Below are 50,368 nucleotides of genomic sequence, written 5' to 3'. Positions count from 1 at the left end.
ATATATGGAAATATAAATGAGACTTTAAATGGTTTGAAATTGTTCTATAGTTTATATTTAACTTATATGAGCTTTTCTTCAACAAATCCCATTCAATTAAATCTAACACTTTTTCGAATAATAGTGTATAATTATCTTGTTTTTTCAATAGTCAGTATCCTCCTTAAAAGTTTGTCCAAACATTACTTTACTAAGGATACTGACTTTTTTAAATGCTAAAATTTTGGACCCGCTACTAAAGTTTTCTATTTATCTTGTCAATATGATTTCATTTCCATTCTCTGAACACCAGTGTTAGAAAATAGTGTTTTTTTCAATTGTGGATAACTCTAAATTAATATCAAGATACACCACTAAATAGGAGAAAAGGTGGTTGCTAAATAAAAAAACGGTACAGCGTGTTTACGAAGAAGTTAAAAAGAGACAGTAATATATTTTGAAGTTAGTGAATTAAGATAGAAAGGTAATAGAATTAATAAAATAAAAGTAATTTGTTAATATTAAGAGTTAGGGCATTAAAAATGGTTACATCCGACGGAGGCATTTGGAGTGAGTTTAGCAATTATCCGTGTCTTTTAGGCAAATTTCCGTTAAGATGGCGAATTGTTTGAGGCGCAGCCGAGTTATGAGCCATTAGGAAATTTGACTAAAAGATGCGGTAAAATTGCTTAACGAGCGGAACTATCCGACATAGGGTGCAACCATTTTTTATAACTAATATAAAGATTTATCCCTTTTGTGGAATTTTCGGCTTATTGCTGTACTTTTCATATCGTCAGGGCGAATTTTACTTCCGCTGTCTAAATATGAACTAAAAGTATCAGGGTCAAAAGACATTGGAGCATCATATCTATCTTCAGCATTTTTCCTGCCTTTATCATTATTATCCATCTGATTACCTCCTCAGTATTGATTATGCCATGCGAAAATTTAGTTTCACATGGCAATCATTATATTGTATAGTTACTTTTTGTTTTTATTTTTGTCATGTATTTTATCTAAAGCATTTCTATTGTCAATACCAACCGGATGTACATCATTATTATTAGCTTCATTTGAATTGATAATTTTAGGATCTAAGGCCATTGAATCATTATATCTATTTTTATCTTTATTATCCATAAGCTTCCTCCTGAATTTTATAATTGATTTTAGAAAGAATTCAAACTCTTTATAGTATGTGCAAAAAAATACTATATATAATTGCTACAAAATAAATTCAAATTTAATAAGCTAATACATAGCAAAATAAATAGGAACAGTTCTTCATTATTACTATAAGGATTGAATTCTATGGATATGTAAGGGAGAAAGGTAAATGAAAGGAATCATAATTATTGGTGGAGGCTGGGCCAAACAAGCAGTTTTATGGGTTTGACCGCAAATGAAAATTCATAAAATTTGCAACTGTGGCTACAGTTACCCTGCTTGCCGGTAAACGAAGAGGCGAAAAATGCACTATTTACGGATTTTCGTTTCAAAAAAAATCTTATTTACACTATTGACAACCGTTTAATACAGATGTATTATGCAATCAATCTAACACACTTGTGTTAGTAGAAAGGGTGATTATATGAAAAGGCTTCCCGAAGCAGAATTTCAAGTGATGAAAGCTATCTGGACCTATGAGCCTCCAGTAACCTCATCTATGGTAATGGGTCATTTATCGAGAGAAAAAAGCTGGCCTATACAGTCGGTTGTCACATTACTTAGCAGGTTGGTAGAAAAGGAGTTCTTACGCTCAGAAAAAAAAGGCAGGGAAAGATTATATTACCCACTCGTTTCAAAGAAAGATTATCTTCAATTTGAAACCAGGAATTTTGTTAAGCAATACCATGAAAATTCATTTATCAGTCTGCTATCGGCGCTTGATCAAGACAAGAAACTGACTGACGAGGATTTAGACAACTTGCAAGAATGGATAAGGAAACGGAGGTCTAACTAATGAAACGGATATTTTTGGTTGAGGACGATAAAGCAATCGCTAAAAACCTTGTGCTTTTACTCCGCTCAGAGGGATTTACAGTCACTCACGCCCATACGCGGAGTGAAGCCCTTGCCGCGCTTACCAGAAATAAATTTGACTTGGCGCTTATAGATATTTCTTTGCCTGATGGAAATGGCTTTACGGTTTGCACGGAAATCAAAGAAGGGCAGGATGTTCCCGTTATCTTTCTGACGGCTTCCGGCGATGAAGCAAGTGTTGTTACCGGGCTGAACATGGGTGCGGACGACTATATCACCAAGCCTTTTCGTCCGCGTGAATTGATTGCGCGAATTGGAACAGCTCTGCGAAAAAGCGGGCGTTCTCCATCGGCTTTTGAAATTTGCGGGCTTCATGTCGATACGGCAAGCGGCGTCGTGAAAAAGGACGGCAGTGAGGTTTTTCTTTCAGCCTTAGAATATCGCTTGTTGTTGGTTTTTATTAATAACCCCAAAAATATTATCACAAGGAGCAGGTTACTTGACGAATTGTGGGACGCTGCGGGCGAGTTTGTAAATGACAATACATTGACTGTGTACATTAAACGCTTGCGGGAGAAGGTAGAGAATGACCCAGCAAGCCCGCAAATCATTCTGACCATTCGAGGGATAGGATATAGATTGGGGGACGGATATGCTTCGGAATAGAGAGTTTCGGCAGTTTGCCATTTTGTTTTCCTTAATAGCTGCCACTACTGCGACGCTGGGGTTTGCAATAAGTACGGCGTCTGGAATGCTTGCTATTGCTTCCGCTGCCGCTTTTGGAACAGCATTTTTTGTGTTTACCAAAGCTCGATATAAAAGTATTGCGCAAATTTCAGATCAAATCGATCTCGTACTTCATAATGCTGACCATCTGTATATTTGTGAATCCGACGAGGGTGAACTTTCCATTCTTCAAAGCGAGATAACAAAAATGACAATGCGTATTAGGGAGCAAAACGACGCACTAAAAAAAGAAAAAGAACATCTTGCAGAGTCGCTGGCTGACGTAGCCCACCAACTTCGAACACCTCTAACGTCCGTGAACCTTATTCTGTCATTGTTAGAGAATAACCCTGACGAAAATCAACGGAAAGAATTGATATGGGAAACAAAAGAATTGTTTGTACAGATGGATTGGCTGCTTACTTCCCTGCTGAAATTATCTCGCTTGGACGCAGGCATTGTGGTGTTCCAAAGTGAGCAGGTAGATGTAAACAGCTTGATATCTGCAGCACTTCGTCCATTCCTAATCTCTATGGAACTGCACCATATTGATTTGCAAATGAATGAACTGAAAGGGATGATTATTCAGGGCGATTCAGGTTGGCTTTCGGAAGCAATTCAAAACATCCTCAAAAATTGCATAGAAAGTGTAGGCGAGAATGGGAAGATTGAGATTTTTTGCGAGGACAACTCATTGTTTACAGAGATTATCATACACGATAGCGGCACAGGCTTTGAAAAAGAAGATTTACCCTACCTGTTTGACAGATTTTATCGTGGAAAAAATCCAAACGCTACGGGATATGGAATTGGACTAGCTCTCTGCAAGATGATTATAACACGACAGGGTGGAACGATTATCGCAAAAAATCATCTACAAGGTGGCGCGATATTTTCCATTCGTTTCCCAAAGTGACGAATCTCTCACCTAAAAGTCACAGAGATGTAAGCATAAGGTTCTATTATATGGGTAAAACATAAGAAAGGAGACTCACATAATGGAGTTTTTAAAAGTTGAAAATTTATGCAAGGTCTACGGCAAGGGCGAAAACCAAGTTATCGCGCTTGACCATGTTTCGCTTACGATAGAAAAGGGGGATTTTACCGCAATCATTGGCTCCTCTGGTTCTGGTAAATCCACCTTGCTTCACATCATCGGTGGTGTGGACGTACCTACAAGCGGAAAAGTGTATTTGGAGGGGCAAGATGTATATGCACAAAATAATGAAAAACTTGCCATTTTCCGCAGGCGTCAGGTAGGACTTATATACCAATTTCATAACCTCATTCCGACTCTTAATGTGGTGGAAAATATCACCTTACCTATACTGATGGACAAGCGAAAGGTCAACAAAGAAAGGCTTGATGACTTACTAGAACTTCTTGGATTATCAGCGAGAAAAACACATTTACCTAATCAGCTATCAGGAGGACAGCAGCAGCGTGTTTCCATAGGACGTGCTTTGATGAATGCCCCAGCGGTCATGCTTGCCGACGAACCAACTGGTAGTTTGGATAGCCGAAATGGTCATGAAATTGTCAAGCTACTGAAAGCAAGCAATAAAAAATACAATCAGACACTTATCATAGTAACACATGATGAAAATATAGCCCTGCAAGCAGACCGCATTATCGGTATATCAGACGGGAAAGTAGTGCGAGACGAGAGGGTGAGAGCATGAATATCTTTAATAAAGTTACGCTGCAAAGTATGAAAAAAAGCCGCACACGAACGCTTGTAACGGTTATGGGAGTCATTCTCTCCGCTGCATTAATTACCGGCGTAATAACCTTTGGAGTTTCCCTGATGCACTATATGGCAAATGGAGCGGCTCAAAAGTACGGCGATTGGCACGTTCAATTTCCTAATGTAACTTCTTCTTTTGTACAGGAACGAAACCATGACCAAGCTGTCGATAACACCGCCTTCTATGAAAATATAGGCTACGTAAAGCTTAATGGCGTGAAAACACCAAATAAACCCTATGCTTTTATAGCTGGCTTCAACAAGAAAGCCTTTCATACCTTACCTATCACCATGATGGAAGGAAGGCAACCTAAAAATGACGGAGAGATCATTGTTCCCTTGGCCTTGGAGGTAAAGGGCAGCGTTAAATTTGCGGTGGGTGATAAGCTTTCACTTGATGTGGGAAGCCGTATGAATGGCAACAAGAATCTGGGTCAACACTCCCCTTACATTTCCGGGAAAGAAACTCTTGTTCCAAAAGCAAAAAAAACTTACACCGTTGTAGGGATATACCTAAAACCTTACTTTGAGGAATCTTCCGCGCCGGGATATACCTTGATAACAAAAGTAGGTCCCCAAGGCAAAGCAGACAACTTCAGCCTATTTGTGAAGCTTAAAAACCCCCGTAGGGTTCATAGTTATGGAAAGACCACAGCGGTAAATCATAGCTATGTTTTTAATGATGATGTGCTGCGTTTCATGGGTCTTTCCGAAAATGGGGTATTCAATACGTTTCTATACTCCCTTGGCGGTATTGTCATTGCCATAGTCATGATTGGCTCCATTTTTCTCATTTATAATTCCTTCAATATATCACTGAACGAACGAACACACCAGTTTGGGATTCTTTCATCTGTGGGAGCCACTGCAAAACAGCTGCGAAACTCGGTGCTATTTGAGGGACTTTGTGTCGGTGCCATGGGCATACCCATCGGTGTTATAGTTGGCTTAGGAAGTATAGATATTGTGATTTCCGTTGTAGCCAAGAAATTTAATAGCATTCTATACGCCAATGTTCCTTTTAACTTAACCATATCTCTCCCAGCAATTATTGTAGCGGCGGTGGTGAGCATAGTTACCATCTTGATTTCTGCCTATATCCCAGCAAAGAAGGCGGCAAATACACCAATTATGGAGAGTATCCGACAGACCAACGAAATTAAAGTTCAATCCAAAGCGATAAAAACGTCAAAATTATCACAGCGTATTTACGGTTTAGAGGGAACTCTTGCACTAAAGAACTTTAAAAGAAATAAGAAACGGTATAGAAGCATTGTACTATCACTGGTTTTAAGCGTAGTCCTATTTATATCTACCAGTTCCTTTATAATAGATATAAAACAGTGGTCAGGTGAGTCAAAGGAGTATAATAACTATGACATCAGCTTTGCTACACAGGACATGGATGATAGAGAACTATTGTCGCTGTATGGCAAACTAAAAACAGCCCCTGGTGTTTACCAAAGCACCTGTCAAGCAATTATGGATTGTTCCGGTACTGCCAAAGCAAGTGATCTTTCAGATTCATATTGGAAAAATAAAGGTTCCCATTCCCAGAACCAAATTGTTAATCTTCTAATAGAAATGCAGTTTCTTGATGACAGCACATATATAAAAATTATAAAAAGCTTAGGCTTGCCTGTAGATGAGTATACTGGACAAAATGCAAAATTCATCTCCGTGGCAAAAGTGAGTGAGCATTTTAAAGACAATAAGACTCATCATGTTAATGAGTTAGCTAATCTATTCAAGAGGTCTACCATGAATTTTACCATTACTCAAAAAACAAATAGCAAGATCAAGATGGCGCAGCAACGAAACATAAGGACTAAGTTTGTCAATATAGTTCCTCCTGGTCCAACTAAAACATTAGAAAACACTCCAATAAAGAAGTCTGCTAAGGATTCATTGTCTTTTAGCGTGATTGCCCCCTATTCGCTGAAAGACAAGTATATACCTGCTGATATAAAGGTTGATAAAGGTTTTACCTTTAAATCGAAAAGTCCTTCGCAGTCCACCGCTGAAATGAGTAACATCATTAAGAGTGCTGGAATTACAGCTAGTTATAACTTGACAAATTTTTCTGAGATGCTTGAGCAGAACCGTAATATGGTGTTTATTGCCAATGTGTTCAGCTATACCTTTGTCATACTGATTTCACTGATTGCCATTGCCAATGTATTCAATACCATTTCCACCAATATCAAGCTGCGCCGGCGGGAACTTGCCATGCTCCGCTCTGTGGGGATGTCTGACCGGGATTTCCAAAAGATGATGAATTTCGAGTGTGGCTTTTATGGCATGAAGGCGTTGCTTTTTGGGCTTCCTATAGCATCAATCTCTTCTTGGCTGATTTACAAGGTAATGGGGGGCAATTCCAATTTTGTGTTTCCTTGGGCCAGTACCGGAATCAGTGTGTTCAGCGTGTTCTTTATCGTGTTCATTACAATGCTGTATTCCACTAGCAAGATAAAAAGAGAAAATATTATTGATTCACTTAGAGATGACATGGCTTGATTCAAAACCTATATTGACTTGATACAAAATCAAAAACATCTAGTTCATTTGATTGACAATCGTCATGAAAGGCGATTTAACTTCGGGCTAAATTGGCCCGAAGTTGTACTGCCATAAAATATGGCAAAAAACCGTTATTTTTAAGATAATACAGGCATGAAAATATGTCTGCTTTACGACGTTTTTTTTCTTTTGCTGTTGTACGAGAAAAGGAGATGATTATTTTGTGAAAAGACGCATGCGTTAGCTATACACAAATGGTCATATTACTTTGTTGCACAAGGTTGTTGTGGTATCTTAGATCAATGGATGATGAATGGTATGATGGAATCAATAAATGATGTGGTAGACTTTGCTGATAAACTTATTAGAAATACATTAAAACAATTTTAGAGCATTAAAACAATTTGTGGTCGTTAGAAATTTTCCTCCAATATAATTTTAGCAAAATATCATAATAATGTATGTAATATATGTTATAATTATCCTACAATCAAGGCGTAATTGTAAGATATAGTGAATATAGGTTATTTATATTCGGGGAAGGGTGGTCAGTATGGACAAGAATTCTGTATATAAAACAAACAGCTTCTATTGGGATACAAAAGGAAACGACTTTTTAGAAGCAATAGTACTTCCTTTGTACGGAGCATTTATCTCAGAAGAAAAATGTCAACTTTTTGGTGATGTATCAGGAAAAAAGATGTTAGAGATAGGCTGTGGAAACGGCCAATCCTTGCAATATCATGGGGATCATAAAGCATCTGAACTATGGGGTATAGATATATCAGAAAAACAAGTCGAAAAGGCAAAACAACATTTGACGGCTTGTGGTCTTTCAGCAAAATTGATTTGTTCTCCCATGGAAGAAGAATGTGGTATCCCCAAGGATTATTTTGACTTTGTTTATTCGATTTACGCCATAGGCTGGACAACCGACCTTGAGGGAACTTTTTGTAGAATCGCTTCTTACTTAAAGAAAGGTGGTGTATTTATTTTTAGTTGGTCTCATCCTATACACAAATGTGTTGTTGCTGAAAATAATATACTTGCTTTTAAAAAATGTTATTTTGATGAATCTTGGTATTCAGTAGCTCTTGATGAAGGTGCACTAACATTATCGGACCGTAAACTATCAACCTATGTGAATGCGTTGGCAAAAGCAGGATTTGTAATTGAGCAAATGATTGAGGAATCTGATGATGAAATTATGCAATTACGGAACGATAACAGCGATTTTGCAATAAAAGCAAAGATGCTTCCTGTAACTTTCGTAGTCAAAGCAAGAAGGCTATAAGAGTCAGGATATGCATTATCTATATTTGTTTTTTTATCTAACAAAAAGCAATAAAATTGATAATCCGTTAACATCTGTTTATTAAATAACGGGAAAATACAAACAGAGCGTTTTATAATAGAATTCGGGAGGTGAAGTTATGGACTGGGTCGATAGAATGAATAAAGCGGTTGAATATGTAGAAAGTAACTTGAATGGTGAAATCGATTCTAATGAGATAAGCAGGATTATGGCATGCCCTTTTAATATATTTCAGAGATCTTTTATTCAAATTACTGGAATTCCTTTATCAGAATATATCCGATGCAGAAAACTTACCTGTGCTGCCTACGAATTGCAAAATACAGATAATAAGGTAATTGATATCGCTTTAAAATACGGGTATAAATCATCGGATGCATTCAGTGTGGCTTTTAAGCATATACATGGTGTTGCACCGTCTATGGTAAGAAAAAACAATATAAAGCTAACATTCTATTGCCGTTTGTACTTTGCACTTACTATTAAAGGAGTTGATAAAATGAATTATAAGATAACTATCAGAGAACCTTTCAAAGTAATTGGAAGAAGACGTACGACACCGTATGGAGGAGGTACTTGGGCAATCGTTAAAAGTGATGGAAGTGCTGAAACCATGAAAGAGTTAAGCGGACACATATGCGATTTGGGCTTATGTTTTGGTTTTGGTGAGGATGGCAGCAATGACTATATGTGTGGTATTGAATGGGATAAGGAGGACATTGAAGAATTCGATAGTTATACGTATCCATCTGCTACGTGGTTGATTTTTGAGGCAAACGGAAAAATATCTGAACAGGTGCTTAATCAAGTGTGGCAGCGAATTAATCACGAATTTCTTCCTCAAAGCAAATATAAAAAATCAGGATTACCTACTATTGAAAAATATGTCTTATGGGACGATGCGGCAGATATTTGCAATGTTGAGATATGGATACCGGTTGCTATAAAATGATCTTTAACAATAATATGTCTATGATTTAATTCGCAATTTTTTTATTTAACAAACAAACAGTAAAATCGAATACTTTTTAGGACACCGCATTATTCATAGATGGATTTTGAGGTGTTTTTTAGTTCTCATTTCAAATTGAATTTTTTCATCTAACCATATCAAATTTTATGGAATATATGTGATAAATGCTATAATTATTCTATGGCAAGTAAAAGTTATTTAAAGAAGATATAGACAAATAGTAAGTTTAAAAAATTATTTTGGAGGAAGACCGATATGAATTTGGAAAAATTTAATGAGGTTGCTGTTAAGCTTGGAGTATTAGGAATAAAGGTTTCTCAAAACGGGAAACTTATAGCACAAAAGCTTTGGGATGAGGAATGCCGAAGAAACATCTACTCTGCAAGTAAGAGTTTTACTTCTTGTGCAGTTGGACTTGCCGTACAGGAGGGTTTATTATCTATTGATGAAAAACTTGTGGATGTATTTGAAAGGGATTTGCCGCAAAACGTTAGTGATTATCTTGCAAAGGCTACTGTTCGAGACTTACTTACCATGTGTTTAGGGCAGGAACATGGCAGTTTGATGGGTGCACAGAGACCACTTTATGCTGAAGATAATTGGGTTAAATTGTCTTTAGCTATACCTTTTGTATATGAGGCAGGGACACATTTTGTTTATAACAACGTAGGTCCTTATTTAGCAGGAATACTTGTACAACGTAGAGCTGGATGTGATTTGGTGTCATATCTTACACCAAGGTTGTTTCAGCCATTAGAAATTAAGAGACCTACATGGGAAATTGATCCTTTGGGGAACACTTTTGGTGCAGGAGGACTATTTCTTACTTTATCAGAATTTCACAAGTTTGGAATGCTGTATTTACAAAAAGGTCGGTGGAATGGAAAGCAGCTAATTTCAGAAGCATGGGTCATGGAAAGCACCAAAAAGCAGGTTGAGAATAGAAATGACTCATATGGTTATGGGTATTTATTTTGGGGTGGAGAGAATAATTCTTTCCGTGCAGATGGTAAGTATTCACAACTTTCAATTATATTGCGAGATAAAGATGCTGTTATTTCAATTGCTGCTGAATGTAGAAAACCAGCTAAGTTGATGAGAGTGATTTTTGATGAAATATATCCACAACTTTAGAGTATGCTAAGGTATAGTAAGCAAAAGTATATATCAGATATAATATAATGAAGTATATATCAGGAGGGTACTAAATGTGCGGAAGATATTATGTTGATGATGAAACATCGAGAGAAATTCAGAAAATAGTAGCAGAGTTAGATAAGAAATTAAATAAACCTAAATATAAAACAGGTGAAATCTATCCCACTAATGATGTGCCTATTCTGGTGGCTAAAAACAAAAGTATTGAAGCGGATATATTAAAATGGGGTTTCCCTAACTTTAAGAGCAGAGGGGCAATCATAAATGCATGTTCAGAGACAATCTTCGAGAAAAAAATGTTTAGAGAAAGCTTAGTCTCGAGAAGATGTGTTGTTCCTGCATCCGGTTTTTTTGAATGGAACACAAATAAGGAAAAAATCTATTTTACGCCAAAGGATGAATCAATTATGTATATGGCAGGAGTCTTTAATATCTATGATAGCGACGCCAGATTTGTGATATTAACAACAGGTGCTAACTCATCAATATCAGATGTCCACAACAGGATGCCTTTACTCCTGTCAAATAGTCAGATAGAATCATGGATATTTGATGATATGCAAACTCAGACAATCTTAAATCAAATTCCTTATCTATTAAATAGGTCAAGTGATTTTGAACAGCAGACTTTTGATCTGTTTTAGAACAATGAGTCATGGCACTTTGAATCCTGTAACCTTAAAAGCCGTTGAGTAAAATCAAGGCTCTTTCTACTTTTTTGTTAGTCATATTGATAAAGAAGATAAGATAAATGTGTACAGAATATGGGATCATTATTACACAAATTATTTTAATTTTACATCTAGTCCCATAAACGGTCGTTTATTTACAGCACACTTCGCTGTTACTGTTTTCCTATTCAGAGTGGTAAAAGCCTGATTTCTTCTTTTCACAGTTTTGTAATAGAAATGATTTATTTATATACACGCTATTTATTATCTTGTATATAAGAAAACTTATAGAAGCAATATGAATATAGCTATTGTTTCATTGTATTCATAAAACAATAAACAATAGCTAGGCCCTAAAGAAAAATTATCATAAAGTACAAAGATAATACTTGGTTTTAGAGAAAACCAGAATAAGTCATTAATTTAAAATGAAAGCGTTGACAGAACATGAATTTGATGATAAAATATTTGTGAAAGACAAGAAAACGTATTCTCAAAAATAACTTAAACGGAAATTACTTTGCCTAAGTAGTAAACAGTTCTTAGCACTAATACATATTGGTTGCACTATGCTGTTCTTCTATATTGCTTGAATATTTATAATCTGAGAAGCCAAAGTGTAATTACTGAAATAATATTGACAATATATGTAGTCAGCTATAAAATATGATTAGAACATGAATGCGTATTCATAGAGTAGAGGATGATGTTTGATTGATTACAATGAAAGATATAGCAAAAATGGCAGGAGTTTCTCAAGCAACAGTTTCAAGAGTTATTAATGGAAATGCTTCAGTTAATCCCGAAACCAAAGCTAAGGTTATGGAATGTGTTAGAAAACTTGATTATCAGCCAAATATAATTGCACAGAGCTTAGTTGGCAATAAGACTTTGCTTATAGGCGTTATTATTACAGATATATCTAATCCTTTCTTTTCAGATATAATTAAAGCAATAGAAAGCGAAACAGCAAATTATGGATATAGTATTATATTATTTAACACAGATGGTGATCTGGAAAAAGAAAAAAAATATATGAATATATTAAAAAATTATAATGTTGACGGAATTTTTATCGTTCCTAGCGATTCGAAGGATAAATATTTTATAAGTCTGCAAAACAGTAAGTTGCCTATTGTTGTTATTACTCAAGATGTCAAAGGATTTAGCTGTGTTTCTATATCTCACTATTTAGGTGGGAAGAAGGTTGCAAGTCATTTGATAGAAATGGGATATTCAAAATTTGTATTTATTGGATATGAATGTGATGAGAAAGAAAGGGGGTTTAAAGAAGAAATAGTAAAGTCTGGATTTGATTTAGATAAAAATTATATTTTTATTAATAAGGGTGAAAATAAACAAATAGCTGATGGCTTAAAAAAGTTTGTCCTTAGTAACTTAAATGATGAGGGGATAGGAATTTTTACACATAATGATATCGAGGCACTTATGGTTCTTCATATATTAAAAGGTATGAATGTTAAGATACCTGAAAAAGTGGCATTAGTTGGTTTTGATAATACCTATATTTCTAAAGAAGTTAGCCCAAGTATCACAAGTGTGGCACAGCTTGTTGAAGAAATTGGGAGACGAGCAGTTGAAATGTTGATGGATATAATTAATAATAGTGAAAAGCAAAAAGAAAGACATATAATATTAGAACCTCGGCTTGTTATTAGAGAATCTAGTCTGAAAGCAATTGAATATTAATATTATTAATTAAATAAATAGCGCTTAATAAAACAGCGCTTATTATTATCAAGTCCATGAATACGAATTCACATATTCATAAGTATTCAGAAATTACATGAATACCTTATATAATAAGTGTAATTAGGATTTGGAAGACTAATCATATTATCTATACTCATCAAAGAATAAGACCTAGGAGGGAAAATAATTGCATAAATTTAGTGCTGTAGCAAAAATCAAAAAGAATTATCAACTTTATCTATTAATTTTACCAACTTTTATTTATTTTATTATTTTTAAATATGTACCAATGTATGGTATTTTGCTTGCCTTTAAAGATTACATACCATCAAACGGTATAATAGGAAGTCCGTGGGTTGGCTTTAAGTATTTTCATCAATTTTTTTCTTCTTATCAATTTTCTATGCTTATTAAAAATACAGTGGTGCTGAGTATTGAACAATTAATAGTAACATTCCCACTTCCAATAGTATTAGCACTGATGCTTAATCAATTGACAAGTGAACGAACTAAAAAATTTATGCAGACTGTAGTGTATGCACCTTATTTTATTTCTACTGTTGTTCTTGTTGGTATAATGATTGTTTTTCTGTCTGCGGATGGAGGCATTATAAACGTAATAATTAAAGCGCTAGGAGGAAAAGAAATTTATTTTTTCTCTTCTCCAAAATATTTTAGACCTCTCTATGTGTTTTCTAGTGTGTGGCAGGGGACTGGTTTTGCAGCAGTAATATATATAGCTGGATTGTCATCAATAGACCCTCAATTGCATGAAGCTGCAATAGTAGATGGTGCTAGTAAATTTAGAAGAATGTTAACTATAGATTTGCCTGGAATAGCGCCAATAATATTAATACAGCTCATATTAGCTATGGGAGGAATAATGAATGTAGGTTTTGAAAAAGCATTTTTGATGCAGACAAATTTAAATCTAGATACTTCTGAAATAATTCAAACTTATGTATATAAAATAGGCTTGCAGCAGGCACAGTATGAATTTGGAACTGCGGTTGGTTTATTCCAATCAGTCATCAACCTAGTACTTTTAGTGGGCGTAAACAAAATAGTTAGTAGATTTAGTGAAGATAGTCTGTGGTAGAGGGGGGGAATAGAATGAGATTAACAAAGAGAAAGACTAAAGAGGATATGGTATTTGATTTAATTAATTACTTCATACTCACAGTTATTTTAATTATAGTATTATATCCGCTGTATTTTATAGTGATAGCATCAATTAGTGATCCGGATCTTGTATCGATAGGAAAAGTATGGATACTGCCTAAAGGAATTACGTTTGAGGGATATAAAAGAATATTTAGCGATAGCTCAATTTTGACTGGTTATAGAAATTCGATAATATATGCTGCGTTAGGTGCATTAGTAACGGTTATACTAACTGTTACAGCGGCTTACCCATTATCAGTAAAAGGTTTTTACGGTAAGAATTTTTTTATGGCAGTTTTTATGGTAACTATGTTCTTTGGAGGCGGACTTATTCCAACATATCTATTAGTAAAAAACCTTCATATGGTAGATACAGTTTGGTCAATGGTAATACCCAATGCGGTGGGCGTATTCAATTTGATAATTACTCGTACATTCTTTGCAATGAGCATTCCTGAAGGGTTAAGAGAAGCAGCAGCTATTGATGGATGTAGTGAAATTGGGACTTTTATAAAGATAGTTCTACCATTGTCAAAACCAATTATTGCTGTTATCGCCCTATTCACTATAGTAGGGCAGTGGAATGGCTTCTTTGATGCTTTGATTTATATAAATAAAGAAAAATTGTATCCACTGCAACTTATCCTTAGAAATATCCTAATACAATCGCAACCTCAGCAGGGAATGGTAAATGACGTTGATACACTTTTAGCAAAACAGAAGGCTAAGCAGCTTATACAATATGGAGTAATTATAGTGTCATCTGCGCCACTGCTTATTATATATCCTTTTTTACAGAAATACTTTGTAAAAGGTGTAATGGTAGGTTCAATAAAAGGATAGCATTCTATTTAATTTCTAACATTAAGACATATATTTTAACTTTCTTAATTTTTACAAGTTAATGATGTTAAGGGGGTGATGGAGTAATAATTCACTAGTTTACTATTAATTAAGGATAAATAAAAATTATTAGGGGGAAATTTTATGAAAAAGAAAGCATTATCGCTAGTGTTAACAGTATTAGTAACATCAACTATTGTTTTTACTGGATGTGGAAAAAAGACAACTACAAATAGTGCCAAAGATTCAAACTTTAAATCATCAGGTTTACCTATTGTGAAAAAGAAAGTTACACTTAAGATTGTTTCACCTAAGTCTGCATTGGCACCAAACTACGATAAAATGACTATATTTAAGAGATTGGAAAAGTCCACTAATATTCATATTGACTGGACTAACATACCTGATACTGATTATCAAACCAAAAAAAATCTTCTACTTGCTAGTGGAGATTTACCTGATGCATTTTATGCTGCAGGATTCAGTGATGCTGATATGAATAAATATGGTAAAGACGGGACAATAGTTCCACTCGGGTCTTTAATTAACAAATATATGCCTAATGTTAAGAAGCTACTTAACAAGGAACCTGATCTTAAAACATTTATTACATCACCTGACGGAAAGATATATTCATTGCCTGTTGGAGAAGAAATGGGCACCGGAAAAAACAATATAGGTTCAAATCCATACTTCTACTTCATAAATAAAACTTGGTTAAAGAAGATTGGAAAGAAAGTTCCTACTACATTGGATGAATTACATGAAGATTTGCTTGAATTTAAAAATAAGGATTTAAATGGAAATGGCAAGCAAGATGAAATTCCAATGAAATTTATATCTAATTTTTGGTGTGCTGATATCGGAAACTTCTTTGGATCCTTTGGTATACCAGACCCATATACCAATGCGCCATATGACCATCTGATAGTTAGAAACGGCAAAATAGTATTTGCACCTGAACAGCCTGAATACAAACAGGCAGTACAGTACTTTAGTAAGTGGGTAAAAGAAGGTCTTATTGATAAGAGTTCATTTACAGATACAACTGCTGATTCATTATTTGCAAAAGGAAAAACTAAGCCGGAAACTTTAGGCTCCTTTGTTTGGTGGGAAGAGACAGAAATTGTAGGAACCGATAGGGAAAAAGAATATGCATTGGTAGGACCATTAACGGGACCTACTGGAAAATCTGATGTAGTCAGATCAAACGGATCTGCGTGGTCAAGAGGAGCTTTTGTTATAACTAAAGATAATAAGCATCCTGAGGTTACTGCAAGATGGATAGATCAGTTGTATTCTCCATTAGAGGCTGCACAAATTCACTGGGGACCAATCGGAGAAGTATATAATTTAAAAAATGGAAAATTAGTAAACAAACCTTTGCCAAAGGGTGTTACTATGGGAGAATATAGACAAAAGGTTGCTCCAAGTGGTGTTGGTGTTGTAACAGCTAATGATTTTAATACTATAGTTGATATGGAAGCAAGAGCTAAGGAAAGAATTAATAGAATTAAAAATGTATTTGCACCAAATATGGCAGATGAAAATATTCCAACATTATTCTTTACGGATGATGAAACAAGTAGGAGAAATCAGATAGAGACTGATCTTAAAGCTTACGTTAATAAGATGAAATCCCAATGGTTAATGAATGGTAACCTTACTGATGCTGCATGGAATACGTATCTAAATAATCTTAAAAAGATTGGTGTTGACCAATTTGTCAAGATAACACAAGATGCATATGACAGATACCAAAAACAAAACAAATAGTATGATAAGGAATATGCTTTGCAAAGCATATTCCTTTAAAATAAAAGCATTAAAATTTATTATTCGATTAATAATTGATATTGAAAGGAATGTAAATAATTATGGAAGATATCAGCTTAATTCATAAGAGAATAGAAGCTATAAGAAGGACAGCAAAAGATTATACTGAATATTTAGAAGAACTTCCAATATATATTCCTGATGATGGTATTATTGCTGGCCCAAGAAGATTTTATAAAGATAATCAAATGTCAATATGGAAGAAATTTGATGAAGGAAAAATATTTTTAGGCTTTGATAACTATCACTTCCCAATTAATACTAGTTTTTTGAACATTGGATACAGAGGAATAGTAAATAAGGCAAGTAGACAGGACATTAAATATACTGAGGAACAAATTGAATTTTTAAAGGCAATAAAACAGGTATATGAAGCCGCTATAAGATTTATAGAAAAACATGCTATTGAAGCTGAAAGTAAGCTGGGTATTGAACTGGAAAATGTTGATAGGCTTAGGAAGATTGCCGATAATTGCAGAATATTATGTGAAGGAGCTCCAAAGACTTTTTTACAAGCTGTCCAGCTTTTTTGGTTTACATGGAGATTGCGAAGTCCGTTTACTTCTTCAATTGGAAGATTAGATCAATATTTATACCCATTTTATAGAAGAGATATAGATGCAGGTGTATTAACGGAAAAAGAGGTTGTTGATATACTATGTCAGCTTTGGGAAGCGTTTAATGATGCGGGAACTGGAGATACTCTGAAGAATTTAATGCTTGGTGGAGTAAATAAGAAGGGTGAAGATGCGACTAATGAGCTAAGCTATCTTATGCTTAAAACTTCGATTATAGTAAAAAAAGCTGAACCCCATTTAAATGTGCGAATCCATTCTAACACTAAAGATAGCTTTGTTGATAAAGTTATAGAGCTTCAACAGCTAGGACAAGGCCAGCCAACGATATATAATGATGATAATTTAATTCCTGAATTAGTGAAACATGGCATACCTCTAGAATCAGCTAGGAATTATTCTAATGATGGATGTACCGAATTAGTTATAGACGGTGAGAGCGGAATATTTTTTTATCAGATGGAAGCTGTAAAATCATTAGAATTAACGATGTTTAATGGGGAAGAAAACAGCAGTATTCCTAATAAAGTTACAATGAAAAAGTGGTCTAATGAGATGCCTGAAAATGAAGTACGGACTGGCTTGAAGCTTGGATATAAATCTGGAGATGTATCTATGATGAATTCTTTTGATGAAGTGTATAGTGCATTCATGAAACAGTATTTATACCAGACAGATGTAAAACTTCAAACCATTTGTAATGACATTGTTAAATTTAAAGAAAAAATTGTATGCTCACCATTTCTCAGTGGAGCCTTTCCGCTATGCTTAGAAAAGGCAGTAGATCCCTTGAGAGGAGGATTTAACATTGAGTGTTTTCAACTCCTTTCTGGCTCATTAACTACGGTTGCAGATGGACTCGCTGCAATAAAGAAAGTAGTATTTGAAGATAACTATTGTACTATGGATGAATTAGTAAAAGCGCTAAAAAATAACTTTGAAAACAATGAGATTCTGCGTCAAAGACTTATTAATGCACCTAAATTTGGTAATGATGATGATTTTGTAGATTTTATTGCAGCAGATATTGCAAAGAAATTTTGCGAATACGTGGTTGATTATAAAACACCAAATGGAAAAGTAATTTGGCCAGGATTGTATAATATAGATTTTAATACATTTGCAAAAATTACTGGTGCTACACCAGATGGAAGAAAGTTAGGAGATCCGATTGCGGAACATTATTCTCCTACACCTGGAAAAGCCAAGAATGGTCCAACTGCAGTTATAAATTCTGCAGCAAAAGCTCCTCTTTATATGGGATTTGCTTCTTCACCGTTACATCTTACTCTATCAAGAAATATTATTCCTACAGATAAATCTGGAAATGAGATATTAAAAAATTTACTCTTAGCGGCGTTAAAGTTAGGAATAGTAGTTTTGAACACTGCTATATATGATGCGGAAATATTGAAGAGGGCAAAGCTTAATCCTGAGCAGTATGGCGATATCATAGTAAGAGTATGGGGATTTAATGCTAGATTTGTGGATTTGACAGAGGATTTACAGGATCACATTATAGCTAGAATAATTGAGGAATAAAGGGAGTTGCTAAGATTTGGATGGACTTATTTCTAATATACAGAGGTTCTCGACTCATGATGGTCCAGGTATAAGAACGACGGTGTTTTTGAAAAAATGCAATTTAAAGTGTTTTTGGTGCCATAATCCGGAGTGTTTATATAGCAAGCTTGAACTGCAGTTTTTTCAAAATAGATGTATTAAGTGTATGGAATGTTTGAATTTATGCAATAAAGCAGCACTTGAATTTGATGGAACACAAATAACTATTGATAGAGAAAAATGTGACACTTGTGGCAAATGTATAAAGGTATGTCCGTCAAATTCGCTGTTAATATCAGCGAAATTTATGCAATCTGATGAACTAGTAGAAATTATTGATAGAGATAAGGATTTTTACAGATTTTCAGGTGGCGGGATAACATTTAGTGGCGGTGAACCGCTTTTGCAAAAAGAGTTTTTAATTGAAGTATTAATGAAATGCAGAAAAAATGCTTATCACACAGCAATTGAGAGTGCTTTTAACGTGAATTGGAGTATTATCGAGAGAATAAATGAGCTTATTGATTTATTTATTATAGATATTAAAACTATGGATAGTGCAATGCATAAATATGTTACTGGTTCAGATAATACGTTGATATTATCTAATATCGAAAAGCTAGATAAATTAAATAAGAAGATATGGATTCGTTGCCCTATAATACCAGAGATAAATGATACCTTAAAATCAGTAAAAGAAATTGCAGAGTTTGTGAAGCAGCTTAAAAACGTAGAAAAAGTTGAATTGATACCGTTTCATAAGCTTGCTAAAAATAAATATGAAAGCCTTGGAATGGAATATGGAGCTAGTGAATTAGAATCGCCATCGGCTGAAAAAATGAAAATATTGAATCAAGTGGTAAGCGATATATTATCATAATTTAACCGTTAAAATTATAAGATTGGAGAGATTATTAATGGAACAAATTTTTTTTAGACCAGAGAATGCCTATGTAGGAGATTTTATTCCTTATTATGAGAATGGTGAATTCAAACTTTTTTATCTTCATGGCTGGAGAGAAAATTATGATTCTTCAAAAGATACAGGTTGGTTTCTTCTTAGCACAAAAGACTTCATGAAATTTAAAGAACACGGTGCTTGTAAAATAAATGGCGGAACTGGCAGCGTTATAAAAAAAGATGGTATTTATCATATGTTCTTTTGTCAGTTTCCGGATAATAAGCAGCTTGTATGTCATGCAATAAGCTATGACTTAAAAAAATGGACAAAAGTTGAGGAAGATACATTTGGTCCTGATGAGAATATTTATGAAATGACAGATTGGAGAGATCCTCACGTTTTTTGGAATGAAGAAAAACAGGAATATTGGATGCTTGTAGCTGCAAGAGAGAGATGTGAAGGAAATCGAAAAGGCTGCGTTGCTCTATGTACTTCAACAGATTTAAAAAAATGGAACATAAAGTCTCCACTATATTCACCCAATATTAATGTAGGGGCTCATGAGTGCCCGGATATATTCAAAATTGGTGATTGGTGGTATTTGGTTTATTCATCTTATACAAACAAGTTTGGAACTTATTATAGAATGAGTAAATCGCTAGAAGGGCCATGGATTACGCCTAAGGTTGACACCTTTGATGGAAGGGCCTTTTATGCTGGTAAAACAGGAACTGATGGTAAAAATACCTATATATTTGGATGGAATCCAACAAAAACAGACAATATATTTCATTGGAACCCTGAGGGCTATAAAGGTAATGATTATAATACGTGGGACTGGGGTGGAAACCTGATTGTGCATCAATTAGTTCAAGAAGCAGATGGTGAATTATATGTGAAGGTGCCTGATACAATCATTAATGAATTTAATAGAATTGTGCCTCAGAATTTTAATCCAATCATAGGTAAATGGAACATAGGACAAGATAAAGCTAAAACAACTTCAAAATACAGCTTTGCCTGTGCTCTTGCAGGAGATATGCCTGACGTATGTAAAATATCGGGGAAACTATCGTATAAAAATGATACAAAGGAATTGGGGTTTGTATTAAGGGCAGATTCAAATGTTGATAAAGCTTATTATTATAAAATTGAGCCTCACAGAAACAGAGTGGTTTTTACTTCACATATTATGCAAAGTGAAGAAGGGGGAAAAACGCTTCCTTATGAAGTGGAAATCGAAAGACCATTTTATTCAGAGGTAGAGAAAGAATATGAGATTAAGATAGTAGTAGATAATAGCATATGTGAATTCTACATCGATGATAAAGTTGCTTTGAGTACTAGAGTATATGACATAAAAAATGGCAGTTGGGGAGTTTTTGTAAGCGAAGGAGAGGCTGAATTTAAAGAGTTGAAGCTGACAACACTATGATATACATAGTTAGACGCAGTAATTAATGGGATAATAATCACAGTATATTTATAAATATATTACTAAAAGGGGAATTGTAATGAGCAAACTTTCTAAAGCACAAGAGTATATTTTAAAAAATAAAGATAAGGTAAATTCAGAATATAGATTAAAATACCACGTTATGCCAGAAATAGGATGGATTAATGATCCTAATGGTTTTTGTTATTATAATGGAGAGTATCATCTCTTCTACCAATATTACCCTTACGACAGTCAATGGGGTCCAATGCATTGGGGACATGTAAAAAGTAATGATTTGGTTAAGTGGGAGTATCTTCCTGTAGCGTTGGCTCCTGACATGTATTATGATGCTGGTGGCTGTTTTTCAGGAACTGCTATTGAAGACGACGGAAAACTATACCTTATGTACACCGGAAACACTAACCCCGATCTTGAAAAACCTGAAAACATTAGGCAAATACAAAATATTGCAGTGTCTGAAGATGGCATTGAATTTACTAAGTTGCCGTCTAATCCAGTTATAGATACAAAAGCTTTACCTGGCAGTGCACTACCACAGGATTTCAGGGATCCTAAGATTTTAAAGCATGGAGAAGATTTTTATTCTATAGTCGGTTCAAGAAATATAGATGGCAGTGGTCAATTGCTAGTTTATAAATCAAAAGATTTATCCCAATGGACTTATGTAGGAGTGCTTATGAAAAGTAACAATAAACTAGGCAAGATGTGGGAATGTCCTGATTTATTTAGTATTGGAGATACAGACGTAGTTCTAATGTCTCCACAGTTTCTTGAAAGAGATGGAGATAAGTATTGCAATGTACACTCAAGTGTTTATTTTTTAGGTGAATGTGATATTGAAAGCTGTAGTTTTAAGCCTTTCGTAATTGATGAAATTGATGGTGGATTTGATTTCTACGCTCCTCAAACAATGGCAGATGCAAAAGGAAGACGTATTATGATTGCCTGGATGCAAATGTGGGATATGACTATTCCATCAAGTGAACAAGGACATGGATGGGCTGGAGCTATGACATTACCTAGAGAATTGAAGGTTATTGATAATAAATTATATCAAATACCTATAGAGGAAATTAAAAGATACAGGGGTAACAATATAGAATATAAAGATATTGTTGTCACAAATTCACTTGCCCTAGAAGGAGTAGAAGGAAAACATATCGAGTTAGAAATGGAAATAGATTTTCTAGACGCTAATGTATTTGGGCTCAAAATATTTAAAGACGAAGAGCATGAGACAGTCATGTATTATGATAAAAAAGAAGCTAAATTTGTATTTGACCGTTCTAAAAATGGACAAGATATATTTGCTAGTGGAGTAGAGGATGACATTAAATATGCAAGAAGAGTTGGTATAAACCTTAAGGATAATAAATTAAAGTTAAGAGTTTTTATTGACACAATTTCAATAGAGGTATTTATACAGGATGGGGAAAAAACACTTACATCGACTGTATACCCTAACTCATCAGCAAAAGGAATAGAATTTTATAGCGATGCAGAAGTGCTAATTAAAGAACTCAACAAATGGGAAATAAAATAATAGGAGATGTATTTGTAATGGGAAAATTATTTACAATTGGTGAAGCTTTGATTGATTTTATTCCTAAGGAAAAAGGAGTTGGCTTGAAGGATGTATCCTCATTTGAAAAGGCACCTGGTGGAGCTCCTGCAAATGTAGCAGCCGCAGCAGCTAAGCTTGGATTGCAAAGCTATTTTATTGGCAAACTTGGAAACGATGCTTTTGGTGATTTCCTTATTGAAACACTAAAAAGTGTAGAGGTAAACACAAATCATGTTTTTAGGACAAGCAAAGCTAATACTGCACTGGCATTTGTTTCATTAATGGATAGCGGAGAGAGAGACTTTTCATTTTATAGAAATCCAAGTGCGGACATGTTCTTAGATCAGTGTGAAATTAGTCCACAATGGTTTAAATCAGGAGATATTCTACATTTTTGTTCTGTTAGCCTTGTGGATGCCCCAGTGAGAATGGCGCATATAGCAGCTATTAGTGCAGTGAAAGAAAAAGGTGGGTTTATATCTTTTGATCCTAATATAAGACTTCCGCTTTGGCAAGATCATGAAGAGTATAAAAGAGTTATTCGCAGTTTTGTAGAATATGCGGACATTATTAAAGTAAGCGAAGATGAATTAGAATTTATTACTGGTTTTAGTGACGAAGAAAAAGCAATAGCATGGTTCTTGAATTTTAATGTGAAAATCTTAATTATAACTAGAGGCAAAGATGGTGTTTCAGCTTTCTATAAAGGCTACAAAGTTACAGTTAATGGATATAAGGTTAAGGCAGTAGATACAACAGGAGCTGGAGATTCATTTATTGGAGCTTTCTTATACCAGATATGCAATAATAAATTAGATATTATGAATATAGAAAAGTCTGAAATTAAAGATATTCTCAAATTTTCAAATGCAGTAGCAGCATTAACAACTATGAATAAAGGCGCAATAAGTGCACTTCCTTCACTGGAAACAGTGGAAAAATTTATGAAGGAATCCTAGCAATAGTTGTAGGTTTTTCTATTCATTAATATTATGGAATATGGAGGAATGAAATGCTAAAACTTAGTGATAAAATAGACTTTAAAAATAAAAAAAATGATCTCCTAACGTTAGGAGAGATACTGATTGATATGATATCATCAGATTACAGTGAAAATTTTGAGTGTAACAGTTATAATAAATTCTTTGGAGGATCACCTGCTAACATAGCGATGAATGTAAAAAAACTAGGAATTAACTCTCTCATTGCATCAGCAGTTGGAAAAGATGGATTAGGAAAGTTTTTAATCAGCTATTTAGAAGAAGCGGGTATAGATACTTCATATATCCAGAAAGTAGATTATTCTACTAGCATGGTGTTGGTTACTAAGAGTAAAGAGAGTCCTGTCCCGATATTTTATAGAGGCGCTGACTACCAATTGATGTATACTTCTGAACTTGAAAGGGCTATAGAAAACTCTAAGATAATCCATTTTTCATGTTGGCCAATATCAAAGAAACCAGTTCGTAATACAATTGAAACAGCTATAAAAAAGGCTAGAGAAAATAATACACTAGTATGTTTTGATCCGAATTATCATCCGATGATATGGGAAAAAGGAGAAGATGGTATAGAATATATAAAATCCATATTAGGAAGGGTTGATGTGGTAAAACCTTCAGAGGATGATGCAGAAAGGATTTTTGGAAAAGATACTCATGAAAGGCAAATAGAGAAATTTTTAAAACTCGGTGCTAAACTTGTTATAATGACGTTAGGTAAAGATGGAGCTATAGTTTCAAACGGTGAAGAAACTATTAAATTTGAAACTATGGCGAAAGAAGTTGTAGATACAACTGGAGCTGGAGATGCGTTCTGGTCAGGATTCTATACTGGAATAATTAAAGGATACACTATTAGAAAGGCTTTAGACCTGGGATTTGTAGTAAGTGCGTATAAATTGAAATACACTGGGGCTGTTGTTGACTTGCCTAAGTTTAATGAAATAGAGAAAATGTATGGACTTGCAGAATAATTTGTAAATAAAAAGGGGGAGATTGTAGTATGGTGTTAAAAAACCAAGTACAGCTTATCACCTATCCGGATTCTTTAGGTGGTAATTTAAAAACTCTTAATACTATTCTTTTGAAATATTTTTGTGATATTTTTAAAGGGGGAGTACATATACTTCCTCCTTTTCCATCATCGGGAGACAGAGGATTTGCTCCATTGACTTATATGGAAATTGACACTAGGTTAGGTACTTGGGAAGATATAAGAAGCATTGGAGAAAATTTTGATGTGTTGGTTGATTTGATGGTCAATCATATTTCGCAAAAGTCATTATACTTTCAGGACTTTCTTAAAAGTGGAAGAAAATCTAAATATGCTGATTTTTTTATAACTTTAGATAAAATATGGAAGAATGGAGAACCCGTAAAAAAAGATATAGATAAGATTTTTCTTCGTAGACAGCTTCCCTATTCTGTTTTCACAATAGAAGAAACTGGTGAGAAAGAGAAGGTGTGGACTACCTTTGGAAAAACAGACCCATCAGAACAGATTGATTTAGATATAAAGTCAGACAAAGTAAGACAGCTTATAAAAGATTTTTTTGTAAACTTCAGCAAGAATAACGTTAAAATTGTAAGACTTGATGCTGTTGGATATGTTATAAAAAAACTTGGTACCAGTTGTTTCTTTGTAGAACCAGATATATATGATTTCCTTGATTGGATTATGAAGTTAGCAAATTCATTGGGTATTGAGCTTTTACCAGAAGTTCATGCACATTACTCAATTCAGAATAGGTTGGCACAACACGGTTTTTGGATATATGATTTTATCTTGCCATTTACAATTTTAGAAACAATAATTACTAAATCCAGCGAGAAACTTTGCCAATATTTAAAAGTACGTCCCTCAAAGCAGTTTACTATGCTAGATTGTCATGATGGAATCCCGGTTAAACCTGATATGGATGGCCTTATAGATACTGATGAAGCAAGAAAATTAGTAAATGTTTGTTTAGAAAGAGGTTCAAATTTGAGCTTGATATTATCAGAAAAGTATAAGAGCGAGGATGGATTTGATGTTCACCAAATAAGATGTTCCTATTATTCTGTGCTCAACTGTGATGATGATGCGTATCTGGCGGCTAGGGCTATTCAATTTTTTGCACCTGGAATACCTCAAGTTTATTATGTAGGACTTTTAGCTGGTGAAAACGATGTTGAAAATGTAAATAAGACTGGAGAAGGTCGCGAAATTAATCGTCACAATTTTAGCATTGCGGAAATTGAACAATCTCTTGAAAAGAAAGTAGTTAAAAGATTACTAAAACTCATAAGATTTAGAAATGAATATCCAGCTTTTAATGGAGAATTTAAAGTACTAGATTGTTGTGAAGATGAGATATATCTTTCATGGGAAAAAGACGACCAAAGATGTACATTATACATAGATTTTAACAGGAATAGTTCTATTATAGATTATGTTGATGAGAGCGGTAATTTAGTTGAATATGTAGTGTAAGGAGATAAAATATGAGTGTGGATGCTAAATATACCTTAAATTATGAACAATTCTATATCATACGATAATTGTGTAGAAAAGCTCAATAATAGCACTTACAGCTATTTTAAAAGGAAGTAAAGTTCTAACAGAGGACTACTAAAACTATTATTTCCAACACCTTGGTAATAGTAGTTACACAAATGTATAAATACTAGCAAATAAAAATATTGTATCATCAAAGTAAATAAAGTTTCGGAAGGAAAAAGATATGGCTGTTATAGATTTGAAATTTGAAATGTATGAAAATGAGAATTTGGTGACATTAGATGGTTTAGACTTGAAGGATAGATTTACAATTAATAACGGTGAAAAGTTTCCAAATAGGTATCTAAAATTTAGTGATAATAATGCTTTTTTGTTTGATGGATATTCTACTTGGTTTAATGGAAATGTTAATTCACTTTATTGTTTGAAAGATTTCACAATTTCTATTTTGCTTGCTCCTATGAGCTTTGAAACGGCAAAAAGTGGGATAATTTCGAAATTTGATTATATAAAGAAACTTGGATTTTATATAGCAATAAGAAAACTTGGATTTGTGAGTTTTGGCTTTGGAGATGGAAAAGAAATTTATGAATGTGAATCAATCAATTATCAAATTATTAATCGAAAATGGAATCTACTAACTGTAGTTTTTAACAGTTCTGCTGGATGGTGCGACCTATATGTCAACGGAAAAATGTCTAATAGAAAGCAGTTTCCAAGACATACAATCATTAAATACGGTGAAAATAAATGTTTTGTTGGAAAATATATAGATTATAATAAAAACTTTGAAGATAACAAAGCAGGAGTTTTTAATGGATATATTGAAAGTATAAAAATCATTGACACCGCTTTATATAGTAATGAAGTATTAAAAGAATATAATTGGTATTTTCTAAACGGTGAGATTATAGGAGATTATTTAGATAGAAATAATTATGTTAACGACAATCAAAGACCAAAGTATCATTTAATTGCTCCTGGAAAATGGATGAATGAGCCTCATGGACCTTTATATTATGCTGGTTATTATCATATTTTTTACCAGGCTAATCCACATGCACCTTTATGGGACAATATTCAATGGGGACATATGATTAGTAAAGATATGGTTCATTGGGAAGCTTTGAAATTAGCTTTAGAAACAGAAAATAATAATCTTGATCCAGATGGATGCTGGTCAGGAAGTAGCTGTATTGACAAATCTGGATTACCAACTATTTTCTATACTGCAGGTAACAACAACAAATTTCCCAATCAGGGAATTGGTATGGCTCGTGCTGATATTTCAGTAAGCGCTAAATTAGAGAAATGGAATAAGAAAGAAAAGCTTATTGTAGAACAAACTGAAAATGATGGATGGATAGGCGAATTTAGAGATCCTTTTGTATGGTTACAGGATAATGTTTATTATATGTTAGTAGGTACAGGTGATAATAAGAATGGAGGAGGTAATGCTTTAGTATATAGTTCTCAAGATTTAACTCATTGGGTTAATCATGGTTTTCTGATGGACTACGATTATAAGTTGAATGAAGAGGTCGGTCATGTATGGGAATTACCCGTGTTACTTCCTATAAAAAATGAAGAAGGTAAGGCTATACATCATATTTTGCTTATATGCGCTTGTCAAGTAGAAAATTCGAATGTTGAGACGTATTATTGGACGGGTGATTGGGACTGTATTAATAAGAAATTTATAAAATATCACGAAAAAGCCAAACTGATTGATTTAGGCAACGGAACTTTTACTGGACCAAGTGGGTTTGTAACACCAGATGGAAGAAGCGTAGTTTTTACAATTGCTCAAGGTAAGCGAAACTTTGAGGAAGAATTTAATTCGGGTTGGGCTCACAATGGTGGTTTGCCTATTGAATTATTCAGTAAGAATAGTGAGCTTTGTATTAAACCAATCAAAGAAATTTATACATTGAAACAAAACAGAATACTTGACAAAAAGAATATATCGATTAAAGAGCTTAATGAATTATTAAAAGATATTACAAGCAATATGCTTTATGTTAAAATAACTGCTAACTTAGATTATATAGGTTTATCAACCATGTATGACGATGATAGTTTAGAAGTTTTTTATGATAGGGGGAATAGTATATTTGCAGCAAAGCGAGGCAGTGATTCTTCTATAATAAGCAAAATGAGAGGTGATATAGATAAAGTAGACATAAAAGATAACACTGTAGAAATTGAATATTTTTTGGACCATTCAATGATAGAAGTCTATCTAAATAACCTTAAGTCAATTACATTAAGAAATTACACAAAAGATAATAGCAGAAAGTTAAAACTAATTGGTAACGAAAATGATATTTTAATTAGTATTGAACTATGGACATTAAAATCTGTTTATTGAGGGAAAAATCTAATAAACTCATTATTAAAAAGAATTTACGATATATCGTTGGATAAGTCAATATGAAAAATACGGAGAGAGTGCATTCCCTGATCATGGAACTGCACTCTATTTGTGTCAATATGAAATAAAAATCTTTCAACATTCACCTTCAAAACTTTTGAAGGTGAATGTTGAAACTGTACAAAGTTTGTTAGTTAGTTTGGCTCATGTTTATGAATAATAAAGCCGTATTTTTTAGATTTATATAATACATTAGGTGGAGAAGGTTTAGGTGATGTAATGGATTTGGAATTTTTTTCTTGTTCCATTGATGCTGTAAAGTTGTTAAATGAATAGGGGATTTTAGTAAATGTAGTTACTAATCAGAGTCATTACTGCCCAAAGATTGGCTAAGGTAAGTGATACCAAAGGTGATATAAGGTATCAAGCTGTTTTTTACTGTGAACAAGAAGAATTATCCGAATTTATAAAAAATGGCGATGATGAAATGCCATGGTAGTAAGTGTAATATAATTGTAAAATATGTGATGTAGTAATTAATTTAAAGAGGTGTGATATGGAAATTAAGATATTTGAAGAAAGATATAGAGATGATATGATATTTATGATTTTAGAAGCAAAGGACGCTTTGGGAAGAATACCTCGATTAAATGAAGATTTACTTGACGTTTTTGGTAATTACATTTTAAATGGAAATATGTTTTGGGTAGTGATTGATGATAATGATAGGGTTATAGGAAGTATTGGAACAAAAATTATTTCTTCAAATGAAATGTGGTTAAAAAGACTTTATGTTAAATCCACAATGAAAAGGAAAGGTATAGGTACTAAACTTTATAAAAAGGCTGAAGAATTTGCTATACAGAAAGGCATCGATAAGATATATGTCAGATTCTCACGTGATTATGTTGAAGCACACAAGTTTTATCCATCAATTGGATTTGTAGAGACAGCACCTTATGAGATGGTAAAATTTTTAAAATAAATCTTTGGACTGGTTTAGAATATTCTTATATTTAACGGATAAGCAACAAACTCAAATATTTTACTAAGATACTGCATTAAAAAATTTCTCTAAAAAAATGTAAGGCTTTAAGTAATTATAGAGAAGTAGAAGAATTTATGGATAGTTTAGGAAAAGAATATACACATTAATAACGATAACCAGTAAATAAAAATTAATGATTATTAGATGTTTGTCTAAGCAGTATATATTTTGAAGATGTATAAAGATATGGTATGATTATTATATAGTTAGAAGCAAGTGCAGGTAATTTGGATTAAAGAGTATACAATTCTATTTCATATATCTAGAAGAAAATTATATCATAAATAAATTATTGATTATTACTAATCTGTGAGGCGATAGCATTGAAAAAACAACTAGAAAATAAAAGAATGCTTAAGTTATACTTTTGGACAGTAAGTTATTTCAAACCATTTATATTACCAACTCTTTTATATGTGTTATGTGGTGGTGGTATGATTTGGGGAGAATTAATGATTCCTCGTCGTATGGGATATTTAATTGATGATGTTATTCCATTAAAAAGAATGGCTCTCCTTGTAAATCAAGTTTTGATTTTATGTGGTATCGTTGTACTGATTTTAATGGTTAAATCAATATTTAACTTATTAGAACAAATCATATCTAATAAAATAATTAAGAACCAACAAACCGATTTAATGGTAAAGTTACAAAAGTTAGGTTTTTCTTACTATGAGAAAGTACCTACAGGACGAATTTTAGCTCTATTTGAGAATGCTGTAAATGAGACACAACAAACATATACGTTTTTATTTCCTCAATTCATTTACAGTTTAGCGCAGTTTACAGTGCCGTCTATTATTTTAATTTCAAGTGAGCCTATATTCTTTTTTGCTGCAATGGTAGGGAATATTATTTATGTATTTCTTAATCGAACAGCAAATAAGAAAATACAGTATTATCTAGGCATTGAAACAAAAGCTGCACAAGTATCGCAGCAGTCTTTATATGATGCAATTGAAGCTACAACGGAATTGAAAGCCATGGGAAGTAAAGATTGGTTTATAAATAGAACGATAGAAGATTTTAATCGATTTAGGATTGCGCGAATGTGGTCAATATTTTGGCGGCATTTTCGCTATACAACTGTTGGTCTTACATTAACCATTTCTATTGTTTTGTTTTACTTTTACGGTTTAAATCTAATACAAAATGGTAAGTTATTACTTGGTCAGCTGGTTGGGTATAGTTTTCTTATGGGACTTGTTTCTCGAGGCTTTTCAGTGTTCTTTTATATTATTCCAGCTCAGTATAATGCACTAAATTATGCTAAGTATTTATATGAATTTTTAAAATTGAAACCAGATGTCATAGAAGATGATAATAGTTTAGAGGTACAAATAGATAAATTTGATATTGAGTTTAAAAATGTTTCCTTCTCTTACAAAGATAATCAACCAATCATAAATAATATATCTTTTACGATTCCAGCAGGCAAAAAAACTGCCATTGTTGGGGGAAGCGGCAGTGGAAAGTCGACTCTATTAAAATTGATAGCACGTTTTTATGATGTTACGGAAGGTGAAGTTTCAGTAGGAGGATATGATGTTAGAAAGTTAAAGCTAAAGAATTTAAGAGAAAACTTTGGATATGTGTTTCAGGATACATACTTATTCAACATGTCAATTAAAGACAATATTAGGTTTGGAAATCCTAGTGCAACGGACGAGGAAATTGTACAAGCAGCTAAACTTGCCAGTGCACATGAGTTTATTATGGATACAGAAGATGGGTATGATACAATTGTTGGCGAACGCGGCGTCCGTTTGTCCGGTGGTCAAAAGCAGCGTATTTCAATAGCTAGAATGATGCTTAAGAAGCCACAGATTATTTTATTAGATGAGGCCACATCAGCATTAGATAATGTAACTGAATCAGCTGTTAAGAAGTCTCTGGAGGAGTTATCAGCTGGTCGAACAGTTGTTACTGTAGCACATAGACTTTCTACTATCATGGAATATGATTCAATTATAGTGCTCGATGCAGGTAAAATAGCTGAGCAAGGGACTTATAAAGAATTAATGGATAAGAAAGGACTGTTTTATAGACTTGTAATGCGAGGTGTTAAGAATGATGTCTAGTATGCTATTTATGATGAAAAACATAAATAAGAAACGTTGGTTCTTATTGGGATATTTTGCGATTTTTTTAGAAAGTTTGACACCGATTATTGCAACTTTACTGCAGCGTGACTTGATAGATAGAGTTTTCAGTGAAAAACGATATCAGGAATTTCCTAAAATATTGGCACTTTATGCTATTTTCTTTTTTGGACCTAAGTTATGGTTTACTGTTAGAAAAGTAGCGTTTTTCCATATTGGTTATCATCTTCAAATGACATTAACAAATAAATTTTTGCTGAAAATATATGATATACCTGCAGCAGCTTTTAATAAAGAACATGTAGGTAATCTATTAAATCACATCAGAAATAATATAGCTGATGCCAGTGATTTATCTGTTAATCAGATACTTTCAGAATCGGTCAAAAATATTCTTACTATCGTGTTTTTAGCATTTTCAGTGGCAAATATTAATTTTTTAATGCTGCTTGTTGTAATAGCAGTAGCAATTATTTATTATGGTTTACTTCATAAATTTGGCGAGAAAACAAAACTATTTTCACAGCGTGTCAAAGAGGAAAAATCTAATGTTTCTGTTAGCATTGAAGAAAGCATTTCATCAATAAGAGAAATCGTAGCATATAATCGTCAGGATTGGTAGCTTAAACATTATGAAAAAAAGTTTTCGGACTACTTCAAGGCCATTATAACGCAAGGAATATTTAGAAACAAAGTATTGTTTATAAGTGATCCTTTTCTTTATGGAACTAAACTTGTTGCAATTTTGTTTGGCGGTATTGGTGTGATTGCAAATAATATTTCGCTAGGTGAATTTGTTGTAAGTTTTACTTTTGTCGATCAATTAGTAACAGAGATTGGACAATTATTTGAACAAGCATTAACGGGTAAACGACTAGAGGCTTCTGTTGAATGTATTCAGTCTGTAATGGGGAAGGAGAGTGCAAAGTTTGGTTCAGCTGATTTTAGTGGTGATATTGAGTCGATACAATTTAAAGATGTAAGATTCAGCTATTCACCTGAATCTGATCCAGTTCTTAATAATTTATCAATGGATTTCCCAATTGGTAAGAAAATCGCTATTGTTGGCTCAAGCGGCAGCGGTAAGTCAACCATTGCACAATTGCTGCTTCGAATGTATTCACCCGAAAAAGGAGAAATTTCTATTAATGGTACTCCAGTAAATTGTTATGGAAAGCAGTATTCAGATAAAGTTTCAGTGGTTTTTCAGCAGCCACATTTTATACCGACCACCATAAAAGAAAATCTGACATTTGATAAAGAATATGATCAATTAGATATTGAAAATGCATGTAAAGAAATGCTGTGCCATGATTTCATTATGGGATTTCCAAGTCAATATGAAACGCAAGTTGGTGAACGTGGAGCAGCCTTATCCGGCGGACAAAAGCAGCGGCTGGCACTATCAAGAGCGATTCTAAAAAATACAGAAGTACTTATTTTAGATGAAGCAACATCAGCATTGGATACTGAAACGGAATTTCGTGTTCAAAAGAATATCGATAAATTAAGAAAAGGCAAGACGACGATTATCATAGCACATAGATTATCAACTATTCAAAATGCAGATATTATATACGTTTTAGACAAAGGGAATGTTGTTGCTCAAGGTACACATGAAAGGTTAATGGATGAATGTCCTGTATATAAAGAACTTTATGCATTCCATGCCGTAAGTTGATAGTTTGTATTAGACCATATCTTACGGCATTGAATGTTTATCTATATGAAAAAGAATGTGATAGCTTTTTATCTAGGTGGTTGTCAATGTAGGAAATGTCAGAAAGGATTATTAGCAACGGGGGATTAAATTATAGAATGGAGGAATAGGAGTGTCATGAGTTTAAAATATATTAAAGCAAAAAAGGAAGATGCAGACATGTTAATAGAAATTTATAATGCATCATTCTATGATGATTATATTAAATACGGAGAATGCCCTGCTTATGGAAGGACAAGAGAAAGCATGGAAGCATCTATTGAGAAATTTCCTAAACTTATTATTTATAGTGATGATATCCCTGTTGGGGTTATTTCAATTGCAAATAGGGGGAAAGGAGAGTATTATCTTGGATGTCTTTGTGTGATTCCCCAATATCAAAGTAAAGGTATTGGTACACAAGCAGTTAAATATATGCTGGATTATTATACTGATTGGAGAAAGGTAACATTAATAACACCTGCAGACAAGAAAGAAAATATAAACTTTTATATTAAGAGGTGTGGTTTTATGATAGATGGCACAGATATTGATGGGAATGTAAAGGTGGTACGTTTTCTCATGGAACGATAACTTCCAAAAATATTGGAAGTTGATATAATTTGTACCGCATGTAAAGTTTGGTATAGAAGTTCTTTATCTATATTTTCATAATATGTAGTGGTATATTATGGGTAGTCAGATGGGCACCTGATTGTAATAATATCAGATAGTAGAGAGGAAATTTAAAATGAGTAGAGATAATATTATAAAAGAAATGCTTCCTAAGACAGTATATATGACACCAAAGGGATTTGTTGCAGATGAATTAAGTCTGGAGGCTTCCGTAAGCATTGTTACATTTTTTTGAAAAGATTCTGGAGATAAGTAAAGCTGATATCACAGGAGTTTCGGGTTATGGTGAATTTGATGATGACTGTAAAACTGAATATGCTACCTGCAGGGAGTTTTAGTTCTTTGAATTATGAATATCTTTATTTTGAAGGAATACTTCGCTTGGAAGCTCCTTAGACCAAGGCATATGTTGTATCAGAGTGTCTTTATTTTTATCTTTATCTTTATCTTCTAAATTTGAAAGCACACCCATCAAGTACACCAAGTATCTTTCTACGGATAAACCGTTCGCTTTTGCTGTTTCTATCACACTATAAATAGTTGCACTGGATCTAGCTCCCTTTGGTGTATTGTGCAGAACCCAATTCTTACGATTATGTGCTATAACACATAAAAGAAATTATGTGTTCAACCAGGTTATGTGCTGTTAACTCACAGATGGTGTTATAGTTTTTCCATAACTATTTTAAAGGAGGAAAAACTATGGACCAAATTAAAATCCAGCAATACACAGATTTTCTTATGGAAAAAGGTTATTCTGAGCAAACTATCCGCCTTTATTCCAAATCATTGGAACAAGCTCCTGATGATTGGAATATCCAAGTTCCCGCTGAACTGTATGCGCACATAACTAAAACATTGACTACAGCAAAAGAGGTTTTCACATCAACAATCTATCATAACCTCAAACCTGCATCACATCTCTATTTCTTGATGATAACCGGGGATTCCTACAAAGAATATAACCGAAAACATCCAGAGCCTACAGAGTACGATATTATATTGAATGATTTCTTCAAATATTCAACAGAATTCAAAGGTATTACTACCATGTCGGCACAGGCAGAGAGGCAACATGTTAAGTCTTTTCTGAAATACATAGGAAGCTCATTTATTGAGACATTTACATCATTAAACGCTAAGCATCTCAGAGATTACATTTGCAGTGAATTGGCTGATATACGGCCATCAAGCAAAGGTAGATATATCACCTCTCTTAGGAACTTTTTCAGGTTTCTCGAGTATAAGGAAATATCGGTTAATCATTCGATTCTTGAATTACCACTAGCTCCGGCAGAGTGGAAAAAGAAAAATGTTCCCATAATTTTAACCGAGGACGAAGAAACTCGATTAAGAAATCACTACTATGGTACTACAGCCAAGGATAAACGCAACAGAATTATTGTGTGCCTGATGCTTGATCTTGGAATGCGATGTGCTGAGGTTGCAGCTCTCAAAATAACTGATATCCAATGGAGTCTTGGAACCTTAAAAGTATCCGAAACCAAAAACAAGCATATTAGAACACTTCCGATTTCTATCGAACTAGGCCACATGCTTGAGGAGTATATTATCTCGTATAGGCCCAAAATTAATAATGATTATCTGTTTCAACACGAACAACTCAATAACCAGTTTGATGCAATGAGCCGTGAGTGCGTTCGCGGCATAATTCGTAGAGCTTTTGAAAAAGAAAATATACATGGTTGGTGGAAGGGAACCCATGCTCTACGTCGCACTGCCGCTTCACATATATACAATACTGGTGGAGGATTGAAACTCACTGCGGATTTGTTAGGTCACGAGTCATTGGATTCAACTACTCAGTACGTGAAGGTTGATTTTGAGTCTCTTCGTAAGGTTGGTTCACCATGGCCAGGAGGTGATTCTAATGAATGAAAATAGAATTCTCCTGCAGCTAAATAGCTATATCGATTATAAACATAGTCTTGGCTTTAAACTCCAACAAGAAGAAAGTGTACTGAGAAACTTTGTCAAGTTCACTCTTATCAAGAATTATGATGGTCCAATAACCAAAGAAATTGTATTTTCATGGATATCATCTGGTAATCAATCTGATAAAACAATGGGGAGAAAATTAGAGGTCATTAGACCTTTCTCAAGATATGTAACCGTATTTGACAATGAAGCCGAATTAATATGCGGTCAGGTATATAAAAATGTTCGTGATAGGCCCGTTCCTTATATTTACTCAGAAGATGAGATCGTCCAATTAATGGACAATTGCAATAAACTTTATTCTCCAGATGGAATCCGCGCAAAGACCACAGCTGTTGTCATTGGATTATTGTGGTCAACGGGGTTGAGACCATCCGAGCCCATAAATCTTACGATTGATGATATTGATCTTAATAACAATGTGTTGCATGTCCGTGAAACAAAGTTTTCTAAAGAGCGCTATGTCCCTTTTGATTATTCGGTGGCGAAAAAACTTTCTGAATACAAATCATGGATAGAACAGAAACTAGGAGTTTTGCGCTTAGATAGACCATTTTTCTACACAACAAATGGCAAACCTTTAACCAAACGATCTCTAGCATATGCATTTAAATTAATTCGTGATTGTTTAGATGCAAATCCTATTGGTTATCCCTATGTAAGATTGTATGACTTTCGCCACACAATGGCCTGTAATACCATACGTCACTGGATGGAACAAGGAATTGATATTAATGCTAACTTATACATCCTGTCAACGTATATGGGTCATGTTAAGCCAGAAGATACTTATTGGTACTTATCGGCAACGCTTGAAACACTTGAACTTAGCTGTACCAAATATGAAGAAATGTTTGGAGGTAATAGTTATGAAATCTAGCACTCCATCATTTCAAACACTGTTGCAGAACTTCTTTTTGCAAAGATTAATGCAACAACGAAAAGTATCGGGTGAAACAGTAAGTTCCTACCGAGATACATTTCGTGTATACTTGCATTTTTTATCCGAAATATACCATATATCAGCCGTTTCAGCTGAACTTGAGCACTTCGGCCTCGATTATCTTCAGGAATTTTGCAAGTGCCTGGAAAACACCCGTAGAAACAAGGCTGTAACGATAAACAATCGTTTGGCAGCAATTAGAGCTTTCTTAAAATACGTTGCCGAGATGGAACCAGAATATAGTGGTTTGATTAAAAGGTCATTAATGATTCCCTTTCAAAAGCACAAAGTGCCAACCATGGATTTCATTACTAAATCAGAGTTTAATGCTATGCTTGCTACATGTGATACAAAATCTTCTTTGGGTGCCAGAGATAAGCTAATGCTTATGATACTGTACAATTCTGGTGTACGAGTGTCTGAATTACTTTCAATTAGGTATTCAGATTTAAAGGATGCGAATACCACAAGCCGCACTTGTGTTAAAATACATGGTAAAGGCAGAAAAGAGAGGATTGTTCCATTATGGAAAACTACTGCTCAATATATTCAAAAGTATGTTGCTGACAATGGCATAAAAAATGATGACTTTCTCTTCATAAACAAAAACGGTTTGAATTTAACACGTTCAGGTATACGTTTTCGAATTGATAAAATAGTACAGGAGGCCGCCATTTCCGAACCAGCGCTTGCCGAGAAAAAGATTACACCACATACATTTCGGCACTCTGTTGCGATGAATCTCTTAGCAGTTGGAGTAGACATATCTACGATAGCAATATGGCTTGGTCACTCTAGTATTGAGACAACACATAAATACATGGCTGCTGATATAGAAATGAAGCGTAACGCTATGGAGAGAGCTGGGTCATCAGGCAATTCAGCATACAATTATAAGCCTTCATCGGATATACTCAACTTTCTGAACACTTTGTAAACTATTCTGGTTATGTGCTAAACACCTGCAATGGTTTATGCTATACTGCTTAAAGTTAAATCATTGCAGCACATAACTCGGTTGAACACATAATTACGATTATGTGCTATAACACATAAAAGAAAGAATTGGGTTCTCCACAATACGTCCAGGGGAGCTAGAGCAAGTGCAACTATTTACAGCGTAATAGAAACGGCAAAAGCGAACGGTTTATCCGTAGAAAGATACTTGGTATACTTGATGGATGTGCTTTCAAATTTAGAAGATAAAGATAAAAATAGAGACACGCTGATACAACATATGCCTTGGTCCAAGGAGCTTCCAACCGAGGTTTTCCTGCAAAATAAAGATATTCATAAATCAAAGAACTAAAAAATCCAGTAGATAAGTAGTTTTCTTGCTTTCTACTGGATTTAGTTTATCAAAATCTTTTCTAAAAATATATACGGAGATTTTTTTACGGTTACGTTTAAAACAGAACGACTTATGCCAATCTTTTTTGCCAGTTCTACCTGAGACATACCAGTCATCATTCTTGCCTTCTTAAGTCTCTCAGCCAAGGTATTGCAAGACATGCCAGAGTATTGTAAAAACTTCCTTAGATAATAAACTACAGCTAAAAATATGGACAAGATGAAAGACTGTTGAAGCGTCAGTATTTCATCTTGTCCATATTAAGCTTTCATATTTTTTATCTATAAATTCGTCGCAATTTGGAACGCATGCTGAAGCCGTCACCAGTGACTCTCTAGCGGGATATAATGCGGTTTCCCAGAGCCCCACTGCAACTTCCAAGGACAACAGCAATCGGTGATATTATTGCATATGCAAATGAGAAAATGGAGACTAAGGAAGGAAGAAGAAATAGATATACTTTTGCAGGAGCGGAGTACTTTGAGCATATGAAGGAAGCTGGGCTGTACACACTGGATGTTAAGGAGATTGAGGAGAGGATAAATAAGGCTGGGCTTAGGGATGTGTTTAAGAGGAAGATTGTGTAGAGATTAGGAATTAGGAGCTCGCTGGTGTTCTGGGAGAGGGATGTTGGCGAGCTTTGCGATTATAATTATATAGACAAAAATACATATAAAATATGTTATAATTAACCTGAATCAACTATATTTGAACTAGATTGTTTAAGCATATGCTGATAAATTGTAAATATAATAGGAGAAAATTCATGAAGAGAAGTAGATTGTCCTATGATGAATGGAAATGCATTTTATCGAAAAAACAGACTATAAAGTTAATTAGAAATGAAACTGTTAATGGATATATCAGTTTAATAGATATTAAAGAGGTTTCCATACCTCAAGTTTGGAAATTTAATGGGCAAGATATAGTTGTATGCTATAGAGGTTACAAATGGTTATCTATATTGCTAAGCAACGAATATTATTGTATTACTACAATGTTGAATGATAAAGATGAAATTCTATTATGGTACGTTGACATGATATGGAAACAGGGTGTTGACAATGATGACGTCCCATATTTTTATGATTTGTATTTAGATTTAGTAGTCTATCCCAATGGTGAAATAATAGAAGATGATATGGATGAATTAATAGATGCATTGCATAAGGGGGAGATAACATTAGAACAATATAATTTGGCGATAAATACATGTGAAAATTTAAAAGCAGGTTTATTAGCAGATATTGAATTATTTAAAAAGTATACAAATATATGCTTCGATTTAATAAGAAAATAACAAATACAAAGTTTTCCTTATAGCAAGGATGTAAAATTATTAATATTTTTTACTAGTTTAAAATACTAAGAGCATATTATAAAATAGTAAGTATGATATAATAAAAATATAGATAAATGAAGATGAGCGGTGGTGATATACATGAAATGGGAAGAGGTACGAAAAATATATCCTAATACCTTTGTAAAATTTGAAGTAGTAGAATCGCATATGGAAGAAGATAAAGAAATTGTTGATGAAGTAGCATTCATAAAGGCTATCAATGATGGCAAAGCGGCTATGAAAGAGCATTTAAATTGTAAGAAGGGCCAATATGTATATAACACTATAAAAGATAAAATTGAAATACAGTTGATTAAATATATTGGCATAAGGGGTAAAATGTAAATGGAAAAGCTAATATATAAAAATGGGTTGTTATATACTAATGTATTTTTATCTCATGATGGAAAAGAAGTTATAGTAGAAGATGTTATTATAGATACTGGAGCATTTCATACAATAATATCTCCAGTATTTTTAGAAAAATTGGATACAGAAGTAAGTTTGGATGACGAGATTATTAATGCATATGGTCTAGGTGGAGGAATGTGCAGTTCACTAAGAAAGAGAATAGATAAGATTGGTATCGGAGGAATTAATATAGAAGATATGAGAATTGATTTTGGAGAAATTGATCCAGAAGATAGAGTAAACGGATTAATAGGTTTAGACTTTCTTAAAGCTGCAAAAATAATTATAGACATTGATGAAAATAAAATTTTTTTGAAGGATTAAGCATTATAGGTTTAAATGAATAGAAAAATTATTAGGAATAATTTAAAGAATTACTGCAATTGCAATAAGGAGCTGAGGATAGAACAGCTCCTTATTATTTTTAAGTGAGAGTGTGAAAATTTTTCTGTAAATAGCTTTCTATGATAATTTATGTGAGGCATGAAATTCAAAAGGATACTGATAATAGATCTGTGAAAAAACAGATGGATGATTTAATAATATTTTCATCCATCTGTTTTTTATAACCTGTATGCTTTTGGTTAGTAAGTTACTATTATAATGAATAATATAAAGAATTTCCGAAAGTGAAACTACAACAATTTCAGTTCCAAAATCCTTTCAAAATACCTCCTAGAAATCTGATAATCCCCCTTTTTCCATCGATCCAAACTGGAAATATCAACTCCAATCAACCTAGCTAATTTTCTTAATCCATATTTCTCAACAAGCAGCTTAAGCCTTTCTTCCTGCTCAAGTACAAACAGATAATAATCATCACAAAGAATATCCTTATCAAGTACAGTTAGCAGCTTAAGCAAAGTAGGTCTTAAAATCTTATCTCGATAGCCAGCCTCAACTTCATTTAAAACAGAACAACTTATGCCAACCTTATTTGCAAGTTCTACCTGAGACATGCCAGTCAGCATTCTTGCCTTCTTAAGTCTGTCAGCCAAGTTATTGCAAGGCATATCAGCGAATTGTAATAACTTCCTTAGATAATAAACTGCAGCTAAAAATATGGACAAGATGAAAGACTGTAGAGGCTTCAGTATTTCATCTTGTCCATATTAAGCTTTCGTATTTATTATCTATAAATTTATCGCAATTCGGAACGCATGCTGAAGCTGTCGCCAGTGGCTCTCTAGCGGTATATAATGCGGTTTCCCAGGCTTTTGGACATGGCAACGAATACTTCCTAGAACTACAGCAATCGGAGATATTATAGCCTATGCAAATGAAAAGATGGAGACTAAGGAAGGCAGGAGGAATAGATATACTTTTGCTGGAGCAGAGTACTTTGAGCATATGAAGGAAGTTGGGCTTTATACGATGGATGTTAAAGAGATTGAAGAGAGGATTGAGAAGGCTGGACTTAGGGATGTGTTTAAGAAGAAACTAGTGTAGGGAGTAGGAGTGATAGGCTAGCTGATATTCTGGGAGAGGGAGGTTGGCGGGCTTTTGTGCATTTGCTATCATGAAAAATCATATAAAATATGTATTATATGACATGATAGTATAAAAATGCATCTTGAAAAGATTAGTTAAAATGAATTTGAGGTACTTAGATAACATTGCTTGTACTTGGAAGAATTTGCACCTCTGAGGTGCTAGCGAGACTTGGCGAGCTTGCTAATGATTCAATAAAAGCCATTAATGGTGAATACGCAGACAGATACTTGTCTCTTTTTAATGTTCATAGCACAGAAGCCTTAGAAAAAGTTCAACTTGCTAGAATAAAGGCTTTATCTATGCTCTCTCCAAGAGCCTGGGCTAAAACACACTTAAAACTTCATAGGAAAAATCCTATTTATATTTATTATTTTGATCGTATTATGCCTGGAGATAATGCTGGTGCCTTTCATTCAAGTGAATTATGGTATGTGTTTGGTACTATTAATAGATGCTGGAGACCATTAAACGGAAGAGATTTTGAATTATCTAAAATTATGTCCTCGTATTGGACTAATTTTGCAAAGAATGGCAATCCTAACGGGACATCAGTACCAGTTTGGCCAGCTTTTACAGATAAAACTCCTCTCACATTAAGGTTGAGTGAAAAATCTATTGATGCTATTGACATGTCAGACACTTCATACCTCAATGAAATGACAGAATTACTAATAGAAGAAGTTTACAAAAACCTATAATTTAAGGAAGAAATCGGCTCCTTTCGGGGAGCCGATTTAATTTTATTGGATTTCATATTTTATTCCGTTTCTTTATAGCTAAAATAACTTTGACATCTATCCACCCATAATCTTTTATGCTCTTCAACACTAACAATTCTCTTACTCAAATCCGCTATAGACTTAACTCCTGCTTCCTCACACCAACTTAGGCATTCCTTAAAGAATTCTATATCAGTATCTCCAGGTTCTAAAAAACCATATACATACTCAAAACCTTTTTCTGATGCCGCCACCAATCTTGAATGTCCATCTATAGAAACTATCTTATCATCAATCTTTACGCAGCAAACAACTACATCTTCAGGCTTATCTATCCATTCCATGGCTTTATTATATTTATCTTCTTCAACGGTTAATTGTTCTGGAACTATGTCTTTAATTAAAATCTTAAAAGCTTCTGCCTTGTATTGAGTCTTTAAAGTCCACATCTGTCCATCCTTAAATCCAACATTAAAAAACACCTCTTTTATTCCTATATATTTTTTCTTTTCACATACAATTTCTTTAACAAATGGATTCCAATACATTATCTCATCGATAAAACTATTTAAGATTTCATTTTTATCGCACTCATTAAAAGTACAAAACCTCGTAATCTCTACTTTATCAAAGTCATTAAACCTATATTCAAAAACTGCTATAACTTTTTCATCTTCAGTTGCAATAAAAGCTGTGCTATGTATAATACTTTCCTTAACTTGTATGTATTTTTCTTGATTCTTGCTAATTCTAGAAATCTCCATTCAAGCACCTCCTATAAGGTCATTTTAATACATTGTGGTAATATTAGTCAAAAGAATGAAATTTATACTTCAAATATTCTACATACAAGATAAAAAACCTATCTTTTACACAGTAATTCTTTTCTTTTATAACTTAATCTATATTTAACTGCTTCATAAATGCAACTTAACATAATTTGTGTATTCTTATTATGTAAAAATGTTCCAAACATATTTCTAAATAATATTTTGTTCCAGATACATACTGGTTGCAGAATATTAAATCCATAATAAAAGGAGATATATGAATGAAAAAAGGGATACTAAAAAAACTACTAACTGCATTTATAGTTACTGCTACCTTTAGCACAGTTTTAATGTTCCCTCAGCCTGTAAAAGCTGAAGAAATAAGCAAACCACTTCTAACCTTTCCCGTAATCAGCGATGTACATATCGGAGGCACAAATGCTGATAGTAAATTTCAAAATGCCTTACAGGATCTTAAAGCTAATTTTCCAAATTACAATGCTATTGCTACCGTAGGTGATTTAACAGATGCCGGAACTCCTGATGAATATGATACTTTTATGAGTATTTTAAATGCAAACAAAGTGAAAAATGCACAAACCTTTATTACCATGGGAAATCATGAATATTATGCTGGAGATACTGATAATACAGGTTATCAACAGCGTTTTTTATCAAAAACAGGAATGCCTGCATTAAACTATGATAAATGGATAAATGGTTATCACTTTATAATATTATCACCTGAAAATCTTGGTACTGGCGGCAGCGGAGTCATTGTTACACAGAATCAATTAAAATGGTTAGATAAAATGCTAAATGAAAATCAGACCAGTGATAAACCTGCTTTTGTTTTTTTACATCAGCCAATGATGCATACCACTTATGGAAGTGACTTAGACGACAATGTTGAAAATTCAGATGAATTAATGGCTGTACTAAAGAAGCATCCAAAGGCAATGTACTTCTCTGGTCACTCCCACTATCTTTTAGAGCATCCAAGGACTATGTATCAAGATGGTTTCACTATGTTTAATACTGGTGCCATCTATTACATGATGTCTGAAGGTGATGCCTATGAAGACTCTAGTATAGCTGAAGGATTAGTTGTTCAAGTTTATAAGGATAAGGTAGTTGTAAAATGTAGAGAATTCTCACAACATAAATGGGTTGGTCAGACATATACAGTAAATTATCCATTTAAGCAAAGTCCAAAAGATTTAGAAAGTCCTTATTGGAATACTGACTCTAAAGCTTCAGCAACAAATATATCAAAGCATTCTGCTGAAATATCCTGGCTAAAAGCTTTCGATAATACCTTAGTGACTTCTTATAAAGTAATAAATAAAACTACTGGAGCCAGCACAAGCGTTGTTAACAGTCTTTTAACTCCTGAACCTTCCACCCATACCTTTAAATTAACAGGATTAAAGGCAAGCACCAAATACTCTTATGAAATACAAGCTGAAGATGCTTTCAATAATGACTCTGCAAAAACCTTAACTGTAGATTTTACAACAGCTGATGGAGGCCCACAGGACAACGATCCTAATGGACCAGATTTACTAAATATTGATTTTAGCAGCGGTACTGCAGCTGATGATTCTATCTATTGCAACGATGGTACCCTTGAAGGAAATGCGAAAATAGCTTATGATAAAGACTTTAAGAAAAATGTTCTTGTTCTTGATGGAGTTAATTCAGATGTTAGAATCCCATACAGTGATAGCTTCAAAAACATGTCCAATTCATTTACTTGGATCACTGCCTTCAGTTTAAACACAGTAGATGGCTGCCAGGATGTCCTAGGAAGAACCCAAGGTTCCGATGTGTGTTACGAACTTAATGATAAAAAGATGGAATTATGGGCTCACATTAACGGTACTTACTACACTCTGAGGTCAACGGAACTATCACCTAATACAATTTACCATCTAACAGCAACTTATGATGGGCAAAAGTTATGTTACTACTTAAACGGTAAGCTTGTAGATTCTTTAAATATTACAGGTGCAGTAGATATCAACTCAAACATTGATTGTACTATAGGAGCAGATCCAGAATCAAACCACACTGCAAGGTCCTACTTCAACGGTAAAATTGACTTTGTTAATATGTACACTAGAGCCTTATCCAGTGATGAAATAACCGCTCTATACAATAAATATCACCTTCAATTGCAACAGTAGCAAGCTCGTCCCTGGAAGAAATTACACCCCAGAGGAACTAGGAGCTGATTTGTAGTCAGCTCCTTAACAAAAAACTAAGAATAAGATTTTTATTCAATAATTTTATTTATCAAAGTTACTTTTCCATTTACCCCATCAAGAATAACTTCATCCCCTTCCTTTAAAAGCGACATAACATTTTTCACATTGCATATAACGGGTATATTCATCTCCCTTGCGATTATATCTAAATGTTCAAAAGGTGAACCATTCTCTACATGTTTTGTATAAACTAAAACTGTACCAAAAAACAAATAAAAAGCTGTCCACTAGTATTTTCCAAACCTTATATACAAACAATATTTAGGTAATAATATTGGGTATACAAGGAAGTGTGGAAGGTGATAAAGTTGAATGAAAAACAAGAAATTATATTAAAGCATATCAAGGAAGGAAAGAGTCAAAGACAGATAAGCAAAGAAACTGGGATTTCTAGAGATACCATAAGAAAGTATGTTAAAGATTATGAAAGTAAGTTGGCAGAGGTAAATAAGGGGTTAGGTGAAATAGATAAGATAGATATTATCGATGATATAACCTGTGCGCCAAAATACAAGTCATCTCCAAGGACTAAGAATGCTTTAACTGAAAAGGTTTTAGAAAGATTATCAGAATTTCTAAAAGAGAATGAACAAAAGCGGTTGAGAGGTTTATCCAAACAGCAAATGAAGAAAATTGATATGTATGAAACGTTAGCTGAAGAAGGATATCAGGTTAGTTATGCTTCTGTAGTAAGAGCAGTAAATATTATTGAAAGGAAGAAACGAGAGGCTTATATACGCCCAGGAATACTCGCCAGGAGATATTGCAGAATTTGATTTTGGTACAGTTAAGTTAAAAATGAATGATGGAAGCATCAAAGAATTTCAAATGGCAGTTTTTACAGCAGCATACAGCAATTATAGATGGGTAGATTATTTCCAAAACAGAATACTGGATGCTTCCTAGAGGCACATGCTATGTTCTTTAAGCACCTTAAAGGCAACTACAGAACCATAGTTTACGACAACACAAGAGTTGCTGTAGCACGATTTGTAGGTCATACCATTAAGGAACCAACTGAAGCATTTTCAAGAGACAGCACATACTCATCTTTAAACGAAGCAAATGCCTATCTTGATGAAGTGTTAGAGAAACTAAATTCGAGAACTTTATCCAATTCTAATAAGTCACCGTTGGAACTATTAAACGAAGAACGTGAGTACTTATTTCCAGATATGCCACTGTATGAAACAGCATCAATAGCTGATTTGAGAGTAAATAAATATTCAACTATCATGGTGGATTCTTGTTACTACTCTGTACCAGATAGTTATGTTGGTACAATGGTACGCTGCAAGGTTTATACTACTAAAATACTTGTATTTTATGATGAGAAAGAGATAGCTAGGCATGATAAGGTTCACGGTTCCAATTTATGGCGCATAGACATTGCCCATTATACTAGAACACTTTTTAGAAAACCTAAGGCCTTGGTTAATAGTACTGCTTTCAAACAAATGGATAATGAACTCAAAACCGTCTATTCTAAATATTTTAAAGGCAATGACAAAGACTTTGTAAGACTTATTGAGTTAGTTGGCAAATTTGGTTTAGTTGCCATTAATAATGCCATTAACAATTTGCAAGAAGTATGTCCAACTGATATAAGCATCGATAAAATAGAGTTTCTCTGTACTAGAAATGATGACCCTAAAGTTATCTACATGGAAGATCATAATGATGAGATTAAGAGTAATTCTCTTAATTTACTAGATGAATTCAATAACCTTCTAAATTCTTAGCAAAAACGTATATACTGTTTCTTGAGTGTATAACTTTAACCTTATGCCGCTCAAATATACAAAGGAGAGAGTATCATGGATTCAAAGAGTTCGACAATTACAGAAATAAGAACCTATGCAGAAAAAATGAAACTTGGAGTTATAAAAAGCGATGTTGAGCAGTCAATTGAAGATGCAAATGCTAATAATCTTAGTTATGAGGAGTTCTTATGCGGTCTTCTCCAAAAAGAATATGATATAAGGTGCTACAATCTGACTCAAAGCAGAATTAGAATAGCTAGCTTCCCATATAAAAAGTATCTTGAGGACCTATCTATTGAGGATTTGCCTTCTGATGCTCAACAAAAACTGAAATATCTAAGCAGCCTAAAATTCATAAAGGAAGGGCAAAATGTGATTTTGTCTGGAAACTGTGGAACTGGAAAAACACACATAGCGATTGGATTAGGAATAAAAGCATGTTTAGAAGGATATAAAGTATTATTTACAACAGTGCCACTTTTTATTACGCAGCTGAAAGAATTGAAGTCTACCAAAAGCCTACGAGGGTTTCAAAGTAAGCTTGCAAAATATGACTTGGTTATTCTTGATGAGTTTGGCTATATCTCTGCAGATAAGGAGGGGGCAGAGCTACTCTTTACCAACATTTCTATTAGGGCTGGTCAGAAATCAACTATAATAACTACTAACCTCTCTTTTGATAGATGGGGTGAGATATTTGGTGATCCAGTAATGACTGCTACAATGACAGATAGATTGACTCATAAATCGTATGTTATTAATATGAATGGTCAATCATATAGGATGAAAGAAACTAAAGAGTGGCTTGATAACTTAGATAACTAATTTCTATATCTTGGTGGTATAGTTTTTAATGATAATTTGGTATAAAAATTATGTATAAAATACAAATGGCAGAAAACTCTATAAACGAAGAAATCCTATCAATATAGAGTTACTGTAATCATATATTGATAGGATAATAATATTACATTATTCTAATTCCGGTATTTAATATCTCTTGAACATATGGGTCAGATGTATCAAAATCTTTAACTCTAAAAGGATGAGGCTCAATTCTGTTATCAACTTTACGTCTTATTCGCATTAATTTTAATGTATCTTCAACTGGATCACCAATAAAATCTTCTCCAACAACTGCAATATCAATATCACTGTCATTAGAAAAGGTACCTTTTGCATAGGAGCCATAAAGATAAATGCTATTTATTTTTAATTCTTTTGAAAGCAACTGAGCATATTTTTCTACAATTTTAGTTATTTCACTGTTAGTAATGATAGTATCCATTGCCTCAACTCCTTAATTTTTTCTATATTCAAAGAAGTAAATTCATAGGTACATTTTTTATAAAAACTTTTTTTATAATCAGGATATCTTGCACTTATATTAAAAGTTGTTATGGTATCCAACTGATCTTGGATTTCATCGGTTAGAGTAAGATTTGCTTTTTCTGCCAATCTCAATAAATCATGGATTTTTGGTACGTTGCTATTAACATTTAATATATAGACAGCTTTGAGCAGCTTTTCAATTACTAGATGCCCCATGAATAAACTCCAGTGATAGTCATTGCTCTCAAATAAATGAAGCATTGTATTAAAGTCCTCATTAGATGTTTCTATCCAATAATTGATTAGTTCCTGTTTATCCATATATACACCTACTTTTATAAATATATTTAAATTATACCATATAGGTGAATTACATATACAGTGTTTTGAGTTGAAAATGCTAATAAAAGCTATTTTAATTTCGAGAGAATCTCATAATACCTCCTTGAAATCTGATAATCCCCCCTTTTCCAATGATCCAAACTTGAAGCATCAATTCCAATTATCCTAGCTAACTTTCTCAATCCATATTTTTCAACAAGTAGCTTCAGCTTTTCTTCCTGCTCAAGGACAAACATATAATAATCATCACAAAGAATTTCTTTATCAAGCACAGTTAGCAGCTTAAGCAAAGTAGGTCTTAATATCTTATCTCTGTATCCAGCTTCAACTTCATTTAAAACAGAACGACTGATGCCAATCTTTTTAGCAAGCTCTACTTGGGACAACCCAGTCATCATTCTTGCCTTCTTAAGTCTCTCAGGCAAGTTATTGCAAGGCATATCGACGAATTGTAAAAACTTCCAATTCGTCGCAATTTGGAACACCATGCTGAAGCTATAGCGAGCGGCTCTCTAGCGGGAACTAATGCCGTTTTGCAAGCTTTAGGGCATGCTCCACTGGTACTTCCAAGATCTATAGCAATCGGTGATATTATTGCTTATGCAAACGAGAAAATGGAAACTAAGGAAGGCAGGAGAAATAGATATACTTTTGCTGGAGCAGAGTATTTTGAGCATATGAAGGAAGCTGGGCTTTACACGCTAGATGTTAAGGAGATTGAGGAGAGGATTGAGAAGGCTGGACTTAAGGATGTGTTTAAGAAAAAGTTGATTTAGAGAATAGGGGTGAGGAGCTCGCTGATGTTCTGGTAGAGGGATGTTGGCGGGCTTGTGTGTGTTTATTTATCCTGTCGATATAAGAATACATGTAAGATATGTTACAATTATACTAACATGATACATAATTGTAATTAAAGATTATTTAGATAATACACAAACACATAGTAATTTGAAGGTGGTAATGATTTATGGAAATAGTTAAGTTCACTTTAAAAGAAAAAAATTACGTTAAAATTACTAGTATAGGAACTAAAAGTTGTTTTAGAGGACAAAAATTAGCTCATAAATTATTTGAAAAAATGATAGGTGAGATGAAAAAGGAAGGAGTGAAAGATTTTAGAGGAGAGACAAGAGCTACAAACTATCCAATGCAAAAAGTATTTAGTGATTTTGATTTCAGAAATGTAGGAACTTTTAAAGAGTATTATGATAATCCTACTGAAGATGCATTGAGATATCAATTAAGTATATGAGCATGTTGATAAATTGCAATTTGAGATATAAAAAGGTAGAAGTTTATTATTATAGTATTTAATAGGAAAGGATAGGCGTATGATAATAAAATCTTTGATTTATACCGATGTACTATGGAAGTCTGTTTCTAAATATGCACATAATTGTTCTTGGGGTGCAGGTAAATATTTAGCCAAGCAAATGCAAGAAAATGATTTTTCTGACTGGGAAAGAGTTTTTGTTGCAATAGATAATGACAATATTGTTATAAGCCAACAAAAATATCAGTAAACAAGTTATTTTTAGCCAATAAAAATTACAGATAAAACAAAAAAGCACAATAGGTAGTGAATACCTTTTGTGCTTTTTGTCTAGGATTTAAGTGAC

The 50,368-nt window shown here is 33.7% G+C and carries 50 protein-coding genes and 2 pseudogenes; 42 read left to right on the top strand and 10 right to left on the bottom strand.

Going from position 1 to position 50,368, the window contains the following annotated elements:
• Positions 1 to 714: 714 nt before the first annotated feature.
• Both CLORY_RS23310 and CLORY_RS23305 read right to left on the bottom strand, forming a co-directional pair.
• Entirely contained in the window at positions 715 to 891 is a 177-nt protein-coding gene (locus tag CLORY_RS23310; protein ID WP_169911627.1) for a hypothetical protein, read from the bottom strand.
• Positions 892 to 963: 72 nt separating this feature from the next.
• Positions 964 to 1,122: a hypothetical protein gene (locus CLORY_RS23305; RefSeq protein ID WP_169911626.1), complete on the bottom strand. Its 159-nt coding sequence runs from the start codon at positions 1,120 to 1,122 to the stop codon at positions 964 to 966.
• Positions 1,123 to 1,573: 451 nt separating this feature from the next.
• Here CLORY_RS23305 and CLORY_RS13885 point away from each other — a divergent pair, with 451 nt between their 5' ends.
• From CLORY_RS13885 to CLORY_RS13765, 27 genes are all read left to right on the top strand, one after another.
• Positions 1,574 to 1,945 (top strand): BlaI/MecI/CopY family transcriptional regulator, encoded by a 372-nt coding sequence (locus CLORY_RS13885; protein WP_079425462.1) that lies wholly within the window; start codon positions 1,574 to 1,576, stop codon positions 1,943 to 1,945.
• Positions 1,945 to 2,631, top strand: coding sequence for a response regulator transcription factor (locus tag CLORY_RS13880; protein ID WP_079425460.1), 687 nt, complete (start codon positions 1,945 to 1,947; stop codon positions 2,629 to 2,631). Before CLORY_RS13885 ends, CLORY_RS13880 begins: the two co-directional genes overlap by 1 nt.
• The gene (locus CLORY_RS13875) at positions 2,618 to 3,607 is read left to right on the top strand and encodes a sensor histidine kinase (protein ID WP_079425458.1); all 990 of its coding nucleotides are present in this window, start codon (positions 2,618 to 2,620) and stop codon (positions 3,605 to 3,607) included. The genes CLORY_RS13880 and CLORY_RS13875 overlap by 14 nt, the downstream gene beginning before the upstream one ends.
• An 82-nt stretch (positions 3,608 to 3,689) precedes the next feature.
• Positions 3,690 to 4,373 (top strand): ABC transporter ATP-binding protein, encoded by a 684-nt coding sequence (locus CLORY_RS13870; protein WP_079425456.1) that lies wholly within the window; start codon positions 3,690 to 3,692, stop codon positions 4,371 to 4,373.
• Complete coding sequence (locus tag CLORY_RS13865; protein ID WP_079425455.1) at positions 4,370 to 6,955, top strand: ABC transporter permease; 2,586 nt, start codon at positions 4,370 to 4,372, stop codon at positions 6,953 to 6,955. The genes CLORY_RS13870 and CLORY_RS13865 overlap by 4 nt, the downstream gene beginning before the upstream one ends.
• A gap of 249 nt (positions 6,956 to 7,204) precedes the next feature.
• Positions 7,205 to 7,348: a TetR-like C-terminal domain-containing protein gene (locus tag CLORY_RS24240; RefSeq protein ID WP_169911628.1), complete on the top strand. Its 144-nt coding sequence runs from the start codon at positions 7,205 to 7,207 to the stop codon at positions 7,346 to 7,348.
• A gap of 163 nt (positions 7,349 to 7,511) precedes the next feature.
• The gene (locus tag CLORY_RS13860; RefSeq protein ID WP_079425453.1) at positions 7,512 to 8,252 is read left to right on the top strand and encodes a class I SAM-dependent methyltransferase; all 741 of its coding nucleotides are present in this window, start codon (positions 7,512 to 7,514) and stop codon (positions 8,250 to 8,252) included.
• A 139-nt stretch (positions 8,253 to 8,391) separates the two neighbouring features.
• Positions 8,392 to 9,225 carry an AraC family transcriptional regulator gene (locus CLORY_RS13855; protein WP_079425451.1) on the top strand — a complete coding sequence of 278 codons (834 nt, stop codon included), beginning with the start codon at positions 8,392 to 8,394 and terminating at the stop codon, positions 9,223 to 9,225.
• A 276-nt stretch (positions 9,226 to 9,501) separates the two neighbouring features.
• Positions 9,502 to 10,380, top strand: coding sequence for a serine hydrolase domain-containing protein (locus tag CLORY_RS13850; RefSeq protein ID WP_079425449.1), 879 nt, complete (start codon positions 9,502 to 9,504; stop codon positions 10,378 to 10,380).
• A 74-nt stretch (positions 10,381 to 10,454) separates the two neighbouring features.
• The gene (locus tag CLORY_RS13845) at positions 10,455 to 11,048 is read left to right on the top strand and encodes an SOS response-associated peptidase (RefSeq protein WP_079425446.1); all 594 of its coding nucleotides are present in this window, start codon (positions 10,455 to 10,457) and stop codon (positions 11,046 to 11,048) included.
• 750 nt (positions 11,049 to 11,798) lie between these two features.
• Positions 11,799 to 12,785 carry a LacI family DNA-binding transcriptional regulator gene (locus CLORY_RS13840; protein WP_242954418.1) on the top strand — a complete coding sequence of 329 codons (987 nt, stop codon included), beginning with the start codon at positions 11,799 to 11,801 and terminating at the stop codon, positions 12,783 to 12,785.
• Between the two features lie 190 nt (positions 12,786 to 12,975).
• On the top strand, positions 12,976 to 13,887 hold the full coding sequence (locus tag CLORY_RS13835; protein ID WP_242954417.1) for an ABC transporter permease: 912 nt from the start codon (positions 12,976 to 12,978) through the stop codon (positions 13,885 to 13,887).
• Between the two features lie 14 nt (positions 13,888 to 13,901).
• On the top strand, positions 13,902 to 14,795 hold the full coding sequence (locus CLORY_RS13830) for a carbohydrate ABC transporter permease (RefSeq protein WP_079425442.1): 894 nt from the start codon (positions 13,902 to 13,904) through the stop codon (positions 14,793 to 14,795).
• A 144-nt stretch (positions 14,796 to 14,939) separates the two neighbouring features.
• Complete coding sequence (locus CLORY_RS13825) at positions 14,940 to 16,571, top strand: extracellular solute-binding protein (protein WP_079425440.1); 1,632 nt, start codon at positions 14,940 to 14,942, stop codon at positions 16,569 to 16,571.
• A gap of 101 nt (positions 16,572 to 16,672) precedes the next feature.
• Complete coding sequence (locus tag CLORY_RS13820) at positions 16,673 to 18,748, top strand: pyruvate formate lyase family protein (protein ID WP_079425438.1); 2,076 nt, start codon at positions 16,673 to 16,675, stop codon at positions 18,746 to 18,748.
• Positions 18,749 to 18,764: 16 nt separating this feature from the next.
• Positions 18,765 to 19,649 carry a glycyl-radical enzyme activating protein gene (locus CLORY_RS13815; protein WP_079425436.1) on the top strand — a complete coding sequence of 295 codons (885 nt, stop codon included), beginning with the start codon at positions 18,765 to 18,767 and terminating at the stop codon, positions 19,647 to 19,649.
• Between the two features lie 37 nt (positions 19,650 to 19,686).
• Positions 19,687 to 21,105 (top strand): glycoside hydrolase family 32 protein, encoded by a 1,419-nt coding sequence (locus tag CLORY_RS13810; protein WP_079425434.1) that lies wholly within the window; start codon positions 19,687 to 19,689, stop codon positions 21,103 to 21,105.
• Between the two features lie 79 nt (positions 21,106 to 21,184).
• Positions 21,185 to 22,672: a glycoside hydrolase family 32 protein gene (locus CLORY_RS13805; RefSeq protein WP_079425432.1), complete on the top strand. Its 1,488-nt coding sequence runs from the start codon at positions 21,185 to 21,187 to the stop codon at positions 22,670 to 22,672.
• A 17-nt stretch (positions 22,673 to 22,689) separates the two neighbouring features.
• Entirely contained in the window at positions 22,690 to 23,652 is a 963-nt protein-coding gene (locus tag CLORY_RS13800) for a carbohydrate kinase family protein (protein WP_079425464.1), read from the top strand.
• Positions 23,653 to 23,705: 53 nt separating this feature from the next.
• Positions 23,706 to 24,668: a carbohydrate kinase family protein gene (locus tag CLORY_RS13795; RefSeq protein ID WP_079425430.1), complete on the top strand. Its 963-nt coding sequence runs from the start codon at positions 23,706 to 23,708 to the stop codon at positions 24,666 to 24,668.
• Between the two features lie 29 nt (positions 24,669 to 24,697).
• Entirely contained in the window at positions 24,698 to 26,167 is a 1,470-nt protein-coding gene (gene gtfA / locus CLORY_RS13790; RefSeq protein ID WP_079425428.1) for a sucrose phosphorylase, read from the top strand.
• Positions 26,168 to 26,417: 250 nt separating this feature from the next.
• Entirely contained in the window at positions 26,418 to 28,565 is a 2,148-nt protein-coding gene (locus CLORY_RS13785; protein ID WP_079425427.1) for a glycoside hydrolase family 32 protein, read from the top strand.
• 559 nt (positions 28,566 to 29,124) lie between these two features.
• On the top strand, positions 29,125 to 29,553 hold the full coding sequence (locus CLORY_RS13780; RefSeq protein ID WP_079425425.1) for a GNAT family N-acetyltransferase: 429 nt from the start codon (positions 29,125 to 29,127) through the stop codon (positions 29,551 to 29,553).
• Positions 29,554 to 29,939: 386 nt separating this feature from the next.
• On the top strand, positions 29,940 to 31,697 hold the full coding sequence (locus CLORY_RS13775; RefSeq protein WP_079425423.1) for an ABC transporter ATP-binding protein: 1,758 nt from the start codon (positions 29,940 to 29,942) through the stop codon (positions 31,695 to 31,697).
• Positions 31,687 to 32,340 (top strand): ABC transporter transmembrane domain-containing protein, encoded by a 654-nt coding sequence (locus CLORY_RS23805; RefSeq protein WP_242954416.1) that lies wholly within the window; start codon positions 31,687 to 31,689, stop codon positions 32,338 to 32,340. The genes CLORY_RS13775 and CLORY_RS23805 overlap by 11 nt, the downstream gene beginning before the upstream one ends.
• 141 nt (positions 32,341 to 32,481) lie before the next feature.
• Positions 32,482 to 33,399 carry an ABC transporter ATP-binding protein gene (locus tag CLORY_RS23800; RefSeq protein WP_242954415.1) on the top strand — a complete coding sequence of 306 codons (918 nt, stop codon included), beginning with the start codon at positions 32,482 to 32,484 and terminating at the stop codon, positions 33,397 to 33,399.
• A 156-nt stretch (positions 33,400 to 33,555) separates the two neighbouring features.
• On the top strand, positions 33,556 to 34,011 hold the full coding sequence (locus tag CLORY_RS13765) for a GNAT family N-acetyltransferase (protein ID WP_079425421.1): 456 nt from the start codon (positions 33,556 to 33,558) through the stop codon (positions 34,009 to 34,011).
• Positions 34,012 to 34,387: 376 nt separating this feature from the next.
• Here CLORY_RS13765 and CLORY_RS23075 read toward each other — a convergent pair whose 3' ends face one another.
• Entirely contained in the window at positions 34,388 to 34,582 is a 195-nt protein-coding gene (locus tag CLORY_RS23075) for a transposase domain-containing protein (RefSeq protein WP_139376044.1), read from the bottom strand.
• Positions 34,583 to 34,755: 173 nt separating this feature from the next.
• Between CLORY_RS23075 and CLORY_RS13760 the strand changes: the two genes are divergently transcribed.
• From CLORY_RS13760 to CLORY_RS13750, 3 genes are read left to right on the top strand one after another with little or no spacing between them, the layout of a single operon-like run.
• Positions 34,756 to 35,952 (top strand): tyrosine-type recombinase/integrase, encoded by a 1,197-nt coding sequence (locus tag CLORY_RS13760; protein WP_079425419.1) that lies wholly within the window; start codon positions 34,756 to 34,758, stop codon positions 35,950 to 35,952.
• Complete coding sequence (locus tag CLORY_RS13755) at positions 35,945 to 36,892, top strand: tyrosine-type recombinase/integrase (RefSeq protein WP_079425416.1); 948 nt, start codon at positions 35,945 to 35,947, stop codon at positions 36,890 to 36,892. Before CLORY_RS13760 ends, CLORY_RS13755 begins: the two co-directional genes overlap by 8 nt.
• Positions 36,882 to 37,892: a tyrosine-type recombinase/integrase gene (locus tag CLORY_RS13750; RefSeq protein ID WP_079425414.1), complete on the top strand. Its 1,011-nt coding sequence runs from the start codon at positions 36,882 to 36,884 to the stop codon at positions 37,890 to 37,892. The genes CLORY_RS13755 and CLORY_RS13750 overlap by 11 nt, the downstream gene beginning before the upstream one ends.
• Positions 37,893 to 38,305: 413 nt before the next feature.
• Here CLORY_RS13750 and CLORY_RS23070 read toward each other — a convergent pair whose 3' ends face one another.
• Positions 38,306 to 38,524 carry a helix-turn-helix domain-containing protein gene (locus CLORY_RS23070; RefSeq protein ID WP_139376043.1) on the bottom strand — a complete coding sequence of 73 codons (219 nt, stop codon included), beginning with the start codon at positions 38,522 to 38,524 and terminating at the stop codon, positions 38,306 to 38,308.
• A 129-nt stretch (positions 38,525 to 38,653) separates the two neighbouring features.
• Here CLORY_RS23070 and CLORY_RS13745 point away from each other — a divergent pair, with 129 nt between their 5' ends.
• The 4 genes from CLORY_RS13745 (at position 38,654) to CLORY_RS23060 (ending at position 40,383) form a co-directional block, all read left to right on the top strand.
• Complete coding sequence (locus CLORY_RS13745) at positions 38,654 to 38,893, top strand: hypothetical protein (protein ID WP_079425411.1); 240 nt, start codon at positions 38,654 to 38,656, stop codon at positions 38,891 to 38,893.
• A gap of 179 nt (positions 38,894 to 39,072) precedes the next feature.
• Complete coding sequence (locus tag CLORY_RS13740) at positions 39,073 to 39,606, top strand: ribonuclease FAU-1 family protein (RefSeq protein ID WP_079425409.1); 534 nt, start codon at positions 39,073 to 39,075, stop codon at positions 39,604 to 39,606.
• Between the two features lie 141 nt (positions 39,607 to 39,747).
• Positions 39,748 to 39,993: a hypothetical protein gene (locus tag CLORY_RS23065; protein WP_139376042.1), complete on the top strand. Its 246-nt coding sequence runs from the start codon at positions 39,748 to 39,750 to the stop codon at positions 39,991 to 39,993.
• Positions 39,994 to 40,383 carry a retropepsin-like aspartic protease gene (locus CLORY_RS23060; RefSeq protein ID WP_139376041.1) on the top strand — a complete coding sequence of 130 codons (390 nt, stop codon included), beginning with the start codon at positions 39,994 to 39,996 and terminating at the stop codon, positions 40,381 to 40,383.
• A 311-nt stretch (positions 40,384 to 40,694) separates the two neighbouring features.
• On the opposite strand, the gene CLORY_RS13730 is transcribed toward CLORY_RS23060, so the two are convergent.
• Entirely contained in the window at positions 40,695 to 41,129 is a 435-nt protein-coding gene (locus CLORY_RS13730; protein ID WP_139376040.1) for a helix-turn-helix domain-containing protein, read from the bottom strand.
• A gap of 217 nt (positions 41,130 to 41,346) precedes the next feature.
• Between CLORY_RS13730 and CLORY_RS23295 the strand changes: the two genes are divergently transcribed.
• Both CLORY_RS23295 and CLORY_RS13725 read left to right on the top strand, forming a co-directional pair.
• A complete protein-coding gene (locus CLORY_RS23295; RefSeq protein WP_169911625.1) occupies positions 41,347 to 41,508 on the top strand; it encodes a hypothetical protein in 162 nt (53 codons plus the stop codon).
• A gap of 167 nt (positions 41,509 to 41,675) precedes the next feature.
• A complete protein-coding gene (locus CLORY_RS13725) occupies positions 41,676 to 42,251 on the top strand; it encodes a carboxylesterase family protein (protein WP_079425404.1) in 576 nt (191 codons plus the stop codon).
• 59 nt (positions 42,252 to 42,310) lie between these two features.
• On the opposite strand, the gene CLORY_RS13720 is transcribed toward CLORY_RS13725, so the two are convergent.
• Complete coding sequence (locus tag CLORY_RS13720; protein WP_079425402.1) at positions 42,311 to 43,036, bottom strand: hypothetical protein; 726 nt, start codon at positions 43,034 to 43,036, stop codon at positions 42,311 to 42,313.
• Positions 43,037 to 43,323: 287 nt separating this feature from the next.
• On the opposite strand from CLORY_RS13720, the gene CLORY_RS13715 reads away from it, so the two are divergent.
• Positions 43,324 to 45,231, top strand: a complete 1,908-nt coding sequence (locus CLORY_RS13715; protein ID WP_079425399.1) for a LamG-like jellyroll fold domain-containing protein — start codon at positions 43,324 to 43,326, stop codon at positions 45,229 to 45,231.
• 89 nt (positions 45,232 to 45,320) lie between these two features.
• Here the strand turns inward: CLORY_RS13715 and CLORY_RS13710 are convergent, their stop codons facing one another.
• Entirely contained in the window at positions 45,321 to 45,524 is a 204-nt protein-coding gene (locus CLORY_RS13710) for a PEP-utilizing enzyme (protein WP_079425397.1), read from the bottom strand.
• A gap of 87 nt (positions 45,525 to 45,611) precedes the next feature.
• On the opposite strand from CLORY_RS13710, the pseudogene CLORY_RS24340 reads away from it, so the two are divergent.
• Positions 45,612 to 47,054, top strand: a pseudogene (locus CLORY_RS24340) (IS21/IS408/IS1162 family transposase).
• Positions 47,055 to 47,129: 75 nt separating this feature from the next.
• Complete coding sequence (gene istB, locus CLORY_RS13700; protein ID WP_079425395.1) at positions 47,130 to 47,900, top strand: IS21-like element helper ATPase IstB; 771 nt, start codon at positions 47,130 to 47,132, stop codon at positions 47,898 to 47,900.
• A 142-nt stretch (positions 47,901 to 48,042) separates the two neighbouring features.
• Here the strand turns inward: istB and CLORY_RS13695 are convergent, their stop codons facing one another.
• The 3 genes from CLORY_RS13695 to CLORY_RS13685 all read right to left on the bottom strand — a co-directional run bounded on the left by CLORY_RS13695 (position 48,043) and on the right by CLORY_RS13685 (position 49,189).
• Positions 48,043 to 48,363 carry a nucleotidyltransferase domain-containing protein gene (locus tag CLORY_RS13695; protein WP_079425392.1) on the bottom strand — a complete coding sequence of 107 codons (321 nt, stop codon included), beginning with the start codon at positions 48,361 to 48,363 and terminating at the stop codon, positions 48,043 to 48,045.
• The gene (locus tag CLORY_RS13690; protein WP_079425390.1) at positions 48,333 to 48,728 is read right to left on the bottom strand and encodes a HEPN domain-containing protein; all 396 of its coding nucleotides are present in this window, start codon (positions 48,726 to 48,728) and stop codon (positions 48,333 to 48,335) included. The genes CLORY_RS13695 and CLORY_RS13690 overlap by 31 nt, the downstream gene beginning before the upstream one ends.
• 89 nt (positions 48,729 to 48,817) lie before the next feature.
• Entirely contained in the window at positions 48,818 to 49,189 is a 372-nt protein-coding gene (locus tag CLORY_RS13685) for a helix-turn-helix domain-containing protein (RefSeq protein WP_278335337.1), read from the bottom strand.
• Positions 49,190 to 49,234: 45 nt separating this feature from the next.
• On the opposite strand from CLORY_RS13685, the pseudogene CLORY_RS13680 reads away from it, so the two are divergent.
• The 3 genes and pseudogenes from CLORY_RS13680 to CLORY_RS13670 all read left to right on the top strand — a co-directional run.
• A pseudogene (locus CLORY_RS13680) lies at positions 49,235 to 49,525 on the top strand (FAD-dependent oxidoreductase); the annotation flags it as partial.
• Positions 49,526 to 49,716: 191 nt separating this feature from the next.
• Positions 49,717 to 50,001, top strand: a complete 285-nt coding sequence (locus tag CLORY_RS13675; protein ID WP_079425383.1) for a GNAT family N-acetyltransferase — start codon at positions 49,717 to 49,719, stop codon at positions 49,999 to 50,001.
• Between the two features lie 79 nt (positions 50,002 to 50,080).
• Entirely contained in the window at positions 50,081 to 50,272 is a 192-nt protein-coding gene (locus CLORY_RS13670) for a hypothetical protein (protein WP_079425381.1), read from the top strand.
• Positions 50,273 to 50,368 lie beyond the last annotated feature (96 nt).

It is taken from the genome of Clostridium oryzae, from assembly GCF_002029235.1.
GTDB lineage: Bacteria > Bacillota > Clostridia > Clostridiales > Clostridiaceae > Clostridium_AE > Clostridium_AE oryzae.
Note: the sequence above shows the minus strand (reverse complement) of the source record. Positions and strands in the feature narration are given on the sequence as shown.

Excerpts from the sequence above, each read along its gene's own strand:
- CLORY_RS13755 (WP_079425416.1), top strand. The coding sequence starts at position 35,945 with ATGAATGAAAATAGAATTCTCCTGCAGCTAAATAGCTATATCGATTAT.
- CLORY_RS13800 (WP_079425464.1), top strand. The coding sequence starts at position 22,690 with ATGGGAAAATTATTTACAATTGGTGAAGCTTTGATTGATTTTATTCCT.
- CLORY_RS13720 (WP_079425402.1), bottom strand. The coding sequence starts at position 43,036 with ATGGAGATTTCTAGAATTAGCAAGAATCAAGAAAAATACATACAAGTT.
- CLORY_RS13820 (WP_079425438.1), top strand. The coding sequence starts at position 16,673 with ATGGAAGATATCAGCTTAATTCATAAGAGAATAGAAGCTATAAGAAGG.
- CLORY_RS13805 (WP_079425432.1), top strand. The coding sequence starts at position 21,185 with ATGAGCAAACTTTCTAAAGCACAAGAGTATATTTTAAAAAATAAAGAT.
- CLORY_RS13715 (WP_079425399.1), top strand. The coding sequence starts at position 43,324 with ATGAAAAAAGGGATACTAAAAAAACTACTAACTGCATTTATAGTTACT.
- CLORY_RS13785 (WP_079425427.1), top strand. The coding sequence starts at position 26,418 with ATGGCTGTTATAGATTTGAAATTTGAAATGTATGAAAATGAGAATTTG.
- CLORY_RS13690 (WP_079425390.1), bottom strand. The coding sequence starts at position 48,728 with ATGGATAAACAGGAACTAATCAATTATTGGATAGAAACATCTAATGAG.
- CLORY_RS13845 (WP_079425446.1), top strand. The coding sequence starts at position 10,455 with ATGTGCGGAAGATATTATGTTGATGATGAAACATCGAGAGAAATTCAG.
- gtfA (WP_079425428.1), top strand. The coding sequence starts at position 24,698 with ATGGTGTTAAAAAACCAAGTACAGCTTATCACCTATCCGGATTCTTTA.
- CLORY_RS13670 (WP_079425381.1), top strand. The coding sequence starts at position 50,081 with ATGATAATAAAATCTTTGATTTATACCGATGTACTATGGAAGTCTGTT.
- CLORY_RS23310 (WP_169911627.1), bottom strand. The coding sequence starts at position 891 with ATGGATAATAATGATAAAGGCAGGAAAAATGCTGAAGATAGATATGAT.
- CLORY_RS23305 (WP_169911626.1), bottom strand. The coding sequence starts at position 1,122 with ATGGATAATAAAGATAAAAATAGATATAATGATTCAATGGCCTTAGAT.
- CLORY_RS23060 (WP_139376041.1), top strand. The coding sequence starts at position 39,994 with ATGGAAAAGCTAATATATAAAAATGGGTTGTTATATACTAATGTATTT.
- CLORY_RS23065 (WP_139376042.1), top strand. The coding sequence starts at position 39,748 with ATGAAATGGGAAGAGGTACGAAAAATATATCCTAATACCTTTGTAAAA.
- CLORY_RS13695 (WP_079425392.1), bottom strand. The coding sequence starts at position 48,363 with ATGGATACTATCATTACTAACAGTGAAATAACTAAAATTGTAGAAAAA.
- CLORY_RS13860 (WP_079425453.1), top strand. The coding sequence starts at position 7,512 with ATGGACAAGAATTCTGTATATAAAACAAACAGCTTCTATTGGGATACA.
- CLORY_RS13795 (WP_079425430.1), top strand. The coding sequence starts at position 23,706 with ATGCTAAAACTTAGTGATAAAATAGACTTTAAAAATAAAAAAAATGAT.
- CLORY_RS13765 (WP_079425421.1), top strand. The coding sequence starts at position 33,556 with ATGAGTTTAAAATATATTAAAGCAAAAAAGGAAGATGCAGACATGTTA.
- CLORY_RS13830 (WP_079425442.1), top strand. The coding sequence starts at position 13,902 with ATGAGATTAACAAAGAGAAAGACTAAAGAGGATATGGTATTTGATTTA.
- CLORY_RS13825 (WP_079425440.1), top strand. The coding sequence starts at position 14,940 with ATGAAAAAGAAAGCATTATCGCTAGTGTTAACAGTATTAGTAACATCA.
- CLORY_RS13855 (WP_079425451.1), top strand. The coding sequence starts at position 8,392 with ATGGACTGGGTCGATAGAATGAATAAAGCGGTTGAATATGTAGAAAGT.
- CLORY_RS13675 (WP_079425383.1), top strand. The coding sequence starts at position 49,717 with ATGGAAATAGTTAAGTTCACTTTAAAAGAAAAAAATTACGTTAAAATT.
- istB (WP_079425395.1), top strand. The coding sequence starts at position 47,130 with ATGGATTCAAAGAGTTCGACAATTACAGAAATAAGAACCTATGCAGAA.
- CLORY_RS13880 (WP_079425460.1), top strand. The coding sequence starts at position 1,945 with ATGAAACGGATATTTTTGGTTGAGGACGATAAAGCAATCGCTAAAAAC.
- CLORY_RS13875 (WP_079425458.1), top strand. The coding sequence starts at position 2,618 with ATGCTTCGGAATAGAGAGTTTCGGCAGTTTGCCATTTTGTTTTCCTTA.
- CLORY_RS13760 (WP_079425419.1), top strand. The coding sequence starts at position 34,756 with ATGGACCAAATTAAAATCCAGCAATACACAGATTTTCTTATGGAAAAA.
- CLORY_RS13750 (WP_079425414.1), top strand. The coding sequence starts at position 36,882 with ATGAAATCTAGCACTCCATCATTTCAAACACTGTTGCAGAACTTCTTT.
- CLORY_RS23805 (WP_242954416.1), top strand. The coding sequence starts at position 31,687 with ATGATGTCTAGTATGCTATTTATGATGAAAAACATAAATAAGAAACGT.
- CLORY_RS23295 (WP_169911625.1), top strand. The coding sequence starts at position 41,347 with ATGGAGACTAAGGAAGGCAGGAGGAATAGATATACTTTTGCTGGAGCA.
- CLORY_RS13885 (WP_079425462.1), top strand. The coding sequence starts at position 1,574 with ATGAAAAGGCTTCCCGAAGCAGAATTTCAAGTGATGAAAGCTATCTGG.
- CLORY_RS13780 (WP_079425425.1), top strand. The coding sequence starts at position 29,125 with ATGGAAATTAAGATATTTGAAGAAAGATATAGAGATGATATGATATTT.
- CLORY_RS13745 (WP_079425411.1), top strand. The coding sequence starts at position 38,654 with ATGCGGTTTCCCAGAGCCCCACTGCAACTTCCAAGGACAACAGCAATC.
- CLORY_RS13850 (WP_079425449.1), top strand. The coding sequence starts at position 9,502 with ATGAATTTGGAAAAATTTAATGAGGTTGCTGTTAAGCTTGGAGTATTA.
- CLORY_RS13840 (WP_242954418.1), top strand. The coding sequence starts at position 11,799 with ATGAAAGATATAGCAAAAATGGCAGGAGTTTCTCAAGCAACAGTTTCA.
- CLORY_RS13810 (WP_079425434.1), top strand. The coding sequence starts at position 19,687 with ATGGAACAAATTTTTTTTAGACCAGAGAATGCCTATGTAGGAGATTTT.
- CLORY_RS13865 (WP_079425455.1), top strand. The coding sequence starts at position 4,370 with ATGAATATCTTTAATAAAGTTACGCTGCAAAGTATGAAAAAAAGCCGC.
- CLORY_RS13870 (WP_079425456.1), top strand. The coding sequence starts at position 3,690 with ATGGAGTTTTTAAAAGTTGAAAATTTATGCAAGGTCTACGGCAAGGGC.
- CLORY_RS13740 (WP_079425409.1), top strand. The coding sequence starts at position 39,073 with ATGAAGAGAAGTAGATTGTCCTATGATGAATGGAAATGCATTTTATCG.
- CLORY_RS13685 (WP_278335337.1), bottom strand. The coding sequence starts at position 49,189 with ATGCCTTGCAATAACTTGCCTGAGAGACTTAAGAAGGCAAGAATGATG.